The following is a 56,409-nucleotide window of genomic DNA, read 5'->3' as shown; positions in this document are numbered from 1 at the left end:
GGCCAACCCTTCCGATGTAGCAACGGCCAGCGTGCCCACACCGCGCCCGGCCACGATATCCCGAGTCAGCGGCTCCACCCCGCGGGCGGGCCCGATTTCCAGAATCCAACGCGCCTCGGCCTGAAGCGCTGTGTCAACGCGCTCGGGCCAATCCACGTAATCGGTCAATACCGCCCGCGCGAGCTGCGCGGTGGGCTCAGGATCCAGTCCGATCCGGTCCGCCCAGCTTTCCACCTGGTCCACCGCAAACTGCATAGTGGGATGGTGGAAAGCGGCTGACACGTCAAGGTCGGAAACGGTAACTGCGGCGGTCTTCCCTTCCGCCCCTTCCGCCTGAGTCGCGTCCTCTTGCAGCGCGGCCTTCACTCGGGCAAGTTCAGCCGGTGTTCCGACGATGACGAAGCGCCCCCGCCCATTGTCGAGCCCGATGTGGGCGCCGGCGTCGAGTAGTTGCTGCTTCGTCGCGCCGGTCACCGCCGCCATGGGCGCGCCCTGCGGGGTGCGGACCAGCCCAGCACTGCGTGCGGTTGTCTCCAGAGCCGCGCCGATGAGGCGTGCCAGCGCCAGAGCCTCGGCTGGGCTCATGCGTCCCTCAACGACCGCCGCGGCAAGCACGCCCTGGGAATGTCCGATGCTGGTGACGGCATCCTCGAGTTCTATTCCTTGCGCACGCAAAGATTCGAGGACCGCTAGCTGCGCGGTGAGGATGCCGGGGGTGGAAAGCGAGGCGTCGGCAAGCGCGTGCGCCCACGCCGGCTCCTCGTCTGCCCAGTCCAGAGGCGCAAACCCGTGCGGAGTGGCAGCCAGGAGTTCCTCCTCCAGCGGGGCAAGGAGTTCCTCGGCCGCGGAGAGGAACGCCGCTATCTTGGGTCGGACGCCGGTGGCGAGGGCATCGCGCAACGTCGGCAACCAGGCATAGCCCTGACCGGAGAAAGACAGCGCAAAGGGCTCGGAGCCCAAGCGCGCGGACAAAGGCAACAAAGGCGCAGAGACGTGAAAATCAGACACCTGCTCTACTCCCCCAAGGTGTGGGCGACGAGTTGAACCGCCTCTTCGAGGGAAGACTGGGGCTTCGGCTCAGGCGCATCACAAAAGACCTGGCAGGCGTGGTCCGGGACAACCTCGGCGGAGCGCGTCAGGCCGCGTTCAGCGAGGTACTCGTCAAAGAACATATCGATACTCATACCGTGTGCCGATTTTACCCACTAGGATCAATGCGTCATGGCCACTCGTACCCCGTTCTTCATCGCCGCGCTGCTCAACGCCGCGGTGGCTGTGCTCGTGGCGATCGGCCTGCTCCTTCCCGCCCCGGCCGCGCCCCCAGTGGCGTCGCCAAGCGCGGCACCTACACCACCCACCGCGCAGGAGAGCCCAACAGAAGAACCCTCCGACGTAACCACGCACACACCAGACATTGCGCCAGAAATTGCCGAGGCGCTCGCCGCCTTAGATTCCTTGGAGGTCAAAGGCCGCGCGCCCAGGACCGGCTATGAGCGCGAAGAGTTTGGCCAGGCGTGGTCCGATGACGTCACGGTGGAGTTCGGCCACAATGGCTGCGATACCCGCAATGACATCCTCCGCAGAGACTTGGCCCCAGAGAGCCTCGTTCTCAAGGAAGGCACCCACGACTGCGTGGCACTTTCCGGCACCTTGCACGATCCTTATTCGGGCCAGGACATTGAGTTCCAGCGCGGGGCGCAGACATCACGTGCGGTACAGATCGATCACGTTGTGCCGCTTGCCGACGCCTGGCAGAAAGGCGCCCAGCAATGGTCACCAGAAAAGCGCCGCGACTTTGCTAATGATCCCCGCAACCTCCTCGCCGTCGATGGTCCCCTCAACCAGCAAAAAGGCGCTGGCGATGCCGCCACGTGGTTGCCGCCCAACAAAGGATTTCGCTGTGAGTATGCGCGCCGCATCGTAGAGGTGAAGGCGGCCTATGGAGCCTGGGTCACGGCAGCGGAGAAGGATGCGCTTCGTCAGCTACTGAATGCTTGCTGAGTATTTTTACCCCTTTTAGATGCCCTGATACCCCTCCCGCTACCCCCGAAATTATGCGCATAATATTCACTCGCCCCTAAACGGTTATGCAGGGTTTTCGACGGCGGGAACCTTAGTGCGCACTGCACCTACATTCCTCACGCCCGATAATTTCTATAGGCCTATTAATATGTAATAAATGCAACCTAAGGACGTGCAGGCAGCACCCCCATGAAACAAAAAACAATAAATCTTTCCCTCCTGTCTCACATTTCTTTTAATATGTGACACAGCACCTAGCCTGAGGTCTAGGTCACATGGATGCCGTGAGGTTTCACGGCATCCATACTTCCCAAACCTGTTGAGACCACACCCTGCGAAGGAATAGTGATGTTCAAGTACATCATCAAGAAGACCGCCAGCTGGCTGGTAGTCATCTTCCTCGCGACTAATATCGCGTACCTCCTGGCCGCAACCTTCCTTGATCCCCGATCAAATTATGTCGGCCGCAACCCACCGCTCGGGCCGGAAGAAATCGGCCGAATTCTCACGCCACTCGGCCTCAACCCGGAGACCCCTCTCATTGAGCGCTGGTGGGGATGGCTGTCCAACATCATCTTCCACTGGGACTGGGGTACCTCCCCTCTCGGTGACCCGGTTAGCGCACAAATCGGGCACCGCGCGCTCGTCTCGGCACAGCTGCTGCTCGTGGCCACGATTCTCTCCGTCGTCATCGGCGTCGCCCTCGGCGTCTACACCGCCTCCCGCCAGTACAAAGCGGCCGACCGCTTCTGGCAGGGCGTCTCCATCATCACGATGAACACGCACGTCGTCGTGGCTTCCATCTTGGTCGTCGCCGGCGGCCTGTGGATCAACCGCGTCACCGGCCACCGCGTGGTCTACGTAACGGGTGCCTCCAGCCTCGGCGTCGAAGGCTTCTTCCCCAAGCTGCTGGATATGGCGCAGCACCTCATCTTGCCGTCCATCTCGCTCATCATCATCAGCTACGCCGGCTACCACATGATGCAGCGCACCCTCCTGCTGGATAATTTGAACGCCGACTATGTGCGCACCGCCCGGGCCAAGGGCCTGACGCGCTCCCAGGCCATCCGCAAGCACGCCCTGCGCACCTCCATCATTCCGGTGGCAACCTCCGTGGCCTTCTCCGTTCCCGGAATCTTTACCGGCGCCATCATGACGGAAACCATCTTCGCGTGGAAGGGAATGGGCCAGTACTTCATCGAAACCATCAGCCGCAACGACGTCAACGGCACCACCGCCGTCGCCGCCTTCGGTGCCGTCATGATTGCCTTCTCCGCAATTCTGGCTGACCTCGTCGTCGTCGCCCTCGATCCGCGAGTAAGGGTGAGCTAAATGTCTCCAGAAAAGAAATCCACGTCGCCACGCTCCGAAGCGCGCCACACCGAGCGCCACCGCCGCAACGACCTCGCTATCGATACGGCAGCTGATAACCTCGGCGTGCGCCCGCATGCCGCCACTGCGGACTTTTCACCGCAGACCGAACCCAGCGCCCAGTCCGCGCTCGGCTCCGGCGTCGACGTCGATGACGCGCAGCGCAAGCAATTCTCCAGCAGTGATTTCCGCGGCACCTCCAAACTCAAGCTGTACGTTCGCCGCTTCTTGCGCAACAAGGCGGCTGCCGTCGGCCTCGTTATCTTCGTGCTACTCGCGCTGCTCTCCATCTTCGGCAGCTACCTCACCCCGTGGTCCTTCGACGAGCCTGACTTCTTCAACCTCTCCACCGGGCCTTCCCCGGAGCACTGGTTCGGAACCACGGACTCTGGAAACGATCTCTTTGCGCAGACCGTCCACGGCTTGGGCCGCTCGCTGATCATCGCACTCATCGTCTCGCTGGCTTCTACCCTGATCTCCGCCTTCATCGGCGCGGCCGCGGCCATGTACGGCGGCGCGGTGGAAAAGGTCATCCTGGCAGTCATTCACTTCTTGCTGGCTATCCCGACCTTCCTGCTCATCGCCCTGGTGGTGTCTGATTCCGGCGGCGACTGGAAGCTACTCATCGTGGTGCTCATCGCCTTCGGCTGGATGTATCCGGCGCGCGTCATCTGGGCCATGGCGCTCAGTGTGCGCGAGAACGACTATGTCCGCGCCGCGGACTACATGGGAGTCTCGCGCCTGCGCACCATCTTTCGCCACGTGGTTCCCAACATCGGCTCGCTGCTCATCATCCAGGCGGCCCTGGGCGTGGTGTCCACCATCATGTCGGAGACCGCACTGTCCTTCCTGGGCTTGGGCGTGAAGCTTCCCGACGTCTCCCTGGGCACCCTCCTGGCCGGCGGCGCCAACGCCGTCGAGGCCTCGCCCTGGCTCTTCTACTTCCCCGCAGGCATCCTCACGCTGCTGACCGTCTCCATGGCGTTCATCGCCGACGGCCTGCGCGATGCCATTGACCCCAACTCGAACTCCGGAGGCCGAGCATGACCCCGCAGAATACTGCACACACCGCCAACGCCGTCCCGGCCAGCCGCGCCACCGACCCCACTGCATCCACCGAGCCAGTGCTGTCCGTGCGCAACCTCACTGTCACCTTCCCCTCGGAGGCCGGCTCCGTCCACGCGGTGCGTGGCGTCGACTTCGACCTCATGCCGGGGCGCACCCTGGCGATTGTGGGCGAGTCCGGCTCCGGTAAGTCCGTGACCTCTTTGGCCGTCATGGGACTGCTGCCCGACTACGCCAAGGTGGAAGGCTCCGTGGTCTATGCCGGCACCGAGCTCATTGGCAAGTCCGACAAGGAAATGTCGAAGATCCGCGGCAAGGATATCGCCATGATCTTCCAGGATCCTCTCTCCTCCCTGACCCCGGTGTTCTCCATCGGTGACCAGCTCATCGAGGCCATCCAAACCCACCGCGATGTCTCCACGAAGGAAGCGGAGAAGGAGGCCATTCGCCTGCTCGAACTCGTCGGCATCCCGGAGGCGAACAAGCGCGTGAAGTCATTCCCGCACGAGTTCTCCGGCGGCATGCGCCAGCGCGTCGTCATCGCTATTGCCATGGCCAACAACCCGCGCGTCATCATCGCCGACGAGCCCACCACTGCGCTCGACGTCACCATCCAGGCCCAGATCCTGGAGGTCCTCAAGGTGGCCCAGCGCGAAACGGGCGCCGCGGTCATCATGATTACCCACGACATGGGTGTAGTCGCCGGCACCGCCGACGACGTCCTGGTCATGTACGCCGGGCGCCCGGTGGAGCTGGGCGATGTCGACACCATCTTCAACAACCCCAAGATGCCCTATACCGTGGGCCTTCTCGGGTCGACGCCGCGCGTGGACAAGGCCACCGACGAACCACTGACCCCCATCGTGGGTACCCCGCCGCAGCTTATCGACGTCGCCGCCGAATGCCCCTTCGCGGACCGCTGCCCAGTGGTGAAGGATGAGTGCCGAACCTTGGAGCCCGAGCTGCGCGCGCTTGACGACGTCCCCGGGCACTTCGCCTCCTGCCTGCGCTCCGATGAGATCAAGGACGGCACCATCGGCGGCGAGCGCATGTACCCGTTGCCGAAGATTTCCGCCGATACCTTGGGCGATACTCCCTACGAGCAGCGGCCGGTTACCTTGGAGGTCAAGAACCTGGTCAAGGACTTCCCGCTCATCAAGGGAGCGATTCTCAAGCGCCGCGTCGGCACCGTCCATGCGGTCAAAAACGTCAGCTTCGATGTGCACCAAGGCGAGTGCTTCGCCATCGTGGGCGAGTCCGGCTCCGGCAAGACCACCACCCTGCTGGAAATCATGGACCTCAACCCACCCGAGGGTTCCACCATCGTGGTCAACGGCACCAACACCTCCGGTTTGAGCGCGTCGGCACGCCGAAAGCTGCGCAAGGACATCCAGATCGTCTTCCAGGACCCGATGAGTTCGCTCAACCCGCGTATGACCATCCGCGAGATCATCGCTGAGCCGCTGGAATCGCTGGGGTACGAGGGGGACGTCGGCCAGCGCGTGGCGGAGCTGATGCAGCTCGTCGGTCTTGAGTCCCACCAGGTGGACCGCTTCCCCGGACACTTCTCCGGCGGGCAGCGCCAGCGCATCGGCCTGGCCCGCGCTCTGGCCACCAACCCCTCCATCGTGGTGCTCGACGAGCCCGTCTCCGCACTCGATGTGTCCATCCAGGCCGGCATCATCAACCTGCTGCACGACCTGAAGAATCGCCTAGGCATCTCCCTGGTGTTCGTCGCCCACGACCTCTCCGTGGTGCGCCACCTCTCCGACAAGGTCGCCGTGATGTACAAGGGCGACTTCGTGGAATACGGCCCCACGGACGAAGTCTTCGACAACCCGCAACACGCCTATACCCGCGCGCTGCTCTCCGCCATCCCGGTGCCGGATCCAGCCGTGGAACGTGACCGGGTACGCGAGATTTACCAGCCCGCCGAAACCCCGGCTTAGCAAGACTTATAACTAAATACTCACCTTTGTCTCCATGTTTCCTCTCGAAAGGACACACACACATGAATATGAAGCTCCGCAGGACCGCCCTCGCAGTGGTCACCGCCTCTGCCCTCATCCTGACCGGCTGCGCCTCCGATGGCGGCTCCGGCTCCGATGGATCAGGCAATTCCGCCTCCGGCGAGAAGCTCGACGTCAAGCTGGACGGCTCCTACAACCCTAAGGACCGCTCCGAGCTCAAGGAGGGTGGCGAGCTGCGCTTGGCTATCGACGAGATCTCCCAGCAGCAGAACACCTTCCAGGCCGACGCCACCTCATACACCCTGAGCCTGTGGAAGTACTACAACCCGCAAATTGGCCTCTTCGATGGCGCGGGTGAGTTCCACGTCAACAATGACTACATCACCGACGTCAAAGACGAAGAAAAGGACGGAAAGACTGTCGTCACCTTCACCATCCACGAGAAGGCGCAGTACAACGACGGCACCCCGATTGACTGGAAATCCTTTGAGAACACGTGGAAGTTCAACAACGGTGAGAACAAGGACGTCAACGTTAGCGCCACCGACGGCTACGAGCTCATCGAGTCCGTCAAGCCGGGTGAGAACGACAAGCAAGCCGTCATCACCTTTAAACAGGCCTATCCGTGGTGGCAGGGTCTGTTCAACGTCCTGCTCCCGCCACAGGTTGACTCCGCGGAGAAGTTCAACGAGGCCTACCTGGGCAAGGTCCACCCGGAGTGGGGTGCGGGCCCGTACAAGGTCGAAAGCGTCGACTTCAAGAACGGCAGCGCTACCTTCGTTCCAAACGAGAAGTGGTGGGGTGATAAGCCATTCCTAGACAAAGTGACCTACCGCCAGATGGAGGACCAGGCCTCCATCAACGCGTTCAAGGCCGGCGAAATTGACGCCACCGGCGTGGCCAACAAGGAACGCCTGGCGGCCGTCAAGGACATGCCAGACGTTGAAATTCGCACCGCCATGACCCCAGGCAAGAACCTGTACACGCTCAACTCCAAGAACGAGATCCTCTCTGATATCAAGGTGCGCGAAGCCATCATGACCGGCATCGACCGCGCCACGCTCTCCGGCATCCGCTTCAACGGACTCAACGGCTACACCGAGGACCTGCCAGGTTCCTTCAACCTCTACCAAACCCAGAAGGGCTACGAGGACAACGTCGGCGCAGTCATTTCTTTCGATCCAGAGAAGGCCAAGTCGCTCCTCAATGAGGCCGGCTGGAAGGAAGGCGGCGACGGCATCCGCGAGAAGGACGGCAAGAAGCTGTCCATGCGCTACACGCTGCTGGGAGATTCTTCCATCAGCAAGGCCATGGCCACCGCCACCCAAAAGATGATGAAGGATATCGGCGTGGACCTGAAGGTGGAGGAACGCCCAGTCTCTGACTTCTCCGAGATCACCTCCAAGTACGACTTCGATATTCTGCCTATGGGTTTCTCCTCCGGCGATCCCTTCGGTGTCGCTTACTTCGGCCAGACCTATCGCACCGGCTCCCAGCTCAACCGCTCCGGCACGGGCACACCAGAACTGGACAAGAAGATCGACGAGCTATCCCAGATCGCTGACCCAGACGAGCAGATCAAAAAATCCAATGAGCTGGAGAAAGAAGCCCTTGCCCAGTACGGCATCATTCCTATCTTCAACGGCCCGACCATGGTTGCGACCCACCCCGATATCGCAAACTTCGGCGCCAACTCCTTCGCCGTCATCGAGGTGGAGAACATCGGCTACACCAAGTAAGTAACGGCCGCCTAGCACCACCCAAGGCAGGAAAGAGGGCCTTCCCCAAGCGGGAAGGCCCTCTTTTTATGTGCTGAGCTTAGTCTTAAGCGCTGTGCTTAGTTATTGCCCTTGTTGAGCTGGTTGCGCAGCTGGTCAAAATAGTCGCGCGCGCTCTGCGGCTGGTTATTGCCCTGCGGCGGAGAAGGGAAGCTCGGAATCTGGCTAAAGCCCTGGCCCTGCTGCGGCGCGTTCTGCACCTGCTGCTGTGCTTGTTGCTGCGCGCGCTGCGCCTGCTCCATCATCTCAGCATCGCGGCGGGCGCGCTCGTCGCGCTCACGGCGCTCCTGCTCCTCGCGGCGGCGACGTGCAGCACCGGAATCCTCACGGCTGTGCTTGTTGTCGGACAGGGAAACCGACGGCTTCGGCGCTTCATTAATAGCGTTGGTGGACAGCAGTGCGTCGCGCATACCACCGAAGAGATCCTGCATGCCGCCCGGATTAGACGGCATGTAGAGCACATTGGTGTGGGCGCGGTCGGCCACGTCTACCATGGCGTCGAGGTACTGGGAGACCAGCATGAGGGTCTCGGGGTTCTCTTGCACGCCGGCAGCACGCAGCAGCTCATACTGCTGAGCAATACCTTCGACGATCTCCTTACGCTGGTCAGCCACACCGCGGCCCTGCAGCTTCTTGGCCTCGGCCGCACCTTCGGCCTCCTTGACCACGCGGATCTTCTCGGCCTCTGCCTGGGCAACGGCTGCCTCGCGCTCACGCTGTGCGGCGTTAATGGAGTTCATGGACTCGCGCACGCGGGCATCCGGGCGGATATCGGTGACCAGGGTATTGACAAAGTTCCAGCCGTAGGCGGCCATGTTATCGCGCAGGGACATCGCCACGTTGCGGGCGATGGTGTCCTTGGAGGAGAAGGAATCATCCAAGTCCATGTTGGCAACCGAAGAACGGACATTGTCCTGAACATAAGCCACGATCTGCTGCTCGTGGTTAGACAGAGTGTAGAAGGCCTGACGCTCGCTGCCCTGAACTACCTCGTACTGCACAGCAACGGGGATCTGGACGAAGACGTTGTCCTTGGTCTTGGTTTCCACCATGACGTCGAGCTGACGGATCTGCAGGCTGATCTTGGCGCGCACGCGGTCGACATAAGGCACCTTGAAGTGCAAGCCCGCGTGAGCAACGTTCACGAACTTACCCATCCGCTCAATGATGGCGGCCTCCTTCGTCCGGACGATGTAGAAACCGTCGAAGGCGGTGGCAATAATAATTAGAAGAATCACGCCGATGACGATGAGTCCGCCCATAGGCTTATCCTTTCTGCTTCGGTTGGATTTTCCTAACCAGTCTGCCACACGGTGACCACCACCACATCTTGGGGGAGATTGCTCCCCGAACGCACTCGACGCCCGTTAACGCTCGTCAGCCGCCCGGAAGAGCTCGCCCAAAATCCCCGCGCCGTCTTCGCTAATACCGTTGTGCTGGAAGCGGTTGGTCACCACCGGGCGCAAATCGCGGTAGGTCTCCCCCGTGGCCAGGGAATCTTCGAAGGGCACGAAGATATCGTCAAGGTAGATGGCGGCGGAGGCGATAACGGGGGCGTCGGCAAGCGCGGCAGCATCGTACGGCGAACTTGCCCACTCGTGGACGGCGAGCTCCTCGGCGGCCTGCTTGAAGGGGCGCAGCGCCGGGTCCTCGTCGAACTGCCAAGGGAAAATGTGCTCGCCGGTCAGATAGGTGCCTTCCTCGGCGAACTCGGGGAATTCCTCGCGCACACGGTGCGCCGCCCAGCCTGTGACGGCCTGGCCGCCCACGCCACCGTAAATGGACTCATGGATGGCCGCGTAGAGAGGCCCAGCCTGGAAGCTCACGCGGCTACCGACGTTGTTGAGGAAGTCCGAACGCAAGCGCTTCTCGCCGTTCACGGTGCGGAAAGGCTCCTCCAGCAGGTAGCCCAGAGAATCGAATCCGGTACCGCGGCCCAGTTCGATGCCGATAGTGCGGAAGCGGCGCGAGGACAGGCGCTCCCCTGTCGGCAGCAGCTCTTCCGAGTTGTCCAGGTGGTGGATGAGCTCCTCGATGCGTGCTTGAGCCCACGGGAACTGGGCATAGAAACGTTCGTGACGCACCTTGAGCTTGGCAAAGGTCGTGCGGTAGAGATCATCCGCACCCTTAGTCAGGGTGGGCAGGCCACCGGTGAGAAAGGCACGGCCGATGGAATCGGGGAACATCGAAATATAGGCAGTAATGATGAAGCCGCCAAAGGATTGGCCGTAGAGATCCCAGGAGTCCTCGCCGAGGTGCTCGCGCAGGCGCTCGGCATCGCGCACGATATTCTCCTGCCGCAACTGCGCCAAGCGCTGCGCCGTGCGATCCTCAGCTGGGCTGAGCTCATCGATGCGGTGGCTGCGCCCAGTGCCGCGCTGGTCCATGAGGATCCAGCGGTAGCGCTCCAGGCCTTTCCCGATGAGCCCGGTGGCACCCGTCGGCCGCGGTGCCGGGAAACCCGGCCCACCCTGGTTATAGAGCAGCGCCGGGTAATTCTCACCGCCCGGCGGGATGATCTCCCGAGCGTAGAGCTCGAACTCCCCCGCGGCTGGATTGTCATAGTCCCAGGGGACGGTGATGGTGTGTTCCTTGATGGTGTGGCCGAAGCGTTTCATGCTTCTAGTAGACCACGAAACCTTCCTTACGGAACACCTCTCGGATCTCCTCCATGTCTTCCGGCTTCGGCGGCTTTGTATCCTCCAGGGTGTACGGGTAGCCCAACTCGTGCCACTTGTCCGCGCCCATGTTGTGAAAGGGCAGCACCTCGACGCGCTCGACGTTGCTCTTCCAGCGGGAGACAATTTTGGCCACGTTGGCGACGTTCTCGGGGCTGTCGGTAAGCCCCGGCACCACCACGAAGCGGATCCAGACCGGCTTGCCTATGGCGTTGAGGCGATCCCCAAAATCGATCGTCGGCTGCAGCTCGCGGCGGGTGACCTTCTTATAGGTCTCCTCGTCACCGGACTTGACGTCCAAGAGCACCAGGTCGATATTGTCCAAGTCCTCATCGCGCAGGCGCGCGCCAAGGTAACCCGAGGTGTCGATCGTCGTGTGGATGCCCGCGTCGTGAACTTCCTTGAGCAAGCGCCGAGCGAAGGCGATCTGGAAGAGCGGCTCACCGCCCGAGATGGTCAGGCCGCCCCCGGAGGCGTTGAAGATGGGCTTGTAGCGTTTAATGCGCTTGACCACATCCTCGATGCGCTCCAAGGTTCCGACCTTCATTTCCATGGTGTCGGGATTGTGGCAATACTGGCAGCGCAACGGGCAACCCGACATGAACATGGTCATGCGGGTTCCAGGCCCATCCACGGCCGTCACCAGCTCCCAGGAGTGCACGAGCGCGACATCGCCAGAGCGGCGGGCCTGCATCAACTCCGGGCGGGTGTAGCCCTCGAGGTCGTTATCCGTTCCTAAACCGGCGGCGGCGCCGCGCACCTTCTCCCCTTCTTCAGGGTTGAGGTGCACGACGCCGGTAATGCCATCTGCCATTTAGGAGCCCTGGTGGAAGGTACGGGAGATGACGTCGAGCTGCTGCTCGCGGGTGAGCTTCACGAAGTTCACCGCGTAGCCGGAAACGCGGACCGTGAGGTTCGGGTACTTCTCCGGGTGCTCAACGGCGTCCTCCAGGGTGGACTTGTCCAGGACGTTGATGTTGGCGTGGTAGAGGCCCGAGTTCATGTTGTTGGCGGTGCGGCTGGCCTTCATGGAAGCGAGGCGCTCGTCGAAAGTTTTGGTTGCCATGTTGTGTTCTCCTTAGGAAGTGGTGTGGATGTGGTCTATTCGGAATCCATGATGAAGCCGGCGTCGAGGACGCCCACCAGGTTGGTGATGCGCTCCTCCGGGGTGCGGCCCAATCCGGACGGGGTGATGGTGTTGGTCAGCGAGATGCCGTCGAGTGCATCCTTGTAGTCCAGCTTGCCTACCGACAGCATGGAGGCAACCATGCCGTGGCTATCCGCGCCGTTCTCCGGGTTGGCACCCGGCGCGAACGGGGTGCCCGCCTCGTGGCCGGACGGGAAGGCACCGGTGGCCTTGCCGTAGACAACGTTGGAGGTAATGGTCAGCACCGACTGGGTGGGGATGGCGTTGCGGTACATCGGGATGGCCTTAATCTTCTCCATCACGGTGTGAACGATGGTGGCGGCGATGTCATCGGCGCGGTCGTCATCGTTTCCGTAGAAGGGGAAGTCACCTTCCGTCTTGTAGTCCACGATCAGCCCGGAATCATCGCGCACCGGGTAGACCTTGGCGTACTTGATGGCGGAAAGCGAGTCAGCCACGATGGACAGGCCGGCGATACCGCAGCCCATGGAGCGCACGATATCGGAATCATGCAGCGCCATCTCGATGGCCTCGTAGGCGTACTTGTCGTGGCAGTAGTGGATGATGTTGAGGGCCTCAACGTAGGTGCCCACAACCCAATCCAGCATCTCCTCGTACTTCTGCCAGACCTCGTCGAAGTCGAGCGGTCCATCGCCCTTGATGGGCTCGTAACCGTCGACGACCTGCTTGCCGCTGACCTCGTCGCGGCCGCCGTTGATGGCGTAGAGCAGGGCCTTCGCAGCGTTGACGCGGGCGCCGAAGAACTGCATTTGCTTGCCGACGGCCATCGGGGACACGCAGCACGCAATTGCGGCGTCGTCGCCCCACTGCTCACGAATCTGCTTATCGGACTCGTACTGGATCGAGGAGGTCTCAATCGAGATGTGGGCGCAGAATTCCTTGTAGCCCGCCGGCAGCTGCGGATCCCAGAAGATGGTGATGTTCGGCTCCGGGGACGGGCCCAGGTTGATCAGCGTCTGCAGCAGACGGAAGGAAGTCTTGGTCACCATGTGGCGGCCATCGTCGCCAAAGCCAGCATCGGACCAGGTTGCCCAGTACGGGTCACCGGAGAAGATCTGGTCATAGTCCTCGGTGCGCAGGAAGCGGACGATGCGCAGCTTGAGCACCAGCTGGTCGATGATTTCTTGGGCGTCTTCCTCGGTGATGATGCCAGCGGCAAGGTCGCGCTCGAAGTAGCAGTCGAAGAATGCGGAGAGGCGGCCGATGGACATGGCGGCGCCGTCCTGGGACTTGATGGAGGCCAGGTAGCCAAAGTAGGTCCACTGGACTGCCTCGTGGGCGGTCTTCGCGGGCTTCGAGATATCGAAGCCATAGGACTCAGCCATGGCCTTGAGCTTCTTCAGCGCCTTGATCTGCTCGGCGTGCTCCTCGCGGTAGCGTGCCCAGTGCTCGGAGAATCCGATATCACCGACTGCGTGCTTGGATGCCTCCTTCTCAGCGATGAGGTAATCCACGCCGTAGAGGGCCACGCGGCGATAGTCACCAATGATGCGGCCGCGGCCATAGGCATCCGGCAGGCCGGTGATGATGTGAGAGGAACGCGCTGCGCGGATGCGCGGGGTGTAGATATCGAAGACCGCGTCATTGTGGGTCTTGCGGTAGCGAGTGAAGATCTTCTCTACGTCTGGATCGACTTCCTTGCCGGCCTCAAAAATAGCCTGCTTGACCATGCGCCAGCCGCCGTTGGGCATCATGGCGCGCTTCAGCGGAGAATCCGTCTGCAGGCCCACGATGACGTTGTCGTCCTCACAGATGTAGCCGGCCGGGAAAGCATCGATATCGCTCGGGGTGTGGGTATCCACGTCGAAGATGCGCTTCTGGCGCTCGATGGACAGGTAGTTCTCCTCCAGGTGATTCCACACATTCTTGGTCTTCTCGGTGGGTCCAGCAAGGAAGGAGGAGTCCCCGTCATAAGGGGTGTAGTTGCGCTGGATAAAATCACGAACGTCAATGTTCTCAGTCCACGGGCCGGGCTCGAAGCCCTTCCATGCCTCGAACTGCACGGACTGTTCAGTTGCGGTGGTCACTATATTGACTCCCTTCGTAGTTCACACGACGCGTAATGCTTAGTCGCAGAAGGGCTTTAGGTGACTTCAATTCACGGGCAATTCGGTCAACCCGTCCGTCACCGAACCCCTCTCTGTAGCCCATAGTAGGGGTAAAGACGCACAAGCTCATATCGGCAAATGCGGGCCGCGCGCCACCAAAGGTGCCAGTGTGAGCACTGCACAGGTCAGCTCCGTCATAGGTAACGGCCGTACGGTTGGATGTGGGGGTAAAGCACCCCCTGACGTGGCCTTTCCCACACTTTTTGGGGCGAGCTCTTGGTGCGTGTCCTTGCCGCGCTCTATTGTTATGCGCAGTATCCTCGTCTCGCTTTTTAGCAAGGAGCCTCCCCGCGTGTCCGACATCGCAACCGCCCCTCAGCCCACACACCCGGTCGACGCCATCCCACCCGCCCCGAAGTTGGCAGCGCTCGGACTCCAGCACGTCCTCGCATTTTATGCTGGCGCGGTCATCGTACCGCTGCTTATCGCGGGCTCGCTGGGGTTGGATGAGGCCACAACGATCCACCTCATCAACGCCGACCTGTTGACCTGTGGTCTGGCGACGTTGATCCAAGCGGTGGGCGTCGGCAAGCACATCGGCGTTCGCCTGCCCATCATCCAGGGCGTGACCACCACGGCGGTCAGCCCCATCATTGCCATCGGGCTCAGCGCGGGTGACCAGCCGCTTCCGACGATTTATGGCGCAATTATTGCCGCCGGTATTTTTACGTTTTTCGCCGCGCCGGTCTTTGGCCGCGTGCTCAAATACTTCCCGCCGATTGTCACCGGTACCGTGCTCTTGGTCATGGGCACGTCGCTGCTGGCGGTCTCAGCAAATGACTTTGTCAATTACGCCGACGGGGTTCCGGCCGCGCGCGATCTGCTGTATGGCTTCGGCACGCTGGCCATCATCATCGTGGTTCAGCGCTTCTTCCGCGGTTTCCTTGGAACGCTGTCGGTGCTGCTTGGTTTGATCATCGGCACCGCTTTGGCACTTGTGTTGGGTGATACGTCCTTCGACGGTGTGCGTGAGGCCGACGCCATCGGCATGACCACGCCTTTCTATTTCGGCATGCCGCGCTTCGACATCATGGCGATTCTCTCCCTCATCATCGTCATGATCATCACCATGGTGGAGACCACCGGCGATGTTTTCGCCACCGGTGAGATTGTGAAGAAGCGCATCAAGCGCGATGACGTTGTGCGCGCCATCCGCGCCGATGGCCTCTCCACCACCCTGGGCGGCGTGATGAACTCCTTCCCCTACACCTGCTTCGCACAGAACGTCGGCTTGGTTCGCTTGACCGGTGTGAAGTCGCGCTGGGTGGCGGCATCGGCTGCCGGTTTCATGATCATCCTGGGACTACTGCCCAAGGCCGCCGCCGTGGTGGCGGCTATCCCCTCCCCGGTGCTCGGCGGTGCCTCGTTGGCGCTCTTCGCCAACGTTGCGTGGGCCGGCCTGCAGACCATTGCGAAAGAAGACATCACCGACGGCCGCAACGCCGCCATCGTCACGACCGCGCTGGGCTTGGCCATGCTGGTCACCTTCAAGCCGGATGTCGCTACTGCTTTCCCGGAATGGGCACAGATCTTCGTCTCCTCCGGAATGTCCATCGGCGCGATTACGGCGATTCTCCTCAACTTGCTGTTCTTCCACGTCGGTGCGCAGTCGGGTGATGATGTCAGCCGCCTCGACGGCGCCGGCGTCTCGCTTAAGGAGCTCAACGAGATGGAGCGCGACAGCTTCGTCAGCGCCCTGCGCCCGCTCTTTAACAACGAAACCTGGCCGCTTGAGGCCGCCTGGGAGCTGCGCCCCTTCCAGGACGTCAGCCAACTGCGGGAAGCAATCCAAGTTGCGGTACTCACCGCCCCGAGTGAGCAGCACCGTGCACTGATCCACGACTACCCGGCGATGGATGAGCTGCTGCTTGTCGACGCCGACTCGGCCGCCACCATCTCCGCCGACCGCGGTTCCCTGGCCCTGGATGACCTCGATGACGTACAGACACAGCAGCTTATCGACGTTTCAACGGCCTACCGCAAGCGCTTCGACATGCCCTTTGTGGCATACCTGGACACCAACGACTCGGCCGACCGCGTCATCGATGCGGGCGTGCGCCGCCTGTCCAACTCGGATGAGCTGGAACAGCGCGTGGTCTTGAGCGAAATCATCGAGATTGCCAACGACCGCTTCGACATCCTCCTCGCGGACGCCAACCCGGTACGCGCTTATTGGGACCGCAAGTTCACGGAGATCGAGTGACCAGAAGTCACTCGACGTAGAAAAGGTTCATTCCACGTACAAGGCCACTCGACGTAGAAGAAGGTTCATTCCGCCTTCAAGGTCACTTGGCGGGCGAAGGTTTGTGGAACTCCATGGTGACCTGGGCTTCGGAGTCCACTCCGCGAATGATGCCTTCATAAAAGCTGCGGGCTTGGTCTTGTAAGAGCTCGCGGTTGTCGTTGATGTCCTTGCGCTTCTTATCGGCGCTGAGGACGTCCGACACCGTGGATGCAGCGTCGAGTGGCTGCGTGGTCCAGCTGAGAACTCCGTTGTTCTCCACGGCGGTCTTAAACTCCTCGTCGGTGTGCCCGATGAAGATGAAGTCCGGGATGTGGACCGTGTAGGAATGCTCGCCGGTTTCGGTGACGCTCACGTCCTTACCCTCAATACCAAGCTTGGCTTTGTAGGAATACTGCACAAACTGGGTGCGGTCGGTCCACGGAACCCTCACGCCAAATACCTGCCCGGCGGAGGACTTCTCTGTGAGTCCTTGGATACCGAGGCTAAGCAAGACGACTTGCTCCTCGCGCTCGACTGCGCTGATTACCTGCGAATTGGTTGACTCTACCGGCGCGGTATACACCTCTTGTGGTTGGCGCACGGCATACACACCTAAACCGGCACAGGCGAGTGAGAGAAGCACCACCAACGCGATGAGCGTGGTGCTGAGTTTGCGAGGAGACATGAGGCTTAGCCCTTCGTGCGTAGTAGAGATAGCTACGCTCCAGATTAGTCTCCGCTGTTTTAATACACGTCACCTGCAACCACCGAGACGAGAGCCTGCTGCTCAGCGAAAGCAGCAAAAGCCCTTAACAGGGTGTCGATATGCGTGCGCAGGTGACGATCCATGACCACCGAGCCCGACTTCCGAAGGCGTTCTTCGGCGGCTCCGTTGACGTCGCCAAGCACCAGCACAACCTGGCCGGGAAGAATACCAGCGAATTCTGTGGCGTCGACAATCACGCCGTCGCACGCACGCGCTTCCGCTTCGCTACCGATCCACCGGGCAGAAACTCCTTGCGGCGCATAAGCGGCGATGTCGTCGGCGAGCCGTTTGCTCATCATAAGCCCAAGGGTTATGGTCTTGCGCATTTCAATCATCTTCCTTAATCGTGCATGACGTGGCTTTTTGCCTTGACAAGCTACAGATTAAAGATTGAAGCGTTCACCGACCATGGTCATTTCATGGCGATACAATCAAGCCCATGGACAAGGAAGAACGCCAGCGCAGAATCATTTGGGCCGTTGACTCAGGAAGCAAAACGGTCAGCCAATTACAAGAACTCACCGGAGCTTCCGCTATTACCATCCGTCGCGACCTCGCGGCACTGGAAGAAGTAGGGGCCCTCGAACGATTTCACGGAGGAGCGCGCCCCGCGGTTCGAAGGGGCGCCCGCTATCCCCTGGAGGTACGCCGAAAAGAGGATCCCGCCGGCAAACGGGCGATTGCTGCGGAGGCTGCCCGCCTCGTTGAACCAGGCTCCTGCGTGCTCGTTGACTCAGGGACAACACCAACTGCCGTTGCCCGCAATCTCGCCGGCATGGACATCACAGCACTAGCGATGTCCCTGTACGCGGGCGCAGCATTAGCCAAGACGCCGGGCAGTGACGTCATCATTCCCGGTGGAACCGTCAACAGCGACGATCTTGCGGTGTACGGGGCGGAAGCGGTTGAAACAGTCCTGTCTATGCGCTTCGACCTCGCGATTGTCGGAATCTGCGCGTGCACTCCGTCGGTAGGCCTTATGTCCCCGAACCTCACCGAGGCGACCATTAAGCGGGCCTATTTCCAAGCCGCCCGACGAGTCATCGTTGTCACCACACCAGAGAAATTCACGCGCATGTCAGCCCACCGCGTGGCCACATTTGATCAAGTAGACACGGTCATCACAACGACTGACCTATCCCAGGATCTAGCCCAGGATGTGGTCGATGCCGGCGCCAACCTCACGATGGTGCCGGTGGAAGGCGCCTAAAGCTGGAACTTTTCGACGATTTCAGTGCGACGCTTGTGCTCCATCCAGAAGGACAGGAACGGGACAACACCGGCAAGCGCCGTGGTGAACAACTTGCTCACCGGCCACATGACACGCGGCCCAAGAACCAGGATGGAAACGAGGTAGACCATATAGGCCACGCCGTGGGCTTGGGCAATGAGCGTGGCCCACGACGGCATTTCCATGCCTACGCCGTACTGCAGGATCATGCGCACAACCAAAATAAGAAGGAAGATACCGGTAACCGTGGCGGCGATGGAAAAGAACTTCAGCGGACCACGGATGCGGGCCTGGCGGTCTGGGTGGACGGCGTTGCTCACTGAGTTGCTCATTAATTCTCCTCTTCGGTGCCGCGACGGCGGCGCTGTTTGTTCATGGCGTTGAAGGTTTCCACATCAACCTGCGGCCGAGGTGGCAGGAAATCCTCGTCGATCTTGGTCACGGCTTGTTCCTTGGTTGACCTCACGCTCTTTGCTTCATACTGAGCTGGTTCTTCTCCCCGCTCGAGGGCTTCGTTCTCTGCATCGATACGCTCATTCTCGTAGCGCATAGCGGTGCGGTATGCGTAGACCACGAACACCGCGAAGAGCGGCCACTGGAAGGCGTATCCCAGATTTTGGAAGGTTCCCGAGCCAGAGCGGAACCGAGTCCACTGCCAATAGGCAAGGAACAAAAAGAGCACGACAAAGAACACGATGAGGACGATGTGCCACCATCGAACCTTCATCCGCTTTTTCGGTGCTGGGTTGGTGCTCACGCACAACAGCCTACCCACCACGCCGTGAAAAGTGGATTTCCTTCCGCGGCCTGCTGCCCTGTAGGCTAGTGGACGTTGCGCAGAGAAGGTAGTACTCCGCAGCAACGAAACCAGCGCCCGTGGCGGAATTGGCAGACGCGCTAGATTTAGGTTCTAGTGTCTTATGACGTGTGAGTTCAAGTCTCACCGGGCGCACAATTTCAAACCCCGCTCGGCAAATTTCGAGCGGGGCTTTTGTTATTCCCAGTTCCGCGCTTAGGCTTGCCCGGCGAGGGCCGCCAAAGGTTCGCGCAGCTGCGCCAGTGCGCGGCCACGGTGCGACACCGCGTTCTTTTCCTCCGGGGACATCTCCGCGGCGGAACGGGATTCGCCCTCAGGCTGGAAGAGGGGATCGTAGCCGAAGCCATTTTCGCCCTGCGGTGCGGTGAGCAAGGAGCCTGGCCAGCGGCCCTCCACCACGTGCTCCTGCCCCTCCGGGGTCACCAGGGCACAGACCGACACGAAGGCAGCCGCGCGGCGCTCTGCGGGCACGTGGGACATCTGCCCCAGCAGCAGCTGGTTGTTCGCTTCATCGTCGCCGTGTCCGCCCGACCAGCGGGCCGAAAGCACGCCCGGCATGCCGTTGAGTTCTTCCACCGCGAGGCCGGAATCATCCGCAATCGTCGCTAAGCCGGTGTGCTGCACCCCGGCGCGCGCCTTAATCAGCGCATTATCGGCAAAGGTGCGGCCATCCTCCACAGGCTCCGGGTAAGCCTCTACCGCGGACAGTGGGAGCAGCTCGATGCCCGCGATGCCGGCGTCGGCGAGGATCTTCTCTAGTTCCTTGAGCTTCTTGGCATTATTCGAAGCGACGAGGAGCTTTACCATCCGAGGGCCGCCTTTTGAGCGTCGATAAGCTGGGCGCAACCGGCCTGCGCCACGTCCAACATGTCGTTGAGCTCCGCGCGGCCGAACAGACCGTGCTCGCCGGTGCCCTGAATCTCAACGAAGTCTCCGCCTTCCTGCATCACCACGTTGAGATCGACCTCCGCGCGGGAGTCCTCTTCATAGGGCAGGTCGAGGCACACGTGGCCGTCGATGATGCCGACGGAAACCGCAGCGATGGGATCCAGAAGTGGCTCGCCCGGGACGACGCCTTCCTCCTTGAGGTAGGCAATCGCATCAGCCAGCGCCACATACGCGCCGGTGATCGACGCCGTGCGGGTACCGCCGTCTGCCTGCAGCACGTCGCAATCCAGCTGGATGGTGTTCTCCCCCAGCTCAGACAGGTCCACGGCGGCGCGCAGGCTGCGGCCCACCAGGCGGGAAATCTCGTGGGTACGGCCCTTGACCTTGCCCTTCATCGACTCGCGCGGCATGCGCTCGTGGGTTGCAGAGGGCAGCATGGCGTACTCAGCAGTCAGCCAGCCCTCGCCGGAATCCTTCTTAAAACGCGGCACCCCGAATTCCACGGAAGCCGTACACATGACTCGGGTGTTGCCGAACTCCACCAGCACTGACCCAGCCGGGTTGGTGGTGAAATTACGGGTAATGCGAACGCTACGGAGTTGGTCGAGCGCGCGACCATCAGCACGAGTGAAATCAGTCATGCCCACTACCCTACCGCGCGTGTTAAAAGTCGAGCTCCATCCCAGCGGCGCCGACGACGATCTCTCCGTCGAACTCGCGGGCAGCGGCGGCATATGTTGCGGCGGCATCGCCCCACGGCTGCAGGTGAATAAGTACGAGCTTCTTTACCCCTGCCTCACGCGCTAGGCGCCCAGCTTCTGCTCCCGACATGTGCATGTCTGGAGCCTTATCCTCCGAAGTCTCGCCCCATGCAGCCTCGCAGAGGAAAGCATCCACGCCTTGGGCAGCCTCAACGAGCGCGGGCGTATAAGCGGAATCCGCCGAATAACACACAGTTGCGCCGGTCTTCGTGTGCTCGACCCGCAGGGCATATGTTTCTACCGGGTGCACGGTACGGAAAGGCGTGATGTAGACATCGTCGACAAGCTGGCGCTCACGGTCCACCCAGGGACTAAACGCAAAGGAGTCGCTCATATCATCCACCCCATCCGGGGCATCCGATGACAACCGACCCAAGTGGGTTTCAGTCGCCGCCGGGCCGAGGCAAAAATTGCGGGAAGCTGCCGGGGCCGTGGGGTGGAAGCGACGCCAGACCATCAGCGACGGGAAGTCTAGGCAGTGGTCAGCGTGGAGATGCGTTAATGCCACGTGGGCATCGCACGGATCCTGGAGTTCCTGCAGGCGAGCAAGCGTACCCGGGCCGAGGTCCATGATGATGGACGGAGCCGAGGGGAATGACAGGAGGTAGCCAGAGGCCGGATTACCCACAGTGGGCACCGACCCGGAACAGCCTAGGATGGTCAGCTTCATGCGTTCAATAGTTCCACGAAACAATGGGGGATGCGAGATTTGGCTCGATTGTACATCTTTGCCGGTGCTAAATCTTGGGTCCCAGGAATCGCGTAGCCAAACGCTCGAACGCCGCGTGGTCACCAGTGCACTCAAAACTGCGGGTTGGCGCTTGCCCCGCCGGGGCAAGCATGTCCGTGTTGGTGAGGATGCGCAAAACGTCCTTCGTGGTCTCCTCGGCGGAAGACACCAAGGTGACGTTGTCACCGATAGCGAGCTGGATGACGCCTGTGAGCAGCGGGTAGTGCGTGCAGCCGAGGACGAGTGTGTCGACCCCCGCCGATTGCAGCGGCGCGAGGTAGCCTTCCGCCACACCGAGGATCTGGCGCCCAGCGGTAATGCCGCGCTCGACAAAGTTCACAAAGTCCGAGCACGCAACTGCCTCGCACTCGACGTTCGGGTTGACCGCAAAAAGATCTTGATAAGCACCTGAATTAATGGTGCCCTCCGTACCGATCACGCCGATCTTGCCGTTGCGGGTGGTGGCAATGGCACGGCGCACGGCCGGGCGAATCACCTCGACGACTGGAATGTCGTAGCGCTCGCGGGCATCGTGGAGGAAGGCTGCGGTGGCGGTGTTGCACGCAATCACCAGCATCTTGCAGCCACGCTCCACGAGTTCATCAGCAATCGCGGTGGACAGCTCCCGCACTTGGGCAATGGGCCGCGGACCATAAGGGGCATGGGCGGTATCGCCGATGTAGACGATGGATTCGTTGGGAAGCTGCTCAATGATTGTGCGCGCAACGGTGAGTCCGCCTACGCCTGAATCAAAAATCCCAATGGGAGAGGTTGCATCAGGCATTAGTTCATCACTCCTCGAGGCGCAGGCTTAACCTTTCTCATCGGGTCATCAGAGGTGATCACCATGCCCGCGACGATGCCGCCAATGGCACCGAAAAGGTGGCCCTGCCAGCTCACTCCCTCATAGATGGGCAGCACGCCCCAGATGAGGCCGGAGTAGGCAAAACCAAGGCCTAAGCCAACGAGGAACTGGCTCAACGAGCGGTTAAAGATACCCCGCACAATGAGGTAGGCCAACCAGCCATACACCACGCCCGAGGCTCCAATATGCGAGGTTCCCGGCCCGCCCAGCAGCCACGTGCCAACACCAGCGATGAGTACCACGATGATGGTGACCTCCCACCACGCCTTACGCCCGGATAGGCCAATCAGGAAGCAAAACACCGCACCTGGCAGCGAGTTACCGATGAGGTGCTCAAAGTTTGCGTGGAGCAGCGGCGCGGTGAAGATCCCCCAGATACCGTTGAAATCCAACGGGTGAATGCCGTACTGTCCCAGCTCGCTTCCAAAGAACAGGAAGTTGATGATGTGGATGATCCACTCGACGGCCAGGAAGCCCACCGTTAAAGACGCAGCCGTTTTTAAACGTCCGGTCCGGGTGTAGTTCTTCGAGTCCCCCTTGTTGAGTACGGGTTGGTGCCCCGTTCCCGGTCCTGCCGGGCGGGGTTGGAAAGGGTTGGGCTCATGCGATTGCTGCTGGCCAAAGGGTCCACTCGTGGTCATAATGCCTCCAACTTTAGCAAGCGTGAGGCAAGGACTACGTCTCCAATCCCGGCCTGCGCTTCTGCTAGTCCATGATGACGTTGAGCAACGAATCCTGGCAGAAGGCCAGCCATTCCACGAGCGCATCGCGGTCTGCCCCGGGGGTATCCTGCGGCACGTCTCCCGCAGCAATGTAGAGGCGCAGGTCATTGAGGCCGGCGAGGAAAGCATGCGCCTCTTCCTCACTGATAGCCACCTCTACCCCGCCGGTGGGGCCAAGGGCGGTGTTAATCACCTGGAGATTCTCCAGCTTGGCGCGCGCGATGTCATTCTCGTGCAGCGAGCGCAGCAGCGAATTATCACCATCGAACTCCTCATCCCCTGGCTTCTGGAAGTCTGGAAAGAGACGGGCCAGTGACGGATCCTCCGGTGCTTCGGTGTGGCCAGTGGGCATGTCGAGCATGTCCGCTAATTCATCCTTCGGCGCTGACTGCGCGCGGGCGATGATGGCCTCGGAGACCGTCGCGGTGAGATCACCGAGGACTTCACGCTCCATGGGCTCGAATACCGTGGTGTACTTCGCACCACGCATGAAGGACTTTTTCTTCTTCCACGTCTGCATACTCTTATCCTGCCTGCTGCATCGTGGCCCACAGGCCGGCGACCTGTAGTTTCTTCACGTCAGCTTCAACCTTGTCGCGTTCGCCCGAGGACACTGCCGCCTTACCTTCGGTATGGACTTGCATCATCAGCTCGTTAGCTCGCTTCTTGTCATAACCCAAAACGGTCTGGAACACGTAGGAAACGTAGCTCATTAGGTTGACTGGGTCATCCCAGACAATGCACATCCACGGCAGGTTTTCGCTCGTGGCGACGTCGACGTCAATCGCCTCATCCAGCTCCGGGGTGGCCATGGGCGAACTCATCACCACGACTGCGGACGTTTCGTTGTGCGCTTTCATGTCCTCTACACTAGCCAAATTTTTTTATCGCGCGAACAGTTATACTGTCTTCGACCTTTAACCTGATTGTCGTTTGCAGGTGGCATCGATGAATTCTTTCTCCCTTCCCCCAGCCGTTACTGACATTCTCGCGGGACGCCAACCCTCAAGAGAAGACCTTGTGCCTCTCGTGCAGCGCATCATCACCGTATTGGTCCTCGGTGGCACGCTCGTGACCGCCGTGCTCAGCTTGACCAACCCCTCCGATAACGGCAGCTCACAGGATTCTGAGCCTCCCGCGCCGGCGACGTGCGATTACGAGCTTCCCGACGTCCCCGTCCAACGCCAGCTCGCCACCATCCAGGATGAGCTCATAGAGGCGCTCAACACGTGGCGTAAGGAGGATGGCCTAACCCCGCTGGTGCCCGGGATCGACCGCCAAACCGCTGCCCGCGAAAAGGCAGAATGCAACGCGGTAACACACGAAGAAGGGCCATCTGAAGAAAACGTGCAGATGGTCCAGCACCACCTTCCTTTGGACACGGCGAGTGGATATGAGTTTGTCGAAGCCTTCCGAGCTTCCCCCTCCCACGTGGCCGCCTTGCGCGATGCCCGCATGACCACCGCTGCGGTGGGCACGGCTTACAGCGACGGCGAAGTCTACGTTGTCATTCAGCTCGAAGCATAGAACTGCTGATTTTTCGGTACGCGCTGAGTAGCATCTTCGATGTGACTACTACCTCAGACAACGTCCAGGATTCTGGGATCGCGCCCAGCGATCGTTCTACGGCCCTGCTTACCGATAAGTATGAGCTGACCATGCTGCAGGCTGCGCTGCGCGATGGCTCCGCGCACCGCCAGGTGGCCTGCGAAGTGTTTGCCCGCCGCCTCCCCAACGAGCGGCGCTACGGTGTTGTCGCCGGCACCGAGCGTGTCCTTCGCGCAGTCCGAGACTTCCGCTTCACCGCTCAGCAGCTGGCGGAGATGGACTTCCTCGATGCAGAGACCAAGGAGTACCTGGCTAATTACCGTTTCTCCGGGCACATCGACGGCTATCGCGAAGGCGAGCTGTACTTCCCCAACTCGCCGCTGCTGACCGTGCGCGGAACCTTTGGCGAATGCCTGATCCTGGAAACCGTGATCCTGTCCATCATGAATTCCGATTCCGCAGTGGCCTCTGCGGCCTCACGCATGGTGGTGGCTGCGGATGGCCGCCCCATCATCGAGATGGGCTCGCGCCGCACGCACGAGTACGCCGCCGTCACCGCCGCCCGCGCCGCCTACTTAGCCGGTTTCCAGGCCACTTCCAACCTGGAAGCTGGCTACCGCTACGACATCCCGGTCTCCGGTACTGCGGCGCATGCATGGACGCTCGCGCACGTCAACGAAGACGGAACCCCGAACGAGGAGGCGGCCTTCCGCGGACAGATCGAAACCCTCGGCGTGGGCACCACCCTGTTGGTGGATACCTACGACATCACCAAGGGCGTGGAAACCGCCGTGCGGGTAGCCGGCCCCGAGCTGGGCGGCGTTCGCATCGACTCCGGCGATTTGGCCGCTGTCACCCGCCGCGTGCGCAAACAGCTCGATGACTTGGGCAACCACAACACGAAGATCGTTGTCTCCTCCGACCTAGACGAGTTCGCCATCGCTGGCCTGCGCGGAGATCCCGTCGACGTCTACGGCGTGGGCACCTCGGTGGTCACCGGCTCTGGCGCCCCAACCGCCAGCATGGTGTACAAGGTCGTCGAGGTCGATGGCCACCCCGTGGCCAAGCGTTCCTCCTCGAAGAAGTCGCAGGGCGGGGCAAAGCGCTCCCTGCGCACCTACCGCTCCTCCGGGGTGGCCGTCGAGGAGCTCGTGCTCCCCTTCTCCGCCGAAGATCCAGACACCGGAACGCTGAGCACCCGCGACATGACGGTGCCGCTCATGCGCGACGGGGAGATCATGGACAATCTGCCCACCCTCCACGAAGCCCGCGAGTACCTAGCCCACGCCATCACCACTCTGCCGTGGGAAGGTTTGGCTCTGACCCGCGACGAACCTGCGGTGCCGACCCGCTTCATCGGGTTCGGCTCATAGGATGCGTGCGGGAGGCAACCGACTAGACTGACTCAAATGCAGGACTCAACGGTTGACCTCCTCGACGCTGCCGTCTCCGCCCTCGGAGGTGCGCGGCGTGCCGGCCAGGTGCGCATGGCGGAAGCCGTGACCACCGCGCTGGAAAAAGAGCGCCACCTCGCCGTGCAAGCTGGAACGGGTACGGGTAAATCACTGGCTTACCTCGTCCCTGCCTTTCGCCACGCGCAAGAGACCGGGCACACCGTGATTGTTTCCACGGCCACGCTGGCACTGCAACGCCAGCTGGTGGAACGAGACCTGCCGCGCCTCGCCGAGGCCCTCGAACCGCACCTGGAAAAGAAGCCGACCTTCGCCATCATGAAGGGTCGCTCCAACTATGTCTGCCTCAACAAGGTTTCCCGCGCCGCTGAGCTTGACGACGAAGACGCCCTGCTCGATCAGGACGCCATCTCCAGCCTCGGCCGCCATGTCCAGCGCGTCTACGAGTGGGCGGAGGACACCGAGACGGGCGACCGCGAGGACCTCGAACCGGGAGTGCCTGATCTAGCCTGGCGGCAGGTCTCCGTCACCTCCAATGAGTGCCTTGGTGCTACCCGCTGCCCGCACGGCGAGGACTGCTTCGCGGAGCTCGCGCGGCGCCGCGCGGCAGACGTCGACATCGTCGTCACCAACCACGCGCTGCTCGCCATCGATGCGGTGGCAGACATCAACATCCTGCCAGAGCACGATGTCGTCATCATCGATGAGGCACACGAGCTAGATGGCCGCATCACCTCGGTCTCTACCGCCGAGATCACCGGGCGCGCCCTCAAAATGGCGGCCAACCGCGCCAAGTCCCTCGGCGCCAATGGCAAAGACCAGCGGCTGAGCGAACAAGCCAATGAACTGAGCCAACTACTCGGTGAATTCACGCCGGGCCGCTGGACCGATCTTCCGGAGGAAGCCAAGCAACAACTCATGAGCCTCGCGGACACGTTAAGCGACTGCCGCGAGACCATCGCCCGCGCCCCCGAAGGCGAACAGGCCCAAGACCCAGAAAAATCTGCCGAGCGCCAAAACCTGGCCAATCACCTCGGCAGCCTCGTCGAAGCCATCGCCCGCATCCTCGACGTCTTCGCCACCGGTGACCCCGCAGCACACGCCGACGTGGTGTGGCTGGAACGCGATGAGCGCACGCTAAACGACACCCTGGCCGTGGCCCCGCTCTCCATCGCCGGCATGTTGCACGAAAAGCTCTTCGGCGAACAGACTGTCGTGCTGACCTCCGCCACGCTTGCCTTGGGCGGGCGCTTCGACGCCATGGCCGCACAATGGGGCCTGCCCAAAGGTACATGGGATAGTCTCGACGTGGGCTATCCTTTCGACCCCGCGCGCAGCGGCATCCTTTATACCGCAGCGCACCTGCCGCAGCCGGGCCGCGACGGACTCAGCCCGCAGACGCTTAAGGAAATCCGCGAGCTCATCATGGCCGCGGGCGGGCGCACCCTCGGTCTCTTCTCCTCACGCCGGGCCGCACAACAAGCGGCCGAGGAACTCAAGCCCACGCTCCCTTTCGATATTTATCTCCAAGGCGAGGACTCCATCGGCGCGCTCGTTGATAAGTTCACGAAGAACGAGAACTCCTGTCTGTTCGGCACGCTCACTCTCTGGCAGGGTGTCGACGTCCCGGGCCCCGCGTGTTCCCTGGTGCTCATCGACCGTATCCCCTTCCCCCGCCCGGATAATCCCCTCATGCAAGCGCGCACCGAAGCAGCTAAGGCGGCTGGGCGCAACGGTTTTATGGAGGTTTCCGCTACGCACGCGGCGCTGCTTATGGCCCAAGGCGCGGGCCGCCTCCTGCGCTCCACTGCGGACCGCGGGGTCGTCGCGGTCCTCGATAGCCGCTTGGAAACCAAGCGCTATGGCTCCTACCTGCGAGCCTCCATGCCGCAGATGTGGCCCACGAGCGACCCGCAGGTCGTGCGCGGGGCGCTCAAGCGCCTGGTTGAGGCCCGCTAGGGATGACGCAGCGCGCACACCGTGGCTGAGTCTGGAGCGACCTCGGTGAAACCGGCGTCATGCACCACCACCGCTCCCGGACGCGCACAAGCCACGGCAAATTCCTCATGGGGGATTTCGCGCACGGACAGCGCAAAGTCCTGTGCTACCCAGTCCTCCACTTCCTCGGCGCTCATCGCCGCGGCTAACAGCATCGAACCGTGTCCTACCTGCGCTGCGGCCTTTCCCGCGCTCATGGCGAGGGAGGCGTCGACGTAGATCACGGGGGCGTCGCCAAGCGCGGGCCCGGGCTCATCCTGGGGCAGATCGGTGTGGCCGATCTGTAGCTTCGCCACGAGCGGGTGCACGTCCTGCACCGCCGAGGGAAGGAAGACGCGCGCGCGATCATCCACGGTGACGCCCGGCAGGGACTGCACATCGCGCCAGGCCTTGTTGCGTGCGCGGCGCGCCACCTTGCGGATGCGGTGCCCGTACCACTGCCCTAGGGCCTCGGCGAAGGCCCCATCCTGGCCAGCCCTCTCATCGAGACAGAGCTTGACGACGCCTTTAGCTGCCGCCTCGAGCACCTCCGTGCGCGCGGGCGGATCCTGCTTGGGCAGGTTAAGCGCGATCTGCATCGCCTGAATGGTCTCGGGTTTGTTCGGGTCCTCAGGGTCATCGCGCCAACTGCGCTCGCTGCACGCAGCCGCAAGACGGCGATGGGCCTCGCGGAGATTACTCACTGGCAACTTCTTCCATCGGGATACCGAGGATCTGCAGGATCTCATCCATGTACGGGTGGTTGACGGAGGTATCCGCAACCTGGCGAAGCGCTGGCTTGGCGTTGAAGGCAATGCCCAAGCCGGCGGCGGAAATCATGTCGATATCGTTAGCGCCGTCGCCGACGGCAACGGTCTGCAGCATGCTCAGACCCGAATCCGCAGCGAATTCGCGCAGGAACTTCTCCTTGGCCTTGCGGTCCACCACGTCACCGATGACGCGGCCGGTGAGCTTACCGTCCACGATTTCGAGGGTGTTGGCGCGCACGTAGTCGAGGTCGAGTTCCCGTGCTAAATCCTCGAGGACTTGGATAAAGCCGCCAGAGACTACCGCAACGCGGTATCCCATGCGCTTGAGGGTGCGGATGGTGGTCCGCACGCCCGGGGTCAGGCAAATATCGGCGGCGGTTTCTGCGATGACGGACTCCGGCAAACCTTCCAGGGTGGCGACGCGCTCGCGTAGGGATTGCTCGAAGTCCAGCTCGCCGCGCATCGCGCGCTCCGTCACTGCGGCAACCTCGGCTTCCTTGCCGGCGTGGGCGGCCAGCATTTCGATGACCTCGCCGGTGATAAGGGTGGAATCGCAGTCAAAGCAGATAAGCCGCTTCGAACGGCGCTGCAGGCCGGAGCGCTCGATGGCGATGTCGACACCTTGCTCGGTAGCTAGGCGGGCCAGCATGGCGCGCACAGGATCGGCAGCACCATCGATCGTGATATACAGCTCCAAGCCATTGAGCGGATAAGTGGAGAGCCCGCGGATACGGTCGATGTTGACGTTGAGGTTAGCCAGTTCCTTAGCAATGGCGGACATCTGGCTGGCGTTGAGCTGGCGTCCCAGAACCACGACGACGTGCGTCGAGCGCGGGCGTGAGGTTGACTCTTCTTCTCGCAGATCCACGTTGATGGACTGCGCGTAGATGCTCAGCGTATTTCGCAATCCCTGCTCCAAAGCCTCGAGGCGCGAGGAACGAACCCGGATGTAGGCGGACAGCGAAATCCGACCGGAGAAGATAGCTTGCTCGGCGTCGACGAGCTCCACATCATGAGAGCCCAGTACGCGGAAGAAGGCCGCCGACACGCCTGGCTTATCGGGGCCGGAGGCGGTAACAACGGCGAAGACTTGTTCACTTTGATTATCCACGGGGCTTATTATCTCACACCACGTTCGTGACCTTTTCACCTACGGCAAACGCCGCCTCCCCATCGCAGTGATGGGGAGGCGGCGTTTTCAGGAGTACTCAGCTAGTGAGTGCTTAGTGGCCGACGTGTGCTTCCTCGCGAATGCGCTTAACCATGTGCGGGTAGTGCAGCTCGAAGGCCGGGCGCTCGGAACGAATGCGCGGCAGCGACACGAAGTTGTGGCGCGGCGGCGGGCAGGAGGTGGCCCACTCGAGGGAGTTGCCATAGCCCCACGGATCGTCCACGGTGACGATCTCACCGTAGCGCCAGGACTTGAAGACGTTCCAAATCAGCGGGATAACCGAGGCGCCGAGGACGAAGGAGAAGATGGTGGAAATCTGGTTGAAGACCGTGAAGCCATCAGACTCCAGGTAGTCGGCGTAACGACGCGGCATACCCATGTTGCCCACCCAGTGCTGAACCAGGAAGGTGCCGTGGAAGCCGATGAAGGTCAGCCAGAAGTGAATCTTGCCCAGGCGCTCATCGAGCATGCGGCCGGTCATCTTCGGGAACCAGAAGTACAGGCCAGCGAAGGCGGAGAACACCACGGTGCCGAAGAGGGTGTAGTGGAAGTGAGCAATCAAGAAGTAGGACTCAGCAAGCTGGAAGTCCAGTGCCGGGGAGGCCAGCATAATACCGGTCATGCCGCCGAAGAGGAAGGTTGCCAGGAAGCCCATGGCGAAGATCATCGGGGTATCCCAGGTGATGTGGCCCTTCCACATGGTGCCGACCCAGTTGAAGAACTTCACGCCGGTCGGAACCGCAATGAGGAAGGTCATGAAGGAGAAGAACGGCAGCAGAATAGCACCGGTCACGAACATGTGGTGAGCCCACACGGCCATGGACAGCGCACCGATTGCCAGCAGGGCGAAGACCAGACCGATGTAGCCGAAGACCGGCTTGCGAGCGAAGACCGGGACAACCTCAGAGATGATGCCGAAGAACGGGAGTGCCAGGACGTAGACCTCCGGGTGACCGAAGAACCAGAAGAGGTGCTGCCACAGGATGCCGCCACCGTTAGCGGAGTCGAAGATGTGGCCGCCCAGCTTGCGGTCATAAAGAACACCCAGTGCCGCAGCGGTCAGCAGCGGGAAGATCATCAGAACGATGACAGATGCGGTAAACACTGCCCAGGTGAAGACCGGCAGACGGAACATGGTCATGCCCGGTGCACGCAGGGTGAGGACCGTGGTGATCATGTTGATGGCGGAAGCAATGGTACCGACACCGGTAGCGCCCACGCCGACGATCCACATGTCGGCGCCGATACCCGGGGTGTGAACCGAGTCAGACAGCGGGACGTACATGGTCCAGCCGAAGTCAGCAGCGCCGCCCGGGGTCAAGAAGCCCGCGAGCATCACGACGCCGCCGGTCAGGGTAATCCAGAAACCGAAAGCGTTCAGACGCGGGAAGGCCACATCCGGTGCGCCAATCTGCAGGGGCAGAACATAGTTACCGAATGCCCACACCACTGGTGTTGCAAACAGCAGCAGCATGACGGTGCCGTGCATGGTGAAGAGCTGGTTGAACTGCTCGTTGGACAGGAACTGCAATCCTGGGGTGAAAAGCTCAGCGCGAAGCAGCAGAGCCATGAAGCCACCGAGGAAGAAGAAGCTGAAGGCCATGATCATGTACATGATGCCCAGCTGCTTGTGGTCGGTGGTGGTTAGCAACATCCACGCCTTGGAACCGGTCTTTGCGTTACCAGTCGGCTCCGGACGTGTAGGCGCGACGTAATCGTCGAGCCGTGGCGCCACAGCGGTCATAAAATCCTCCTGAAGAACAAGCGTCTAACCACATCGGTATCACGCGTTTTATCGCGCCACACGCCCAGTGATTAAACACCTAGGTTTACTCGCCTTATATTAGGGCACCTCAGGGCCAAATTTCCAGCGCTCTAATATTCCCCGTAGCTCTTGCTAGCCCCGTTTTATCCGGATAACCCCTTGTACGTGGCAGACCCGCTACACCATGCCTCACCAGGCGGTGATCTAGAACACAGATGGCCGAGTGTGCGGGCCCCTAAAACCCGAAAACGCACCCCCTGAAAGAATCAAACTTTCGGTTGATCGTTCTAGGAGGTGCGGCGTGGCAGTGGATGGTACTTAGAAGTCCCAGTCCTCGTCGGTGGTTTCCTCCGCCTTGCCAATCACATAGGAGGAACCGGAGCCAGAGAAGAAGTCATGGTTCTCATCCGCGTTCGGAGACAAGGAAGACAGGATGGCCGGGGACACGCGGGTTTCATCAGCCGGGAAAAGCCCCTCGAAGCCTAGGTTATTGAGCGCCTTGTTGGCGTTGTAGCGAAGGAAGCGCTTTACATCCTCGGTCCAGCCCAACTCATCGTAGAGATCCTCGGTGTAATCGATCTCGTTCTCGTAGAGTTCATAGAGCAGGTCGAAGGCGTAGCCCTTCATCTCTTCCTGCTCCGACTCCGAGAGCTTCTTGTAGCCCTGCTGGAACTTGTAGCCGATGTAATAGCCGTGAACGGCCTCATCGCGGATGATGAGGCGGATGATATCGGCCGTGTTCGTTAGCTTTGCGCGCGACGAGAAGTACATCGGCAGGAAGAAGCCTGAGTAGAAGAGGAAGGATTCCAGCAAGGTGGACGCAACCTTCTTCTTCAGCGGGTCATCGCCCTGATAGTAGGACATGACGATTTTTGCCTTGCGCTGGAGGTTTTCATTCTCTTCGGACCAGCGGAAGGCGTCGTTGATCATGGGAGTCGACGCCAACGTCATGAAGATATTGGAGTAGGACTTCGCGTGAACGGACTCCATGAAGGCGATGTTGGTGTAGACCGCCTCTTCGTGGAGAGTGGTGGCGTCGGGAAGCAGCGATACCGCACCGACGGTGCCCTGGATGGTATCGAGCAGAGTGAGACCAGCGAAGACACGCATGGTGGTCTCCTGTTCCTTCTCAGTCAGAGTTTTCCAGCTCTGGATATCGTTGGACACCGGCACCTTTTCCGGGAGCCAGAAGTTTCCGGTGAGGCGATCCCACACCTCGAGATCCTTCTCATCTGGAATTGTGTTCCAGTTAATTGCCTTCACCGGAGCCTCGTGGCTAGCGATGTAATCGTCGTACTCGTGAGACACGCACGTCACCTCGTCTTACTAGTTATTGTGAGTCTGGTGCCATCGTACCCGGTAAAACTAGGGGCCAAAATTCCTGCGTGTTTTATACTTAAGCCCTGTTCACACGCCCCCGAATGTCAATGGAGGTACCGGCTCCCCGTGACTGAACCCTCCGCTCCCCTACTCAGCACCGTTCTGGATACCATGGGCGCCGACATCGTCAGCGGCACCCTCGCCGCCGGTGAGCGTTTTACGCTCACCGATCTTTGCGCGCGCTTCGGAGTTTCTCGGACCGTAGCCCGCGAGGCAATGCGCGCCCTAGAGCACTTGGGGATGGTCTCTTCTTCGCGCCGCGTAGGTATCACTGTGCTCCCCATCAGCGAGTGGGCGGTCTATGATCCCGCCATCATTTCGTGGCGCCTGAGCTCAGAGAAATCCCGCGACAGGCAGCGCTCCTCTCTCAACGAACTGCGCCTTGCCATCGAGCCCGTCGCCGCAGGCCTCGCTGCGCTGCATGCGTCCCAGGAAGATAAGGAAGAGATCTTGGAGCTGGCCCAACGCCTCCAAGACACGCCAACGCGGCGCGTCGGTGAACACCTCGCTACCGACCTGCGTTTTCATGCCATGGTTCTCCATGCCTCGGGCAATGAGATGTTTTCAGCCCTCAGCCCTTATCTGCTGTCCATGGTGCGCGGGCGTTCACTCTTTGGCTCCCGCAAACGCAACCCCACGGCCGGCACCGCCCAGCGCCACCTGGATCTAGCGGAAGCAATCCACCGCGGCGACTCCCCCGAGGCAGAAAAAATCGCACGCGCCATCCTAATTGAGGCGCGTGCGAACAAGGACTAACAAGAACTAGAGCATGCAGGAAACGCAGCCCTCAACCTCGGTTCCCTCCAGAGCCATCTGGCGCAGGCGGATGTAGTAGAGGGTCTTAATACCCTTTCGCCATGCGTAGATCTGGGCGCGGTTGATATCGCGGGTAGTGGCGGTGTCCTTGAAGAACAGCGTCAGCGACAGACCTTGGTCAACGTACTTCGTGGCCTCGGCGTAGGTGTCGATGATCTTCTCGTAGCCGATCTCATAGGAGTCCTTGAAGTACTCCAGGTTGTCGTTGTCCATGTGCGGCGCCGGATAGTAGACGCGGCCAATCTTGCCTTCCTTGCGGATTTCAATCTTGGAGGCGATCGGGTGAATCGAGGACGTCGAGTTGTTGATGTACGAAATCGATCCGGTCGGCGGCACTGCCTGCAGGTTGCGGTTGTAGATGCCGTGCTTGGCGACGTCCGCCTTCAGCGCAGCCCACTCCTCCGCCGACGGGGTGTGAATCGAGGACTTAGCGAAGAGCTCCTTGACCTTTTCCGTGCGCGGAGCAAAGTCAGCCGGATCATAACGGTCGAAGAACTCACCGCTGGCATAGTCAGACTCGGGGAACTCGGTGAAGTACTCGCCACGCTCGCGGGCCAGCTTGTTGGATGCACGCAACGCGGCGTACATGATGGCGGCGAAGTAAGCGTTGGTGAAGTCCAAGCCTTCATCGGAGCCGTACTCAATGTGCTCGCGGCCAAGGTAACCGTGCAGGTTCATCTGCCCCAGGCCAATCGCGTGGGAATCATCGTTGCCCTTGCGCACGGAGGGAACGGAGTCGATAGAGGTCTTGTCCGACACAGCCGTCAAGCCACGGATAGCGGTTTCCACTGTCAAGGCGAAGTCCGGGGAATCCATGGTAGCCGCGATATTGAGGGAGCCAAGGTTGCAGGAAATATCGCTACCCAGGGTCTTGTAGGTGAGGTCGTCGTTGAGCTCTGACGGGGCGTTCACCTGCAGAATCTCGGAGCACAGGTTCGACATGTTGATGCGCCCAGTCTTGACCGGGTTGGCGCGGTTCACGGTGTCCTCGAACATGATGTAGGGGTAACCGGACTCGAACTGCAGCTCCGCGACGGTCTGGAAGAAGTGGCGAGCGTTGATCTTCTTCTTGCGGATACGCGGATCCTCGACCATCTCTTCGTAGTGCTCGGTGATGGAAATATCGCCGAAGGCCTTGCCGTAGACGCGCTCGACATCGTACGGGCTGAACAGGTACATGTCATCGTTACGCTTTGCCAGCTCGAAGGTGATGTCGGGGATCACGATGCCAAGCGAAAGGGTCTTGATACGGATCTTCTCGTCCGCATTCTCACGCTTGGTGTCAAGGAAGCTCATAATGTCCGGGTGGTGCGCGTTGAGGTACACCGCACCAGCGCCCTGGCGAGCGCCCAGCTGGTTGGCATAGGAGAAGGAATCCTCCAACAGCTTCATCACGGGGATGACGCCGGAAGACTGGTTCTCAATATGCTTGATGGGCGCACCGGATTCACGGATGTTGGACAGCAACAGGGCCACGCCGCCGCCGCGCTTGGACAGCTGCAGAGCGGAGTTAATAGAGCGCCCAATCGACTCCATGTTGTCCTCGATGCGCAACAGGAAGCAGGACACCAGCTCGCCACGCTGAGCCTTGCCGGCGTTAAGGAAGGTCGGGGTAGCCGGCTGGAAGCGACCGGTCATGATTTCATCCACGAGGTGTTCAGCCACCTCCGTGTCACCATCCGCCAAGAAGAGTGCGGTCATGGACACACGGTCTTCGAAGCGCTCGAGGTAGCGGCGGCCGTCGAAGGTCTTCAGGGTGTACGACGTGTAGTACTTGTAGGCGCCAAGGAAGGTCTTAAAACGGAACTTAAAGGCATAGGCGCGCTTGAACAGGGACTTGATGAAATCGAAGTCGTACTGCTCGATCAGCTCCGGCTCGTAGTACTTGTTTTCCACCAGGTAGCGCATCTTCTCTTCCAAGTCGTGGAAGTAGACAGTGTTCTGGTTGACGTGCTGGAGGAAGAATTGGTTCGCGGCCTCGCGGTCCTTGTCGAACTGAATCTTGCCGTTCTCGTCATACAAGTTCAGCAGCGCGTTAAGTGCATGATAATCCAGTTGCTCGGCCGGCTTCACAGGTTCGGCGACGGTCTTACCCAGTTGCGTGGTCACGACGTTCACGGGCCTTTCTTTGCTATGGCGAAATGGAGAGACGAAATAGTACGGATGAGGCTTTAGGCAGCCAAACCTAAAGCGGCCGCGTTGGCCAGGAGGCCTTCACGGCAAATTGTGACATCTTCCTCGGTTCCGAGAAGCTCGAAGCGATACACATAAGGAACCTTACACTTGGCGGCGATAACGTCACCCGCCTTGCCAAAGTCACTGCCGAAGTTGCTGTTTCCTCCGGCTACAACGGCGCGAATGAAGCTGCGGTTGTGTTCATCATTCAGGAAACGAATGACTTGTTTGGGTACAGGCCGCGTGTTCTGCCCGCTTACCGACGCCCCTCCCCCGTATGTCGGGCACACCAAGACATAAGGTTCATTCACGGTGAGGGGCTCGTCATTAAGGCGCAGCGGGATGCGGGCGCTGGGAAGGCCGAGCTTCTCGACGAAGCGGTGGGTGTTTTCCGTAGCGGAAGAGAAATACACGACCAACATGGCGTTAACCTAGGCGCTCGCCACCATCGCAGTGAGGGCCTTGATGCGATCCGGGCGGAAGCCGGACCAGTGCTCGCCGTGCGCTTCCACGACCGGCGCTTGGACGTATCCGAGGGCCATGACGTAGTCGCGGGCATCATCATCGAGGGAGATATCCACCAACTCGTACTCGAGACCAGCACGGTCGAGAGCCTTCTTGGTGGCGTTGCACTGGACGCAAGCGGGCTTAGTGTAGACAGTGATGCTCATGTGACGTTCCTTTGGCTTCCTTCGGCGCTACACGCGGAGTGACTGTTGAATTCGGTACTGGCAGAGCGTTCAACGGCTCTGCCTACAGGCTCTGCACAGCGATATCGGACCGCCGCTCGAGCAACATCAACGACACTATACTTTGTGCCCGCACCCCGCAACTAGCACTACATGTAGTAGTTACATGCCTGGTATTCCCAGGATGTAACTTGGCCCGACCCCACATGTTGACACCCCATCACTCCGCCCGTCCCCACGGCGGTAACTACACCGTTGATATTCCCTGCACGTTTACCGAAGATTCACTTAGTTTGTGACAAAGTCCACAAAAGGGCACGGCTCTAGGCCACGCCCTCGATACCGGCCCCTCTATTGCCAATGAAATCTAATCAAGCATTGGCTCGACACAGGTTCCAGAATCAGCCCCTTGCCCCGCCTCGCGGGTCAGACCAAAGAGCACCTGGCTCATCGTCATGGGATCCCGCGGCAGGTCCGGATGCAGCGGCTCCGCTCCGCACAGCTCCCCTAGATCGATGTTGACCACGTCGGCGCCGTCGACAGGTGTAAGCATGGAGGAAGAGTTCGGGGTCACCGTGACGTCGGCAGGCGAATAGATCGATGTATAGAGCGGCCCCGGCGCCGTATCAGGCAGCGCATTGAGGTTCTCCATGAACTCGGAGCCGACAACCTGCTGGATGCCTGCAGAGCTCGCCAAGAACCGAGCAAAGTGTGGCATCGCCGCAATCATCTTGGCCAGAACCTCGCCCATCCCGTTGAGGGTTGTGCCATGGAGGTTGCCACCAATGGCCACAGCGTGGGAAACGTGCTCAGCCGAACCGTACATCTGCGTGTAGGTCTTGATGTGCAGCCCGCCCTGCGAGTGGCCCACCAGATTAACCTTGTCGCTTCCGGTCACCTCGCGCACGTAATCAATCTGCCCTGCAATTTCGCGCGCAGACTCATCCAAGTCCGCAATCGCCTTGGCACGAGGATTCGCGTTCTGCAACGTCACGTCGTCCGCGCCGTAGTCAAAGGCCCACACGCACATCCCCTCCTCCTGCAGGACCGGGATCAGTTCGTTCCACGTCGAGGAATTGTCCGACGTGCCGTGGAGAAGCACCACCGGCTCACGCACCTCGCCGCTCGGCTCGCACGAGGGGTCATTGATTCCCAGCGAGGGATCCGCCAAGCTTTCAAACTCAAAGTCCGCAGCATGAGCTACCGGAACAGTGAACCCAACTGCAGCAGCACACACCGCCGCCACGAGACGCTTCTTCATTATTCTTCTTTCTTTCAACTATCTTCCGGGCTCCTGCCGAAGTCCGCCCGATAATTATATTCATTAAAGCGCATCTGTCCAGGCATGTGGGCATAAAAAATCCGCCCTCCCCACAAAGCGGGGAAGACGGAGACGAGGAAACTCGTTTCTTAGCCCTGGCGAGCCTTGAAGCGCGGATCCTTCTTGTTGATCACGAAGACCTTACCGTGGCGGCGAATAACCTGGGCGCCCGGCTTCTTCTTCAGCGACCGAAGCGACTTGCGAACCTTCATCGGGCGCTCCTTTCGTTATGCGCAATCTTGATGCGATTGATTAGTTCAAAGCATAGCTGGGAAGACACCCAGCAATGACACGAGGAAAAATGTTACCCCACACGCGCGTCATTACCAAAACACTCAGCTTTCGGAGTAGCGGGAGCGCAGCTGCTCGGCAACATCCTCGAGGCTCTCCCTCGCCGTTTCCGGAACGAGTGCGCGGGTATATCCCACCGCGACGAGACCTAAGACCGCGAAGATTCCGAAGGCCAGCGAGCCGCCGAGCCACTCGACCACCGGCAAGAAGAACTGCGCCACCGCCCAGTTACTCACCCACAGTGCCAGCCCAGCAATTCCCATGCCCACGCCGCGGACCTCTGGCGGCACGATTTCTGACATGAGCAACCACGTGGCCGGGGAGACTGCCGCCTGCTGAAAGGCAATGAACGCCGCCATGCACGCCAACGACAGCATGGCCAGCGGAATGGAGTCATGGGCGAAGTGATAGGCCACCGCGAGGACCACGAGTGAGACCACGTTGCCGCCTAGGCCCGCCAACAGCAGCCGGCGGCGTCCCAGCCGGTCAATCACGCGCATGCCCACGAGGCACGCTACGACGGATACCGCACCGATCACCATCGACGTATATACCGAGTTAGTAGTGGAGATACCCACCTGGTTCATCATCGTGGGCGCGAAGTACACAATGGCGTTCACACCCGTAATCTGCTGAGTCACCCCCATGAGCATGGCAAGCGCGATGGCCCAGCGCATCCAACGGTGGCGTCGCAAAGCTCGCCATTCACCCGTGCTCGGACGTGGACTAAGCTCCAACTCCGCTCCCTGCGCGCCGACCCGAGCGCTGACCGCGGCAGCTTCACGCGGTCGCCCTTGTGCCGCGAGCCATGCCGGGGTATCGGGCAGGAAGACCATGCCGAGCGCCAGCGCCGCGCCCGGGACCGCGGCCAGCCCCAGCATCCAATGCCAGCTGCCGCTTGCAGCCAATAGCGAGTTCACGCCATACGCCAGCAGCTGCCCCACGACGATCATGAGCGTATTGAGGGAGACCATCCGGCCCCGCACAGCCGCCGGGGTGATTTCGGAGATATACATCGGGGAGACGATCGACACCGCGCCCACTGCCACGCCGAGGAATGTGCGGGCGGCAGCGAGTTCATCGGCCGAGCTTGAAAGCCCGCACCACACGGAACCAGCCACGAAGATGAGCCCACCGGCGATGAGGGTGCGACGCCGCCCGATCATGCTCGCCACACGCCCAGCGACCAGCGCGCCAACTGCCGCGCCGGCCAAGAGCATCGAGGTCACCAGCCCCTCCTCATGGGCAGACATGCCGAATTCCGGTCCCACGAAGAGGAGGGCTCCGGACATCACTCCGGTGTCATATCCAAAGAGCAGGCCACCCAGGGCGGCGACGCCTGCGACCATCATGACGTACGTATCTTTGTTCACGGGTTCCTATTGTCGCAGGCGGCTACCATTGGCGTCATGTCACATGAATCCATAGACCTCCAGCACGACATCATCAAGGCCCTCGGCGTAAAACCCCGCATCGATTCAGAAGAAGAGGTTGAGCGCCGCGTCGCCTTTTTGGTGGACTACCTACGCGCAACCGGCGCGAAGGGCTTTGTCCTGGGCATCTCTGGCGGCCAGGACTCCACCCTGGCTGGGCGCTTGGCTCAGCTGGCGGTGGCCCGCGTCGACGGCGCGGACTTCTGGGCCGTGCGCCTTCCCCACGGCGTACAGGCCGACGAGGATGACGCACAGATCGCCCTCGACTTTATCGAGCCCGACCACTGCCTCACCGTCAACATCGCCGAGGCCACCGCGGCTCTCGACGGCGCCGTGGCCAACGCCCTACACCAGGACTCCCTGGGGGACTTCAATCGAGGCAACCTCAAGGCCCGCCTGCGCATGGCCGCGCAGTACGCGCTGGCCGGCGAAGTCGGCGCGCTGGTCATCGGTACAGACCACGCCGCCGAAAACGTCACCGCCTTCTTTACCAAGTGGGGCGACGGCGCTGCCGACGTCCTGCCCCTCGCCGGGCTTAACAAGCGCCAGGGTGCTCAGCTTCTGAAGCATCTCGGCGCACCAGAATCTACGTGGAAGAAGGTTCCCACCGCAGATCTAGAGGATGACCGCCCCCTACTCTCTGACGAAGAAGCGCTCGGCGTCACCTACTCCCACATCGATGACTACCTCGAGGGCAAGGACGTGCCTGCCGCCGCCCAATCGCGCATCGAGACCCTGTGGCGCCGCGGCGCCCACAAGCGCACCATGCCGCCGGGCCCTACCAGCGCCTAAGGTTCCAAGCCCCCTCCTCGCGGGGCCTTTCCTGTTCCGTTTCCGCACCCACCACGTGCGCCCGAGGCCAGCGTTTCCCCGCACGCCAGTGGCATTCTCTTCCAGGAGGTCAACTTCTCCCTTCCCATAACGCGAGTCCGTGCGCCCCAACACCTGTAGCGCACATAGTCCCACACCCATGATTGACTCTTCACTCCACCCCTGAGCTGGGCATTTCTTCGCTCCGGTTGCGGGGCCCACGGTGCTGTTTTAGTCTCTGTGCTCATGGGGGATATCGAAACCTACATCCGCCTACGCAACTCGGGGATTGCGCTGGTGGAAAACATTCCTGGCTCACCCGATGAGCTCCGCACGCTCGGCGCTTCCGCTTCCGATGCTGCCGAACTAGCACGCCTTAACCAGGTGTATTTCGGCCCCACCCGCTTTAGCGGCAAACAACGCAAAGCCCGTACCGCAGCCCTTCAACAACGCCACAGCCTCGGCACCCTCACACTGATTGAAACCTACACCGCAAAAGTCAAGAAAACCCTCGACGCCTGGAACCTCAGAATCAAACTCGCAGGAACACCCGCACACCGCATCCCCACCGTTGCTACCACACGACTGAAAGAACTACGCTCCAAACGCATAGCCAAACCAGGCGTGCGCATCACCTACCGGGAACAAGGCCCCAACACTCTCTCCATCACTGACGACGCCACCACGATTGCCAACATGCGCGGCGTCCTCGAATCAACCAACACCACCGACCTGCTTCAAGCCGCCAACGACATCTTCTTCAAAGAGGGCACCGGCTCTAAACCAGCGGTGCGTACCCAAGTCATCGTCACCCTGAACGAGTTGGACCAGATCATCAACGGCGACGGTGATGACATCGAGCTCAACCTCACCAATGGTGGGCGCATGACCGGGGCGGAATTCTTAACCCACAAGTTTGCCGAAATAGGGTATGCCACCATCGTGCACCCTCTTGAAGGACCCATCGACACCTGGCGGCTAGAGCGTGGAGCAAACTTCAAACAACGCCTTACCCTGCATGCTGAATTCCACACGTGTTCTAGACCAGGCTGCAATAAGCCGGCAGACTACTGCCAAGTCCATCATTTGGTGCCCTGGCAGGCAGGCGACTACACCAACATTAAAAACCTGACGTTTTTGTGCGCCTACCACAACGGAATAAATGATGATGACCCACAAAGACCTACCGGACGCGGCTACATGTACCGGCTTAACACCGGGGTCAGCTTCATCCCACCCTGGGGCACACCGATAACAGCAATGCCCGAATACCAAGAAGCACTAGCCAGACTCACCGCCGAACAAGCAGAACAACCACCAGAGGAACCACCCGACAGTAGTTAACACCCACAGCCACCAAACACAACACAAGCAGAAAGGAAAACGACCCACCACCAGCGACAACACCGCCAACCGAGGGAAGGTTCGCGGGCATATCGACGATCCTTCAGACAGCAGCACCCGCGAACCACAACAAGGTACGCGGGAAACTCAGTAATCCCGGACTACGGTTCACACGCCACCGGATGCAGCGGGAGTACCGGAACTCTTAAGCCTTAAAGAACGAAACCCGCCCAGCAGATGCGGGGAAGTGACAGCAAGGTCCGCGCGCCCTTAAAGGGCGGAGCACAAAAGCGCACCCAGAGCTCCTCTCCTTCAAATCCGCCAGAACCTTCGAGCGGTCACGCACTCATCGCAATGCCTCAAGGGTGGAACGCGCAGCCTGCTCAAGCGGAGCGTAGTAGGCCGGACCATGCGTCATCGCGTGAACTGCAAGTGGGTGCAATTGATGCATAGGCACCCACTTCTCGTATTCCTTGGGCGCCCCGTACCCGCGGAGGATTTCCTCGTAGAACGGCGTGCCAAAGAGCTCGAGCATGGCTAGGTCCGTCCACGGGTGCCCGCCGTGCGCGGCAGGGTCGATCATCACGGCCGAATCGGCAGTAAAAAGCACGTTGCCTGCCCACAGGTCGCCATGAATTCGCGCCGGTTTCACGTCCCAGTCAGCAGTTTTTATGGCCTCGCATGCTTGCCGAACAATCCCCTGCAGCCCCTGAGGCAGTCCTCCCACGAAAGGCAGCACTCGCTGCTCAACGTAGAACTCGCCCCAGGCTTCACACGGTTCGCAGGGTTGCTCCACGCGCCCAATGAAGTTCGCACCCTCCCAGCCCGCTGGCGGGGCGCCGAAGGCGGGCGCTCCCGCTTCATGGACCGTGCGCAGCGCAGCGCCAAAGGCGCGGGCAGCAGGGACGCTCGGCCGCGCCTGCTCCACCCGCCGCGTGCTAAGAGAAGTAGAGGTGACTTCGGTGACGTCCACGACGACGGCGGCAAGCGCCTGCGCCAGCCATCTCAACCCAGCAGCCTCGGCGCCAGCTTGATCAGAACGGGACACGGTCTTGGTGAATACATCCATGGCCCCAGCATAGAAAAAGGCCGCCCCCATTCAAGGAGACGGCCGAAAGTGGAGCTAACGGGATTCGAACCCGTGACCCCCACACTGCCAGTGTGGTGCGCTACCAACTGCGCCATAGCCCCAAAGCTGTATTGAATTATGAAGTGGAGCTAACGGGATTCGAACCCGTGACCCCCACACTGCCAGTGTGGTGCGCTACCAACTGCGCCATAGCCCCTCACACGAGGTGCAACCTTTGTGATTGCAACTCGTATCAATATATCGCCTCCGTTTTCACTCACCAAATCGCGAGTTTAGGTGCGGTATTTGCACGCCCCTACTTAGCTGCGACGAGGTCGACCCACTCCATGATGGAGGTCTTGTCATCCTCCGGAATGTCCTTGCCGTCCTTGATGATGCGCGGCGAGGACACGCTGCCGGTGTCGGCTTCCAGCTTCTCGTAGTTCGCGGTTACTAGGGCGTTGCCCTTGCCCACCGGTGCATCCTCGATGGCTTTGACGGTGTCCTTATCCGCGCCCAAGGACTTAGCGGCCTGCGCGAAGTCCTTCATCTCCCACTTGTTGTACACCTTGGACTGCTCATCCATGAGGTACTTACGCAGGTTCCAGTAGAGCTGTACGTCACCGGACTTGGCTACCTGCTCCATCGCAGCCGCGGCCTTGGAGGAGTGTCCCTCGTTGGACTTGATGCTCTCGATGCCATTCGGGCTGCCATCCAGGAAGTTGAGGGTGCGCACCTTAACAATGAGCTTGCCCTGCTCAATCTTTTCCTTCATCTGATCATCGGTCTGCTTGGCCAGATCAGAGCAGTGAGGGCAAGAGTAGTCCTCGTACAGCTCGACCTCCGGCGCATCCTTGACGTCGGCAGCCTTGAGGGTCACGGCGTTATCAGCAAAGGACATCTCCATATTGACGTCCTGCTTGGTGTAGCCTTCCAAGCCCTCAACGCTGGCACCACGGTTTTGGTAGAAGATAAAGCCGAGTACGACGGCAATAATCACCAGCAGAACACCGATGCCCCACAGGAATCCGCTGTTGTTATTGGCGGTGGGGTCTTTAACTGTACTCATTGAGAAACCTTGTCTTGTATGACGTAAATGGAACGAACCGAAATCCTACACACCGCTGTTAAGGGTGCAATGCAAACTTGGTGAAGGGACGCTTGATTGTCCACACCATTAACACAGAATAGAAGACATCACGCAGCAGTGTCATCATGTAGTTCATCACCTGCGCGTCTTCATCAGGGCTAACGGAGAAACAACCGCAGTCAATCCCGAGCCCTCGCATCCACGCTTGCGCAATGCCAATCATGAATAGAACGAGGACAATCTGTCCCACCCATGCCGATTGGCGCAGGAACAGCCCCAGCAGCAGCAACAGGCCGCCGCACACTTCCAACGGGCCAATCAGGTAGGACAAATACTGAGACCACTCTGGTGTAAAGATCTCATAGGCCTTGATGCTTTGGGACACTGCGAGCTGATCCGACAGCTTCGACGCTCCCGCTTTGATCCACACATAGGCCATATAAAAGCGCGCGAATGCACTAATGACGTCAAGCACAAGGGCGGCGCTGATTTTGTCTTTGATCACGAGCACAGTCTAACAAGTTAGGGGTGGAGAGCGTAACGGCGATACGGGCGCCAGATTGTCCAAAGGGTGAGGACCAAGAAGGTTGCATCACGCAGCAGCGTCAGCGCGTAGTTCATGCCTTGGCTCACGTCGGCGGGGTCATAGCCGAAACAACCGCAATCGATCACCAGCCCACGCGCCCATGCCTGGGAGATTCCCACCATGAAGAGGACTAAGACCACCGCCGCGACTGCCGACGCCTCCCTCAAGAACAACCCCAGCAGCAACAGCACCCCACCCATGAGTTCCAAGGGGCCGATGAGGTAGGCCAAGTATCCGGACCATTCCGGGGTGAAGATGCCGTAGGCCTCGATGGCCTGGGTCATCTCCATCCTGGCGTCCAGCTTCTGAATGCCGGCGATAATCCACACGGCAGCCATTCCAAAACGCACCAGCGCGCTCATCAGATCGGCGGCCGACATGGATTTTGCGGATGTCATAATTCATTAGCCTAGTCTCGGGCCCAGACTTCAGCCCTGGCCTTCAGTCCTAGCCTTCGAGAACCTGCGACACCAGCGCCTGCGCCTCTTCCTGCACCTGTTTGAGGTGTTCTTCGCCACGGAAGCTCTCGGCATAGATCTTGTACTTGTCCTCCGTGCCGGAAGGGCGGGCAGCGAACCACGCGTTCTCCGTCGCCACCTTCAGGCCGCCAATCGCTGCGCCGTTGCCGGGGGCCTCGGTGAGTTTGGCCACGATCTTCTCCCCAGCCAGCTCAGTCGCCGTCACCTGCTCCGGGGAGAGCTTCTTCAGGATGGCCTTCTGCTCGCGGGTAGCTGGGGCGTCGGTCCGCGCATAAGCTGGCGCACCGTATTCTTCGGCCAGCTCCGCATAGCGTTGAGACGGGGTCTTGCCCGTGACCGCCAGGATCTCGGCAGCCAAGAGATCCATGATGATGCCATCCTTATCGGTGGACCACACGGTCCCATCGAAGCGCAGGAAGGAAGCACCAGCAGATTCCTCACCGCCGAAGCCCAGGGTGCCGCCGACAAGCCCCGGCACAAACCACTTGAAGCCCACCGGGACCTCCACGAGCTCACGGCCCAGGCTGGCCACGACGCGATCGATCATGGAGGAAGACACCAAGGTCTTGCCTACCCCGGCTTCACCCCACTCGGGGCGGTGGCTAAACAGGTACTCGATGGCCACCGCTAGGTAGTGGTTCGGGTTCATCAGACCCGCATCCGGGGTGACGATGCCGTGGCGATCGGAATCCGCGTCGTTGCCCGTGGCCAAGTCGTACTTGGAGCGGTTCTGAACCAACGAAGCCATGGCGTCCGGGGAGGAGCAGTCCATGCGGATCTTGCCGTCAGTATCCAGAGTCATGAAGCGGAAGGTGCCGTCTACCTCTGGGTTCACCACCGTCATGTTGAGCCCGTAGTGCTCGGCGATGGCCGCCCAGTAGTCCACCGAGGCGCCGCCCATCGGGTCCGCGCCGATGCGCACACCGGCCTCTTTAATGGCCGCCATGTCCACAACGTTGGCTAGGTCAGCCACGTAGGAGTCGAGGTAGTTGTGCTTCACGCAGCGCTCATCGAGCACGCCGTCAACCGCCACGCGCTTGACGCCATCGAGCCCGGCGCGCAGATAGTCGTTGGCCTTGGCTGCGATCCAGTCGGTGGCATCCGTGTCTGCTGGGCCGCCCGTCGGCGGGTTGTACTTGAAGCCGCCATCGCGCGGCGGATTGTGGGAGGGAGTGATCACGATGCCATCGGTGCCCGGGTTGGTCAGGATGGCGTGGGAGACGGCCGGGGTCGGGGTGTAGCGTCCGCGGTCATCCACGCGAACCTCCAGCCCATTGGCAAGGAGAACCTCAAGGGCGGAGACCATGGCGGGCTCGGACAAAGCGTGGGTATCGCGGCCGATGAAAATGGCGCCCGTGGTCCCCTGCTCAGCGCGGTAGTCCACGATGGCCTGGGTAATCGCCAAGATGTGAGCCTCGTTGAAGGCGGTGTCCAAGGCGGAGCCGCGGTGCCCTGAGGTGCCGAAGGCGACCTGCTGGTCGGGGTTATCTGCATCGGGGGTGCGGGTGTAATACGCGGTGACTAGTTCTGCGATATCGATGAGATCGGAAGGCTGGGCTAGCTGGCCGGCGCGCTCGTGTGCCATGGTGGGTTCCTCCTTGGAGACGTGGATACACCCTAAGCTTGCCTGCTTCACGCTGGTTTCGCATCCCAATTAGGATGGTGCCTATGCCACAGATCCTTCTTGTGGGCTGCGGGACCGCGCTCGGGGCGCTGACTCGTTTCGGCCTTACTTCACTTCTCGGGGGTGGCGCGCTGCCGCTGCTGCTCATCAATGTTGTAGGCAGCACTGTCATGGGCTATGCCAAACCCCCGGCGTTCTGGGGCACAGGATTTCTGGGCGGCTTCACCAGCTTTGCCGCCTTTGCCTACCTCACCTCGGGCTTTAGCCCGGCGCGGGCGGGAGCGTACGTCCTGGCGACGATCATTGGCTGCACCGCGGCATACCTAATAGGTGACCTCATTGCTTCCCGGGGCCGCGCATGATCCTCTCCATCTTGGCGGTCCTCGCCGGCGGCTTTATGGGCGGCTGCGGGCGCTACTTGCTCACCCGTGTGCTCCCCTCCCCCACGTGTACCTTTGCCGCCAACCTCGTCGGCGCAGCGGTGGCCGGTGTGGCCTATGGCTATGCCACGCATGCACACGCCCCCGAGTATTTCCTCCCCCTGCTGGCGGCCGGACTCGCCGGCGGGCTATCCACGTGGTCCACGATGGCCAAGGAACTCGGTGAAATGATAAAGGCCAAGCGTTGGTGGTGCTTGGCACGTTATCTCTTCTGGACCATCGGCCTAGGAATCATCGTGGCCTGGCGCGGGGCGTGGGTCGGCTCGCTGCTGGCCTAACCCGCCTCCCACGCCCCTTGTGCAGCCGCAGGCTGTGTTAGTCGGCGATGGCGTCCAACGGCGGGGTCTTCGCCGCGCGCTGCGCCGGCCACAGGGCCGCCAGCACGCCGACGATTCCCGAGCCCACGAACATGACCGCGAGCATCATCCACGGCACCGTCGCGGAATCGAGGCCTTCGTCGGAAAGCACGGAGATGAAGGACCACCCCATCCCCAATCCCATGAGGATGCCCATGAGCGCGCCGAAGAGGGCGATCTGTACCGATTCCACCGTGATCATTGTGCGAATCTGGCGGCGTTGAGTACCCACCGCGCGCAGCATACCGATCTCTTGTCGGCGTTCAATCACGCCGAGGGTGAGGGTATTGACAATGCCCAGGACAGCGATGACCACGGCCAAAGCCAGCAGCGCGTAGAGAATCGTGAGCATCTGGTCAATCATTCCGGCGGCCTCGCCAGCATATTCCTCGCTGGTGCGCACCTGTACCACAACGAGGTCCTTGACGGACTTCTCCAGGTTGGCGCGCAGCTTCTCCTTGTCATAGCCTTCTTCCGCATTGACGGAAACCACCGTGACGTCGAGGCTGTTGGGGTCGATGACCTCTTCTACCGCGGATTGGGACACGGCCAGGCCCGGAAGCATCTGGAAAGGTTCATAGGTGCCGAGGAGTTTTACCTGCGCAGTGCGGGATGGATCCGGCCCCGCCAACTCATAGGACTGGCCGACCTCCCAGCCTTGCTTCTCAGCCAAGACAGAGTCGGCGATGAAGCCCGGTTCCTCACCCGTATTCAATGCACCGTCGACCAGAGTGAGGTTGAGCATGTCATCGGCGTTGCCATCGATGACCTGGCTGATCATCATTTCCGGACCATAATTCATCGAGGCCTGACCATCCACCTGCAGGGGTGCTGTGCTCATCGCCACGAGCTGTCCGACGCCCTCGGTATCGCGGGCGCGCTGCACCGTCTCGTTCGGCGTCGGGAAGTTTCCAGACGTCGGCCCGGACAGCAAGAAGTCCGCGCGGGCGTCCTGCTCGACGGCGTCGGCCACCGAGGCCTTCATCGTCGCACCCAACATGCCGATCGATGTCACCAGCGCCACGCCCAGCATGAGAGCGAAAGCAGTCGCCGCGGTACGGCGCGGGTTGCGCGCCGAGTTCGTCGATGCCAGCTTGCCGACCGCGCCAAAGGGCGCGCCAACCACGCGGCCGATCGCCGGAACGATAGGCAAGGAGATGGCCGGTCCCGCAAGGAAGAAGCCGAGGATGAGGTTGAGCGAGCCGAGGCCCACGAGTGTGGCGCGGATGCCCGTGGAGGCGTCGACAAGCACGCCCACGAGCGCAAAAATAATGCCGACGACGAGCAGCAGCCCGCCCAGCACGCTGCGCACCAGCAGCGAAGCGCCCGCCGCGGACTCGGTGGTGCGCATGGCTTCCACGGGCTTGACCGCGCCTGCCCGGCGCGCCGGTGCCCACGCGGAAACGATGGTGACCAATGCGCCCAGAATCAACGGCACAAGCACAGCGCTCAAGCTCAGGCCCAGGCCGCCGCCCATGGGCATGCCCTTGGCTTCGAAGACGGCCTTAATGATCGCCACCAGGCCCATGCCCGCTGCCACGCCCACGGCAGAGCCCACGAGGCCCACGATGAAGGCCTCCGTCACCACCGAGCGCGTAATCTGGCCGCGGGATGCACCGAGTGCGCGCAGCAGCGCGAACTCCTTGGTGCGCTGAGCCACGATCATGGAGAACGTGTTCGCGATGATGAACGTGCCCACCAGCAGCGCGATGAGGCCGAAGGCGATGAGGAAGTAGTTGACGAATTTCAGGGCAGAGGAAATCTGATCCGAAATCTCATCGGCCAGCTTCTGGCCAGATTCCGCCTTAACCTCGAAGGTCTCGTTGAGGTGATCCACGAGCTCATCGGCGCTCACTCCCTCGGCCGCAGCGACCTTCAGCTGTTCGGAATTGCCGTATCGCTCGACGAAGGCCTCGTGGTCCATGAGCAGCGTCAGGCTAGGGCCTTGGTCCACCACAGGCTTGACGACGCCCACGACCTTCACCTCATCACGCTGGTCCGGGTGGACCACGAGGAGGCTGTCGCCGATCTTGATGTCGAACTCTTCCGCAGCCGAGTCGTTGATGAGAACCTCGCCGGTCCCGTGAGGCGCGGAGCCGTCGACAAGCGTGGCGGGCTCACCGACGGACTGGTCCTCCGGGTAGTAGGGCTGCACGCTGGAGGTGCCGCCACCGGTTTGAAAAGCCTCGGCATCCTTGTTGGCAACCACGACGGTCTGGCTGCTTTGCATGTTGACCGCGCGCACGTCGGGGTCGGCGGCGATGTCATCGCGCATTTTCTGGTCGAGGTTTGGGCCGCCTTCCTTCTGGCTTACGGCCGCATCCACACCGGTAAATGCCGTGGATACCGCAGAGTCGAAGGTGTTCGACAAAGATTTGGTGAACATAAAGGACCCCGAGATGAAGGCGGTGCCGAGCACCACCGCCAGCAGGGTCAAGGCAAGGCGCAGCTTGTGCGCGAGAATATTGCGCACGGACACCGTGCGCATGGTGTTCTTTGTGGCCATGCTCTAGCCCTCGATTTCTGCCATCACGGCGTGGATGGACTCCATGGTCGGGTTGTTCAGCTCGTTGACCAGGCGACCATCAGCAAGGAAGACCACGCGGTCTGCGTAGGATGCGGCCTTCGCATCGTGCGTCACGATGACGACGGTCTGGCCGTCCTGATCCACTGCGGTGCGCAAAATATCGAGCACCTCGGCGGAAGAGTTGGAGTCCAGGTTGCCGGTCGGTTCATCGCCAAAGATGATTTCCGGGCGCGAAACCAGAGCGCGCGCACAAGCCACGCGCTGCTGCTGGCCACCGGAGAGCTCTGATGGGCGGTGGTTCAAGCGGTTGGACAGGCCCAGACGGGAAGTGACCTCATCGAACCATTCCTTATCTACCTTGTTGCCAGCGATATCGGTGGGCAGCGTGATGTTCTCTGCCGCGGTCAGCGTGGGCACCAGGTTGAAGGACTGGAAGATGAAGCCCAAGCGGTCGCGGCGCAGGGCGGTAATATCCTTGTCGCTGAGCTGCGACATGTCGGTGTCACCGATGAAGGCCGAGCCGGACGTCGCCGAATCGAGCCCCGCCATGGTGTGCATGAGCGTGGACTTGCCGGATCCCGAAGGGCCCATGATGGCGGTAAAGGTATTGCGCGCGAACTCAACGTCGACGTGGTCCAACGCGGTAACTGCGGTATCTCCCTGACCGTATTGTTTGAACAGGTCGACGGCACGAGCCGCAGCAGTCATCGTTGGGGTTGTCATGGACGTGTTCTCCTTATAGATGGGGAAAGTAACGTCCCTACCCTATCCTGCCCTGGGTAAGTTATGTGACGCGTGTGGTCTAAAATATGCTCCATGCGCGCATCTCTTTCCGCTCTGGAACATTACGACCGCTGTGCCGAAGCCGCCGCGGCTCAAATCATGCGCCACTACTCCACCAGTTTTTCCCTGGCCACGCGGCTTCTTTCCCCCAGGGTCCGGGTGGACATCCGAAATTTATACGCCATGGTGCGCACCGCCGATGAAATCGTCGACGCCGGGCTCGATCCCCAGGACGCCGCCGTGCTTCTCGACGCCTACGAGGCCACCGTCCGCGCCGCCCCGTCCCAGCGTTTTCACGCTGATCCGATCGTGCATGCCTTTGCGCTTTCCGCGCGGCGTTGCGGGTTCAGCGATGAGCACGTTGCACAGTTCTTTTCCTCCATGCGTTGCGATCTGACGCACCACACGCACACCCACGACTCCTTCGAGGATTACGTCTGCGGCTCCGCGGAGGTCATTGGGCTCTTGTGCCTGGACGCCTTCTACGCCGGCGGGCCCCGCCCGTCCGGCATCGAGGAAGGCGCGCGGCGCCTGGGCGCGGCCTTTCAGAAGATCAATTTCTTGCGCGACCTGCGCGAGGATTCCGCAGAGCTGGGCCGCTCCTATTTCCCGAACCTGCCGGACCCGGCTAGCTTGGATGAGGAGCGGAAAACGGCAATCATCGCTGATATTCGGCGCGACCTGGCTGTAGCGCGCGGCGCGATGGAGAAGTTGCCGCGCGGTTCGCGGGTGGGCGTGGCAGTCGCGACGGCCCTGTTTACCGAGCTCACCGACCAGCTCGCGGCCACCCCAGCCGCCGATATTCTCACGACACGGGTCTCCGTCTCGCCAGCGCGCAAGGCTTTCTTGGTGAGCCGGGCAGCGACAGCGGCGGTGAAGTAGCTATGAGCAAGCGGGTTGTCGTCATCGGTGCGGGCATCGCTGGCCTGGCCAGCGCGGCCCTGTTGCTGCGTGAGGGCTGGGAGGTGGTGGTCGTCGAGAAGCAGCACAGCGTCGGCGGGCGCGCGGGCGAACTGGAGGTCGACGGTTTCCGCTTCGATACTGGCCCGTCCTGGTACCTGATGCCCGAAGCATTCGATGAATTTTTCAAGGCCTGCGGGACGAGCACCGAGCACGAACTGGAGCTTGTCGACCTCTCCCCCGCGTATCGCGTCTACAACGACGACGGCGCCTTCCTCGACATTCACAGCGGCGTGGACAATGTTGTTCGGCTTTTTGACTCCATCGAGCCAGGCTCAGGCGAGCGCGTGCGCGCCTACTTAGCGCGCTCCTCTGATATCTATGCTGTGGCGCTAAGCAGCTTTTTGTACACCACGTTTTCCCACCCCACGCAGCTTTTAACCCGGGACGTGCTCACGCGGCTGGGTACGCTGGCGCTACTTCTCACTCGGTCCTTGGACCGGCTGGTGGCAGCACAGTTTCAGGACTACCGCCTGCGCCAGGTGCTGACCTACCCGGCGGTGTTTTTGTCCACGGAGCCAACAGCTGCACCGGCGCTGTACTCCTTGATGAGCCACACCGATTTGGTCGAAGGCGTGCGCTACCCGCAAGGTGGTTTCGCCGCGGTGGTCGCGGCGATTGCGCGCCAGGCACAAGGCGCCACCTTCCTCATGGATACGGCGGTGACGGCGATTGAGTGCGCAGAAGGTCGTGCGACTGGCGTGCAGCTGGACGACGGCCGCGTCATCTCCGCCGAGGCCGTCGTGTCCGCGGCGGACCTGCGCCATACTGAGACTGCTCTGCTGCCTCAGTCAGCGCGGACATATCCCGAGAGCTATTTCGCGCGACGCGACCCGGGCCTCGGCACGGTGTTGGTCTTCCTCGGCGTGCGGGGCGCGCTGCCGGAGCTGGCCCACCACACCCTTCTTTTCAGCAAGGACTGGGAGCCCGATTTCCGGGCGGTGTATCACGCTCCGGAGGCTTCGCGCCCGCTGGGGGCGTCCAAGTCCATCTACGTGTCGAAGACCTCCGCGACGGATCCTGCCGTAGCGCCGGAGGGCTGCGAGAATCTCTTTGTGCTGGTCCCCGTGCCGGCGGAGGAAAACTTCGGCGCGGGTAACGCCTATGGTGAAGAAGAATCGCCCCGCGTTGGCGCAATTGCCGATGCCGCGATTCACCAACTCGGCACGTGGCTTGGCATTCCAGACTTTGCTGAGCGCATCGTGGTGCGCCGGACGGTCGGCCCCTCTGATTTTGCGCGGCGCTACAACTCCTGGGCTGGTGGCGCGGTGGGACCCGCGCATACGTTGCGGCAATCCGCCTTCTTCCGCGGGCGCAATGCCTCGCGAAAACTCAAGAACCTGTACTACGCGGGCGGTACTACCGTACCGGGTGTTGGTGTACCGATGTGCCTCATTTCCGCGCACAATGTCATCACGCGGATGCGCGAACAGCACTAAGCGTCGAGCTCAAGGGTCGCGGGTGCACCGCTGCGTTTTGCCTTCACCGTTACGGCGTGCCCACCAAAAAGATAGCCATCATCGAATTCCACGCTGAGGTGTCCGCGTTGGGGGACCTCAACGGCAACGGGCGTGAGTTTGGCGTATACGTCGCCAGCCGTGAGCTCAGGTGCCGGGACATTTGCGCCCTCGGACAGGGCGACGTCATGACGCCAGCGGTTCGCAGCTCGAAGAGCTCTTTTGGCGGCAAAGCGCCGGGCCTCATCGATGAACTCGGCGCTGAGGACCTTATTGATAACGGTGAGGGGTGCCTTGAATTTACGCCCAAGCTTCGTGCTCTCCGCGAGAAGAAGCTCCTCCCCTTCGTACCAGATGCTGAAATCAACTCCGAGCTCTTCTGCCCTACCGTCGAACGTGTTCGTACTGCGATCGAGCACCAACGGACCGAACTTGGAATCAAGCTCTACCGGAACGTCAATCCGAGCGAGGAGCTGCTCCATTGCCTCGTCTTCCGCATCTGGGAGGATCTCCCAGATATCGACGTAGTGTTCTTTTCTTCTTTGGTTGAAGTGGTGGCTACCCCGAGCATGAATCACTGTGTAAGGCTCAAGCTCTGTAACTTCGCGCGGATCCCACAGCGTCTTTCCCGCGACAGTCTGGAAGAGCTGCGGATAGCGCACGCCGACGTCACCAGTAATCAGCTCGCCCCCGGGCAACATCTTTAAGGCGACTCCAGGCATCCTCATGAGCTGAATATGCGTCTTGTCCTCAGCGTAGGGATCATCGCTCACCCACTTCTTCGGCACATCTGCCACAACGAAGAGGAACTCTGCCTCCTCGCAGCGCAAGATAGAGCTGACGACGTCATTGTCCGAGAATTCACGGTAAAGGGAAAGCATGCCGCAATCGTACATACGTGAAAAGGCTACGCAGCGCTCCATGGCGTAGTCTGAGGAGGTTGACGTCGAGTGGAAGGGCGAAAAGCCGATGGCAGAAACGATTGAGCAGGCCACCGAAATTGTTGAGGAGTGGCTCAAGCAAGAAGACGCCATCGACCCCCAAAAGGCTCCTCGGCTCCAAGAGCTCTTAGCTCGCGTTCCGCGTCAAGAGCTCATCGCGATTGTGGAGCGCCAGAATGCTCTCCGCGCCGCATTGGCGTTAAGGCTGCTGCCGCGTGAAAAATCTATCGCGGTCTTCGATGCGCTTGATGCCAAACACCAAGCGGACATCATTGACGAATTGGGCAATGCCGATGTCTACGAATTCTTCGACGAGCTGGATCCCGAAGACCGCGTGGCGCTGTTGGACGAGCTTCCTGCGGAAATTGCGGATCGCCTCCTCCGTTCGCTGACTCAGACTCAGCGCGATGTGACCGGAGTGATTCTTGGTTACACGAAGGGATCCGTCGGCCGCCGTATGTCGCCGGAGGTGCCCAATATCCACCCGGAAATGAGCATGGAAGATGCCCTGCGCACCCTCCGCGACAACGCCGATGAGCTGGAAACCATCTATACCGTTCCTGTAACACGGAAGGACCGGCGTCTGGTGGGTGTCGTCAGCCTGCGCGAGCTCTTCACGGCTGAACGCGGCATTCTCATTGAGGACATCATGAACGAGCCGGTGTATGCATACGCGACTGCCGACGCCGAAGAGACCGTCCGCTGGTTCTTGCCCCTCGACATGCTGGCGCTGCCGATTGTGGATGATTCGCACCGCCTCGTTGGCCTTCTTACCTGGGACGATGCCACCGACATTATGGAGGAAGCGGACAGCGAGGACTCGGCTCGTTCCGGTGGTACGGAAGCGCTCCAGCAGCCGTACTTGTCGACGCCCCTTCTCAAGCTCGTCCGCTCCCGCATTCTCTGGCTGCTCGTTCTCGCCGTATCGGCTCTGTTGACCGTGCGGGTTCTCGATTCCTTCGAGGACACCTTGGCCAAGGCAGTTGTACTGTCTCTGTTCATCCCTCTGCTCACCGGCACGGGCGGCAATACAGGAAACCAGGCAGCTACTACTGTGACCCGCGCGCTCGCGCTTGGCGACGTCCGCACGCGCGACCTCTTGGCAGTCATGTGGCGGGAATTGCGCGTCGGAATGTTGCTCGGCGCCGTACTGGGGCTGGCCGGTCTTATCTTGGCGACGGTCATCTATGGCCTCGATATCGGCCTCGTCATCGGCTCCACCCTGTTTCTCATTTGTTCGATGTCCGCGACTGTTGGCGGTCTCATGCCCATTGTGGCTAAAACAGTTGGCGCGGACCCTGCGGTCTTCTCCAACCCATTCATCTCCACCTTCTGTGATGCAACGGGTTTGATCGTCTACTTCTTCATTGCAAAGACCGTCTTAGGAATCTAACTGGATACAGAAGAGTGTCCGCCAGGCCGTACAACGCCTGCTATATGACGAATAGGCCCGCGCCCCAATCCTTGGTGCGAATTGACAGCCACTAACCGCCCTGAGCGCCCGCGCACGATCCTTCGCTTATCCCGCAAGCAGTCCAATTGCAAGGTTAATAGCGGCGTGTAATACCGCGCATTCAATGACGCTTCCCGAGCGGTGTCGCACCACTCCCAGGATCCACCCGCAGAGAAACTGAACCGGAAGTATGGGCCACAACTGCGCATCGAAGCTCAACTGAAGCGTCCTGGGTTTAGTTCCTACCTCAGCTAAGGAAGGATTGAACTATGCCTAGAAAGTATTCCGTTGAGTTCAAGGAGAAGGCGGTCCATCAGATCATCGAAATGGTCCGCCTGGAGTCCTGCTCACTGCAACGTGCCTACACGGAGGTCGGTGAGCTGCTTGGAGTGTCTCACCATACGTTGCGGGCTTGGTACCGTGACAGCGCTTCAGTACGTGATGACTCTGGCGCTTCAGGTGGCGAAACGATGGAAGAAGAGCTCAAGCGTTTGCGCCGCGAAAACCGTGAGCTGAAGCGAGCAAACGGGATTCTTAAGACTGCTTCGGCTTTTTTCGCAGCGGAACTCGACCGACCC

General features: G+C 60.9%; 55 protein-coding genes, 3 tRNA genes and 1 pseudogene (1 of these 59 only partly in view). 20 read left to right on the top strand and 39 right to left on the bottom strand.

Annotated features, from left to right (window positions below; all coding sequences use genetic code 11):
* Positions 1-1,008: the 5' portion of a fatty acid synthase subunit beta domain-containing protein gene (locus ACUY3D_RS10080; RefSeq protein ID WP_448241044.1), read on the bottom strand. 7,944 nt of this gene lie to the left of the window's left edge; 1,008 of the gene's 8,952 nt are visible here — the first part of the coding sequence; it begins with the start codon at positions 1,006-1,008; its stop codon lies beyond the left edge, outside the window.
* Positions 1,009-1,013: 5 nt separating this feature from the next.
* Positions 1,014-1,184, bottom strand: a complete 171-nt coding sequence (locus tag ACUY3D_RS10075; RefSeq protein WP_186312178.1) for a hypothetical protein — start codon at positions 1,182-1,184, stop codon at positions 1,014-1,016.
* Positions 1,185-1,221: 37 nt separating this feature from the next.
* Between ACUY3D_RS10075 and ACUY3D_RS10070 the strand changes: the two genes are divergently transcribed.
* The 5 genes from ACUY3D_RS10070 to ACUY3D_RS10050 all read left to right on the top strand — a co-directional run bounded on the left by ACUY3D_RS10070 (position 1,222) and on the right by ACUY3D_RS10050 (position 8,167).
* Positions 1,222-2,001 carry an HNH endonuclease family protein gene (locus ACUY3D_RS10070; RefSeq protein ID WP_448241042.1) on the top strand — a complete coding sequence of 260 codons (780 nt, stop codon included), beginning with the start codon at positions 1,222-1,224 and terminating at the stop codon, positions 1,999-2,001.
* 369 nt (positions 2,002-2,370) lie between these two features.
* Positions 2,371-3,354, top strand: coding sequence for an ABC transporter permease (locus ACUY3D_RS10065; RefSeq protein ID WP_070530021.1), 984 nt, complete (start codon positions 2,371-2,373; stop codon positions 3,352-3,354).
* Positions 3,355-4,440 (top strand): ABC transporter permease, encoded by a 1,086-nt coding sequence (locus tag ACUY3D_RS10060; protein WP_448241040.1) that lies wholly within the window; start codon positions 3,355-3,357, stop codon positions 4,438-4,440.
* Positions 4,437-6,407, top strand: a complete 1,971-nt coding sequence (locus ACUY3D_RS10055; protein ID WP_448241038.1) for an ABC transporter ATP-binding protein — start codon at positions 4,437-4,439, stop codon at positions 6,405-6,407. Before ACUY3D_RS10060 ends, ACUY3D_RS10055 begins: the two co-directional genes overlap by 4 nt.
* A gap of 62 nt (positions 6,408-6,469) precedes the next feature.
* Positions 6,470-8,167, top strand: coding sequence for an ABC transporter family substrate-binding protein (locus ACUY3D_RS10050; protein WP_448241036.1), 1,698 nt, complete (start codon positions 6,470-6,472; stop codon positions 8,165-8,167).
* A 98-nt stretch (positions 8,168-8,265) separates the two neighbouring features.
* Here the strand turns inward: ACUY3D_RS10050 and ACUY3D_RS10045 are convergent, their stop codons facing one another.
* The 5 genes from ACUY3D_RS10045 to pflB all read right to left on the bottom strand — a co-directional run bounded on the left by ACUY3D_RS10045 (position 8,266) and on the right by pflB (position 14,079).
* On the bottom strand, positions 8,266-9,468 hold the full coding sequence (locus ACUY3D_RS10045) for an SPFH domain-containing protein (protein ID WP_448241035.1): 1,203 nt from the start codon (positions 9,466-9,468) through the stop codon (positions 8,266-8,268).
* A gap of 105 nt (positions 9,469-9,573) precedes the next feature.
* Entirely contained in the window at positions 9,574-10,824 is a 1,251-nt protein-coding gene (locus tag ACUY3D_RS10040; RefSeq protein WP_448241034.1) for an alpha/beta fold hydrolase, read from the bottom strand.
* Positions 10,825-10,828: 4 nt separating this feature from the next.
* A complete protein-coding gene (gene pflA, locus ACUY3D_RS10035; protein ID WP_193634575.1) occupies positions 10,829-11,698 on the bottom strand; it encodes a pyruvate formate-lyase-activating protein in 870 nt (289 codons plus the stop codon).
* Positions 11,699-11,950 (bottom strand): autonomous glycyl radical cofactor GrcA2, encoded by a 252-nt coding sequence (grcA2, locus tag ACUY3D_RS10030; protein ID WP_070525314.1) that lies wholly within the window; start codon positions 11,948-11,950, stop codon positions 11,699-11,701.
* A gap of 35 nt (positions 11,951-11,985) precedes the next feature.
* A complete protein-coding gene (pflB, locus tag ACUY3D_RS10025) occupies positions 11,986-14,079 on the bottom strand; it encodes a formate C-acetyltransferase (protein WP_193629694.1) in 2,094 nt (697 codons plus the stop codon).
* Between the two features lie 373 nt (positions 14,080-14,452).
* Between pflB and pbuX the strand changes: the two genes are divergently transcribed.
* Positions 14,453-16,363 carry a PbuX/PucJ/PucK family nucleobase permease gene (gene pbuX / locus ACUY3D_RS10020; protein WP_144014897.1) on the top strand — a complete coding sequence of 637 codons (1,911 nt, stop codon included), beginning with the start codon at positions 14,453-14,455 and terminating at the stop codon, positions 16,361-16,363.
* Between the two features lie 82 nt (positions 16,364-16,445).
* On the opposite strand, the gene ACUY3D_RS10015 is transcribed toward pbuX, so the two are convergent.
* Both ACUY3D_RS10015 and ACUY3D_RS10010 read right to left on the bottom strand, forming a co-directional pair.
* Positions 16,446-17,069, bottom strand: a complete 624-nt coding sequence (locus ACUY3D_RS10015; protein ID WP_448241033.1) for a hypothetical protein — start codon at positions 17,067-17,069, stop codon at positions 16,446-16,448.
* Between the two features lie 59 nt (positions 17,070-17,128).
* Positions 17,129-17,485: a hypothetical protein gene (locus ACUY3D_RS10010; protein WP_154737087.1), complete on the bottom strand. Its 357-nt coding sequence runs from the start codon at positions 17,483-17,485 to the stop codon at positions 17,129-17,131.
* Positions 17,486-17,589: 104 nt separating this feature from the next.
* Here ACUY3D_RS10010 and ACUY3D_RS10005 point away from each other — a divergent pair, with 104 nt between their 5' ends.
* Entirely contained in the window at positions 17,590-18,360 is a 771-nt protein-coding gene (locus tag ACUY3D_RS10005) for a DeoR/GlpR family DNA-binding transcription regulator (protein ID WP_070624996.1), read from the top strand.
* On the opposite strand, the gene ACUY3D_RS10000 is transcribed toward ACUY3D_RS10005, so the two are convergent.
* Positions 18,357-18,713, bottom strand: a complete 357-nt coding sequence (locus tag ACUY3D_RS10000; protein WP_070530046.1) for a DUF3817 domain-containing protein — start codon at positions 18,711-18,713, stop codon at positions 18,357-18,359. The two genes, ACUY3D_RS10005 and ACUY3D_RS10000, sit on opposite strands and share 4 nt — an antisense overlap.
* A complete protein-coding gene (locus ACUY3D_RS09995) occupies positions 18,713-19,108 on the bottom strand; it encodes an SURF1 family protein (protein WP_070530048.1) in 396 nt (131 codons plus the stop codon). The genes ACUY3D_RS10000 and ACUY3D_RS09995 overlap by 1 nt, the downstream gene beginning before the upstream one ends.
* Before the next feature lie 143 nt (positions 19,109-19,251).
* Here ACUY3D_RS09995 and ACUY3D_RS09990 point away from each other — a divergent pair.
* Positions 19,252-19,333: transfer RNA gene (locus tag ACUY3D_RS09990), tRNA-Leu, on the top strand.
* A 60-nt stretch (positions 19,334-19,393) separates the two neighbouring features.
* Here the strand turns inward: ACUY3D_RS09990 and rdgB are convergent.
* From rdgB to clpS, 7 genes are all read right to left on the bottom strand, one after another.
* The gene (gene rdgB, locus ACUY3D_RS09985; RefSeq protein WP_448241031.1) at positions 19,394-20,005 is read right to left on the bottom strand and encodes an RdgB/HAM1 family non-canonical purine NTP pyrophosphatase; all 612 of its coding nucleotides are present in this window, start codon (positions 20,003-20,005) and stop codon (positions 19,394-19,396) included.
* Positions 19,999-20,727: a ribonuclease PH gene (rph, locus tag ACUY3D_RS09980; protein ID WP_010191250.1), complete on the bottom strand. Its 729-nt coding sequence runs from the start codon at positions 20,725-20,727 to the stop codon at positions 19,999-20,001. The genes rdgB and rph overlap by 7 nt, the downstream gene beginning before the upstream one ends.
* A gap of 22 nt (positions 20,728-20,749) precedes the next feature.
* Positions 20,750-21,517 (bottom strand): MBL fold metallo-hydrolase, encoded by a 768-nt coding sequence (locus tag ACUY3D_RS09975; RefSeq protein ID WP_448241029.1) that lies wholly within the window; start codon positions 21,515-21,517, stop codon positions 20,750-20,752.
* 67 nt (positions 21,518-21,584) lie between these two features.
* Complete coding sequence (murI, locus tag ACUY3D_RS09970; RefSeq protein WP_448241027.1) at positions 21,585-22,361, bottom strand: glutamate racemase; 777 nt, start codon at positions 22,359-22,361, stop codon at positions 21,585-21,587.
* Complete coding sequence (locus tag ACUY3D_RS09965; protein WP_070562138.1) at positions 22,361-23,083, bottom strand: rhomboid family intramembrane serine protease; 723 nt, start codon at positions 23,081-23,083, stop codon at positions 22,361-22,363. Before ACUY3D_RS09965 ends, murI begins: the two co-directional genes overlap by 1 nt.
* A 64-nt stretch (positions 23,084-23,147) precedes the next feature.
* Positions 23,148-23,684, bottom strand: coding sequence for a DUF2017 domain-containing protein (locus ACUY3D_RS09960; protein WP_070522403.1), 537 nt, complete (start codon positions 23,682-23,684; stop codon positions 23,148-23,150).
* A gap of 4 nt (positions 23,685-23,688) precedes the next feature.
* Positions 23,689-24,024 carry an ATP-dependent Clp protease adapter ClpS gene (clpS, locus tag ACUY3D_RS09955; protein WP_070522406.1) on the bottom strand — a complete coding sequence of 112 codons (336 nt, stop codon included), beginning with the start codon at positions 24,022-24,024 and terminating at the stop codon, positions 23,689-23,691.
* A gap of 88 nt (positions 24,025-24,112) precedes the next feature.
* Between clpS and ACUY3D_RS09950 the strand changes: the two genes are divergently transcribed.
* Genes ACUY3D_RS09950 through ACUY3D_RS09940 form a run of 3 tightly spaced genes read left to right on the top strand, consistent with a single transcriptional unit; the run spans position 24,113 to position 28,083 of the window.
* Positions 24,113-24,691 (top strand): CAP domain-containing protein, encoded by a 579-nt coding sequence (locus ACUY3D_RS09950; RefSeq protein WP_070562135.1) that lies wholly within the window; start codon positions 24,113-24,115, stop codon positions 24,689-24,691.
* Between the two features lie 41 nt (positions 24,692-24,732).
* Entirely contained in the window at positions 24,733-26,085 is a 1,353-nt protein-coding gene (locus tag ACUY3D_RS09945; protein WP_070562131.1) for a nicotinate phosphoribosyltransferase, read from the top strand.
* A 36-nt stretch (positions 26,086-26,121) separates the two neighbouring features.
* Positions 26,122-28,083: an ATP-dependent DNA helicase gene (locus ACUY3D_RS09940; protein WP_070562127.1), complete on the top strand. Its 1,962-nt coding sequence runs from the start codon at positions 26,122-26,124 to the stop codon at positions 28,081-28,083.
* Here the strand turns inward: ACUY3D_RS09940 and ACUY3D_RS09935 are convergent.
* The 4 genes from ACUY3D_RS09935 to nrdF all read right to left on the bottom strand — a co-directional run bounded on the left by ACUY3D_RS09935 (position 28,080) and on the right by nrdF (position 33,115).
* Positions 28,080-28,805: a peptidyl-tRNA hydrolase gene (locus ACUY3D_RS09935; RefSeq protein ID WP_239248901.1), complete on the bottom strand. Its 726-nt coding sequence runs from the start codon at positions 28,803-28,805 to the stop codon at positions 28,080-28,082. The two genes, ACUY3D_RS09940 and ACUY3D_RS09935, sit on opposite strands and share 4 nt — an antisense overlap.
* A complete protein-coding gene (gene serB / locus ACUY3D_RS09930) occupies positions 28,798-29,991 on the bottom strand; it encodes a phosphoserine phosphatase SerB (protein WP_070522500.1) in 1,194 nt (397 codons plus the stop codon). Before serB ends, ACUY3D_RS09935 begins: the two co-directional genes overlap by 8 nt.
* Before the next feature lie 103 nt (positions 29,992-30,094).
* Positions 30,095-31,786: an aa3-type cytochrome oxidase subunit I gene (gene ctaD / locus ACUY3D_RS09925; RefSeq protein ID WP_448241025.1), complete on the bottom strand. Its 1,692-nt coding sequence runs from the start codon at positions 31,784-31,786 to the stop codon at positions 30,095-30,097.
* A gap of 339 nt (positions 31,787-32,125) precedes the next feature.
* Complete coding sequence (nrdF, locus tag ACUY3D_RS09920; RefSeq protein ID WP_070522424.1) at positions 32,126-33,115, bottom strand: class 1b ribonucleoside-diphosphate reductase subunit beta; 990 nt, start codon at positions 33,113-33,115, stop codon at positions 32,126-32,128.
* A gap of 183 nt (positions 33,116-33,298) precedes the next feature.
* Here nrdF and ACUY3D_RS09915 point away from each other — a divergent pair, with 183 nt between their 5' ends.
* Positions 33,299-33,943: a FadR/GntR family transcriptional regulator gene (locus ACUY3D_RS09915; protein ID WP_448241054.1), complete on the top strand. Its 645-nt coding sequence runs from the start codon at positions 33,299-33,301 to the stop codon at positions 33,941-33,943.
* Positions 33,944-33,949: 6 nt separating this feature from the next.
* Here ACUY3D_RS09915 and nrdE read toward each other — a convergent pair whose 3' ends face one another.
* The 6 genes from nrdE to ACUY3D_RS09885 form a co-directional block, all read right to left on the bottom strand.
* Entirely contained in the window at positions 33,950-36,112 is a 2,163-nt protein-coding gene (gene nrdE / locus ACUY3D_RS09910) for a class 1b ribonucleoside-diphosphate reductase subunit alpha (protein ID WP_070522502.1), read from the bottom strand.
* 62 nt (positions 36,113-36,174) lie between these two features.
* Complete coding sequence (gene nrdI / locus ACUY3D_RS09905; RefSeq protein WP_070522431.1) at positions 36,175-36,600, bottom strand: class Ib ribonucleoside-diphosphate reductase assembly flavoprotein NrdI; 426 nt, start codon at positions 36,598-36,600, stop codon at positions 36,175-36,177.
* A gap of 9 nt (positions 36,601-36,609) precedes the next feature.
* On the bottom strand, positions 36,610-36,849 hold the full coding sequence (gene nrdH, locus ACUY3D_RS09900; RefSeq protein ID WP_070522434.1) for a glutaredoxin-like protein NrdH: 240 nt from the start codon (positions 36,847-36,849) through the stop codon (positions 36,610-36,612).
* Positions 36,850-37,234: 385 nt separating this feature from the next.
* On the bottom strand, positions 37,235-38,128 hold the full coding sequence (locus tag ACUY3D_RS09895; RefSeq protein ID WP_070561755.1) for an esterase/lipase family protein: 894 nt from the start codon (positions 38,126-38,128) through the stop codon (positions 37,235-37,237).
* 149 nt (positions 38,129-38,277) lie between these two features.
* Complete coding sequence (ykgO, locus tag ACUY3D_RS09890; RefSeq protein ID WP_003847162.1) at positions 38,278-38,400, bottom strand: type B 50S ribosomal protein L36; 123 nt, start codon at positions 38,398-38,400, stop codon at positions 38,278-38,280.
* A 123-nt stretch (positions 38,401-38,523) separates the two neighbouring features.
* Entirely contained in the window at positions 38,524-39,852 is a 1,329-nt protein-coding gene (locus ACUY3D_RS09885) for a sugar porter family MFS transporter (protein WP_448241022.1), read from the bottom strand.
* A 36-nt stretch (positions 39,853-39,888) separates the two neighbouring features.
* Here ACUY3D_RS09885 and nadE point away from each other — a divergent pair, with 36 nt between their 5' ends.
* Positions 39,889-40,704, top strand: a complete 816-nt coding sequence (gene nadE / locus ACUY3D_RS09880; protein ID WP_425248906.1) for an NAD(+) synthase — start codon at positions 39,889-39,891, stop codon at positions 40,702-40,704.
* Positions 40,705-40,968: 264 nt separating this feature from the next.
* The gene (locus ACUY3D_RS09875; protein WP_448241021.1) at positions 40,969-42,066 is read left to right on the top strand and encodes an HNH endonuclease signature motif containing protein; all 1,098 of its coding nucleotides are present in this window, start codon (positions 40,969-40,971) and stop codon (positions 42,064-42,066) included.
* Positions 42,067-42,412: 346 nt separating this feature from the next.
* On the opposite strand, the gene ACUY3D_RS09870 is transcribed toward ACUY3D_RS09875, so the two are convergent.
* The 7 genes from ACUY3D_RS09870 to pgm all read right to left on the bottom strand — a co-directional run bounded on the left by ACUY3D_RS09870 (position 42,413) and on the right by pgm (position 46,875).
* On the bottom strand, positions 42,413-43,135 hold the full coding sequence (locus ACUY3D_RS09870) for a fructosamine kinase family protein (protein ID WP_284848225.1): 723 nt from the start codon (positions 43,133-43,135) through the stop codon (positions 42,413-42,415).
* Between the two features lie 49 nt (positions 43,136-43,184).
* Positions 43,185-43,257, bottom strand: a tRNA-Ala gene (locus tag ACUY3D_RS09865).
* A gap of 22 nt (positions 43,258-43,279) precedes the next feature.
* Positions 43,280-43,352 (bottom strand) — tRNA-Ala (locus ACUY3D_RS09860).
* A gap of 99 nt (positions 43,353-43,451) precedes the next feature.
* Positions 43,452-44,204, bottom strand: a complete 753-nt coding sequence (locus ACUY3D_RS09855) for a DsbA family protein (protein ID WP_070563121.1) — start codon at positions 44,202-44,204, stop codon at positions 43,452-43,454.
* Between the two features lie 58 nt (positions 44,205-44,262).
* Complete coding sequence (locus ACUY3D_RS09850; protein ID WP_070522450.1) at positions 44,263-44,730, bottom strand: MauE/DoxX family redox-associated membrane protein; 468 nt, start codon at positions 44,728-44,730, stop codon at positions 44,263-44,265.
* Positions 44,731-44,747: 17 nt separating this feature from the next.
* Positions 44,748-45,209 (bottom strand): MauE/DoxX family redox-associated membrane protein, encoded by a 462-nt coding sequence (locus tag ACUY3D_RS09845; RefSeq protein WP_070522452.1) that lies wholly within the window; start codon positions 45,207-45,209, stop codon positions 44,748-44,750.
* Positions 45,210-45,258: 49 nt separating this feature from the next.
* Entirely contained in the window at positions 45,259-46,875 is a 1,617-nt protein-coding gene (gene pgm / locus ACUY3D_RS09840; RefSeq protein ID WP_070561761.1) for a phosphoglucomutase (alpha-D-glucose-1,6-bisphosphate-dependent), read from the bottom strand.
* A gap of 83 nt (positions 46,876-46,958) precedes the next feature.
* On the opposite strand from pgm, the gene ACUY3D_RS09835 reads away from it, so the two are divergent.
* The gene (locus tag ACUY3D_RS09835; protein ID WP_070561762.1) at positions 46,959-47,276 is read left to right on the top strand and encodes a fluoride efflux transporter family protein; all 318 of its coding nucleotides are present in this window, start codon (positions 46,959-46,961) and stop codon (positions 47,274-47,276) included.
* Positions 47,273-47,632: a FluC/FEX family fluoride channel gene (locus ACUY3D_RS09830; RefSeq protein ID WP_448241019.1), complete on the top strand. Its 360-nt coding sequence runs from the start codon at positions 47,273-47,275 to the stop codon at positions 47,630-47,632. Before ACUY3D_RS09835 ends, ACUY3D_RS09830 begins: the two co-directional genes overlap by 4 nt.
* Before the next feature lie 37 nt (positions 47,633-47,669).
* Here ACUY3D_RS09830 and ACUY3D_RS09825 read toward each other — a convergent pair whose 3' ends face one another.
* Together ACUY3D_RS09825 and ACUY3D_RS09820 are read right to left on the bottom strand one after the other, a co-directional pair.
* Positions 47,670-50,216, bottom strand: coding sequence for an ABC transporter permease (locus tag ACUY3D_RS09825; protein WP_339016883.1), 2,547 nt, complete (start codon positions 50,214-50,216; stop codon positions 47,670-47,672).
* 3 nt (positions 50,217-50,219) lie between these two features.
* The gene (locus tag ACUY3D_RS09820) at positions 50,220-50,960 is read right to left on the bottom strand and encodes an ABC transporter ATP-binding protein (RefSeq protein WP_070530082.1); all 741 of its coding nucleotides are present in this window, start codon (positions 50,958-50,960) and stop codon (positions 50,220-50,222) included.
* A gap of 93 nt (positions 50,961-51,053) precedes the next feature.
* Here ACUY3D_RS09820 and ACUY3D_RS09815 point away from each other — a divergent pair, with 93 nt between their 5' ends.
* Together ACUY3D_RS09815 and crtI are read left to right on the top strand one after the other, a co-directional pair.
* Positions 51,054-51,902: a phytoene/squalene synthase family protein gene (locus tag ACUY3D_RS09815; protein WP_448241018.1), complete on the top strand. Its 849-nt coding sequence runs from the start codon at positions 51,054-51,056 to the stop codon at positions 51,900-51,902.
* A gap of 2 nt (positions 51,903-51,904) precedes the next feature.
* Positions 51,905-53,419, top strand: coding sequence for a phytoene desaturase family protein (gene crtI / locus ACUY3D_RS09810; protein WP_448241016.1), 1,515 nt, complete (start codon positions 51,905-51,907; stop codon positions 53,417-53,419).
* On the opposite strand, the gene ACUY3D_RS09805 is transcribed toward crtI, so the two are convergent.
* Positions 53,416-54,318, bottom strand: coding sequence for a DUF2262 domain-containing protein (locus tag ACUY3D_RS09805; RefSeq protein ID WP_448241015.1), 903 nt, complete (start codon positions 54,316-54,318; stop codon positions 53,416-53,418). The genes crtI and ACUY3D_RS09805 overlap by 4 nt on opposite strands.
* A gap of 88 nt (positions 54,319-54,406) precedes the next feature.
* Between ACUY3D_RS09805 and mgtE the strand changes: the two genes are divergently transcribed.
* Positions 54,407-55,771, top strand: a complete 1,365-nt coding sequence (gene mgtE / locus ACUY3D_RS09800) for a magnesium transporter (RefSeq protein WP_448241014.1) — start codon at positions 54,407-54,409, stop codon at positions 55,769-55,771.
* Between the two features lie 126 nt (positions 55,772-55,897).
* Here mgtE and ACUY3D_RS09795 read toward each other — a convergent pair whose 3' ends face one another.
* A complete protein-coding gene (locus ACUY3D_RS09795; RefSeq protein ID WP_448241052.1) occupies positions 55,898-56,032 on the bottom strand; it encodes a CPBP family glutamic-type intramembrane protease in 135 nt (44 codons plus the stop codon).
* A gap of 68 nt (positions 56,033-56,100) precedes the next feature.
* Here ACUY3D_RS09795 and ACUY3D_RS09790 point away from each other — a divergent pair.
* Positions 56,101-56,409, top strand: a pseudogene (locus tag ACUY3D_RS09790) (transposase); the annotation flags it as partial.

Source organism: Corynebacterium guaraldiae (genome assembly GCF_053480195.1).
This window is presented reverse-complemented; position numbering and strand designations above follow the sequence as displayed.

Bases quoted from the DNA above. Each gene is read 5' to 3' on its own strand.
- ACUY3D_RS10075 (WP_186312178.1), bottom strand. From the start codon at position 1,184: ATGAGTATCGATATGTTCTTTGACGAGTACCTCGCTGAACGCGGCCTG.
- ACUY3D_RS10070 (WP_448241042.1), top strand. From the start codon at position 1,222: ATGGCCACTCGTACCCCGTTCTTCATCGCCGCGCTGCTCAACGCCGCG.
- ACUY3D_RS10065 (WP_070530021.1), top strand. From the start codon at position 2,371: ATGTTCAAGTACATCATCAAGAAGACCGCCAGCTGGCTGGTAGTCATC.
- ACUY3D_RS10060 (WP_448241040.1), top strand. From the start codon at position 3,355: ATGTCTCCAGAAAAGAAATCCACGTCGCCACGCTCCGAAGCGCGCCAC.
- ACUY3D_RS10055 (WP_448241038.1), top strand. From the start codon at position 4,437: ATGACCCCGCAGAATACTGCACACACCGCCAACGCCGTCCCGGCCAGC.
- ACUY3D_RS10050 (WP_448241036.1), top strand. From the start codon at position 6,470: ATGAATATGAAGCTCCGCAGGACCGCCCTCGCAGTGGTCACCGCCTCT.
- ACUY3D_RS10045 (WP_448241035.1), bottom strand. From the start codon at position 9,468: ATGGGCGGACTCATCGTCATCGGCGTGATTCTTCTAATTATTATTGCC.
- ACUY3D_RS10040 (WP_448241034.1), bottom strand. From the start codon at position 10,824: ATGAAACGCTTCGGCCACACCATCAAGGAACACACCATCACCGTCCCC.
- pflA (WP_193634575.1), bottom strand. From the start codon at position 11,698: ATGGCAGATGGCATTACCGGCGTCGTGCACCTCAACCCTGAAGAAGGG.
- grcA2 (WP_070525314.1), bottom strand. From the start codon at position 11,950: ATGGCAACCAAAACTTTCGACGAGCGCCTCGCTTCCATGAAGGCCAGC.
- ACUY3D_RS10015 (WP_448241033.1), bottom strand. From the start codon at position 17,069: ATGTCTCCTCGCAAACTCAGCACCACGCTCATCGCGTTGGTGGTGCTT.
- ACUY3D_RS10010 (WP_154737087.1), bottom strand. From the start codon at position 17,485: ATGATTGAAATGCGCAAGACCATAACCCTTGGGCTTATGATGAGCAAA.
- ACUY3D_RS10005 (WP_070624996.1), top strand. From the start codon at position 17,590: ATGGACAAGGAAGAACGCCAGCGCAGAATCATTTGGGCCGTTGACTCA.
- ACUY3D_RS10000 (WP_070530046.1), bottom strand. From the start codon at position 18,713: ATGAGCAACTCAGTGAGCAACGCCGTCCACCCAGACCGCCAGGCCCGC.
- ACUY3D_RS09995 (WP_070530048.1), bottom strand. From the start codon at position 19,108: ATGAAGGTTCGATGGTGGCACATCGTCCTCATCGTGTTCTTTGTCGTG.
- rdgB (WP_448241031.1), bottom strand. From the start codon at position 20,005: ATGGTAAAGCTCCTCGTCGCTTCGAATAATGCCAAGAAGCTCAAGGAA.
- rph (WP_010191250.1), bottom strand. From the start codon at position 20,727: ATGACTGATTTCACTCGTGCTGATGGTCGCGCGCTCGACCAACTCCGT.
- ACUY3D_RS09975 (WP_448241029.1), bottom strand. From the start codon at position 21,517: ATGAAGCTGACCATCCTAGGCTGTTCCGGGTCGGTGCCCACTGTGGGT.
- murI (WP_448241027.1), bottom strand. From the start codon at position 22,361: ATGCCTGATGCAACCTCTCCCATTGGGATTTTTGATTCAGGCGTAGGC.
- ACUY3D_RS09965 (WP_070562138.1), bottom strand. From the start codon at position 23,083: ATGACCACGAGTGGACCCTTTGGCCAGCAGCAATCGCATGAGCCCAAC.
- ACUY3D_RS09960 (WP_070522403.1), bottom strand. From the start codon at position 23,684: ATGCAGACGTGGAAGAAGAAAAAGTCCTTCATGCGTGGTGCGAAGTAC.
- clpS (WP_070522406.1), bottom strand. From the start codon at position 24,024: ATGAAAGCGCACAACGAAACGTCCGCAGTCGTGGTGATGAGTTCGCCC.
- ACUY3D_RS09950 (WP_070562135.1), top strand. From the start codon at position 24,113: ATGAATTCTTTCTCCCTTCCCCCAGCCGTTACTGACATTCTCGCGGGA.
- ACUY3D_RS09940 (WP_070562127.1), top strand. From the start codon at position 26,122: ATGCAGGACTCAACGGTTGACCTCCTCGACGCTGCCGTCTCCGCCCTC.
- ctaD (WP_448241025.1), bottom strand. From the start codon at position 31,786: ATGACCGCTGTGGCGCCACGGCTCGACGATTACGTCGCGCCTACACGT.
- ACUY3D_RS09915 (WP_448241054.1), top strand. From the start codon at position 33,299: ATGGGCGCCGACATCGTCAGCGGCACCCTCGCCGCCGGTGAGCGTTTT.
- nrdI (WP_070522431.1), bottom strand. From the start codon at position 36,600: ATGTTGGTCGTGTATTTCTCTTCCGCTACGGAAAACACCCACCGCTTC.
- nrdH (WP_070522434.1), bottom strand. From the start codon at position 36,849: ATGAGCATCACTGTCTACACTAAGCCCGCTTGCGTCCAGTGCAACGCC.
- ACUY3D_RS09895 (WP_070561755.1), bottom strand. From the start codon at position 38,128: ATGAAGAAGCGTCTCGTGGCGGCGGTGTGTGCTGCTGCAGTTGGGTTC.
- ykgO (WP_003847162.1), bottom strand. From the start codon at position 38,400: ATGAAGGTTCGCAAGTCGCTTCGGTCGCTGAAGAAGAAGCCGGGCGCC.
- nadE (WP_425248906.1), top strand. From the start codon at position 39,889: ATGTCACATGAATCCATAGACCTCCAGCACGACATCATCAAGGCCCTC.
- ACUY3D_RS09875 (WP_448241021.1), top strand. From the start codon at position 40,969: ATGGGGGATATCGAAACCTACATCCGCCTACGCAACTCGGGGATTGCG.
- ACUY3D_RS09870 (WP_284848225.1), bottom strand. From the start codon at position 43,135: ATGGATGTATTCACCAAGACCGTGTCCCGTTCTGATCAAGCTGGCGCC.
- ACUY3D_RS09855 (WP_070563121.1), bottom strand. From the start codon at position 44,204: ATGAGTACAGTTAAAGACCCCACCGCCAATAACAACAGCGGATTCCTG.
- ACUY3D_RS09845 (WP_070522452.1), bottom strand. From the start codon at position 45,209: ATGACATCCGCAAAATCCATGTCGGCCGCCGATCTGATGAGCGCGCTG.
- pgm (WP_070561761.1), bottom strand. From the start codon at position 46,875: ATGGCACACGAGCGCGCCGGCCAGCTAGCCCAGCCTTCCGATCTCATC.
- ACUY3D_RS09835 (WP_070561762.1), top strand. From the start codon at position 46,959: ATGCCACAGATCCTTCTTGTGGGCTGCGGGACCGCGCTCGGGGCGCTG.
- ACUY3D_RS09830 (WP_448241019.1), top strand. From the start codon at position 47,273: ATGATCCTCTCCATCTTGGCGGTCCTCGCCGGCGGCTTTATGGGCGGC.
- ACUY3D_RS09825 (WP_339016883.1), bottom strand. From the start codon at position 50,216: ATGGCCACAAAGAACACCATGCGCACGGTGTCCGTGCGCAATATTCTC.
- ACUY3D_RS09820 (WP_070530082.1), bottom strand. From the start codon at position 50,960: ATGACAACCCCAACGATGACTGCTGCGGCTCGTGCCGTCGACCTGTTC.
- ACUY3D_RS09815 (WP_448241018.1), top strand. From the start codon at position 51,054: ATGCGCGCATCTCTTTCCGCTCTGGAACATTACGACCGCTGTGCCGAA.
- crtI (WP_448241016.1), top strand. From the start codon at position 51,905: ATGAGCAAGCGGGTTGTCGTCATCGGTGCGGGCATCGCTGGCCTGGCC.
- ACUY3D_RS09805 (WP_448241015.1), bottom strand. From the start codon at position 54,318: ATGCTTTCCCTTTACCGTGAATTCTCGGACAATGACGTCGTCAGCTCT.
- mgtE (WP_448241014.1), top strand. From the start codon at position 54,407: ATGGCAGAAACGATTGAGCAGGCCACCGAAATTGTTGAGGAGTGGCTC.